This window comes from Salinicoccus hispanicus, assembly GCF_009831115.1.
In the GTDB taxonomy this organism is placed as follows: Bacteria; Bacillota; Bacilli; order Staphylococcales; family Salinicoccaceae; genus Salinicoccus; species Salinicoccus hispanicus.
Genome location: NZ_WUUK01000005.1, coordinates 1 through 56,115, shown reverse-complemented (window position 1 = coordinate 56,115; position 56,115 = coordinate 1). Strand labels below are relative to the sequence as shown.

Sequence of the window (56,115 nt, the reverse complement as noted above, 5' to 3'; positions counted from 1 at the left end):
AGGAAACTCCTTTTCGGACTTGGGATGAGATTTGTCGGTACGAAAGCGTCCGAGCTGATTGCGGTTGAATTCGGTTCAATGGATGAGATCATGAAGCAGCCAAAGGAGCGATTCATTGAAATTCCGGAGATTGGTGAAAAGATTGCAGCTTCCATCGTCACCTATACGGAGCACCCCGATTTCATAAAACTGGTGGAAAAATTAAAGTCGTTCGGTGTTAATATGACTGAAGATGTCAAAGAAGCGCCGAGTGGACAGTTTGACGGCATGGTATTCGTATTGACAGGAAAACTGACAGAACTGACACGTGGAGAAGCCAAGGAAATGATTGAAAACGCCGGCGGTAAGGTAACAGGCAGTGTATCCGGCAAAACTGACGTTGTCGTGGCAGGGGAAGATGCTGGGAGCAAGCTTGAGAAAGCAGAGTCCCTCGGTGTGACCGTCTGGAATGAAAAAGAATTCATTGAGAATATGGAGCAGTAATCATGAAGAAGTATATAATATCTTTTCTGTTTCTGGCAGTCTTCCTTGCAGCATGCAGTCCCGAGGAGACACGGGAACAGAATGAGGCGACAAATGAAGGAGAAGTGACCACTTTGCCTGCAGAGGAGCAGGAGGAAACGGCAACTGCGAGCAGTGGGGGTGAATACTACCGCACTGTCATTCCCTATGAGCTTTCTCCTTCACGGGGGCTGACAAGTTCCAATATGGTATCAAGCTATAACATCGAAGCGTTTGAAAAAGGCCTGTTCGAGCTGAGCCGCGAATCATTCAGTACCGAGGAATATGTATTCAGGGAAGGACAGGTATTTACCGAGGAGATGATCCGGGGATATCTCGGCCGCGCCTACACGACAGAAGAGATCGAGGCAATGTCGGAAGAGGAGATGGCCAGCAACAATGCGTTCAGCAACCTGGGATTGAATCCATCTGTGGAAGGTGAAACCGACCCTGAACTGATTGCCGAAGCGTCTCCGCTATACCTCTCCCATGTACTCGAGCAGAACTACATGGTGGAGAACGAAGGATCATTCGATTTTAAAGGTATGACCATCGGTCTGGCTATGAACAGTGAATACCAGTATCAGAAAGAGCAGTATGGTCCGATGTTCACAAGGGAACTTGATGAAGATACAATCAGGCAGGAAGGCGAACAGATGGCGCAGGAAATCCTTGAGCGCATCCGGGCCAACGAGGACTATGAGGATATCACGATCAGATTCGGTATCTTCATACAGTCGGCTGATACTGCCATTGTGCCGGGAGATTTCGTATCAACAGCTGAAGTAGATCCGGGAGCGGACCAGATAGATAGCTTTGAACAGGTCAATTCAGCCTATGCGCTACTGCCTTCTTCTGAAGCAGGAGCCATCAGTGAAGAGATCAATAATGAATATATCAATTTCAACAGGAACCTGGAGTCGTATTTCGACAGTTTTACCACTTCTGTCGGACAAGGCTATTTCGTCGATGGGACGCTGGAACGTCTGACTATAGAAATACCTCTGGAATACAGCAGCAGAGGAGAAGTGATCGGACTGACCCAATATGTCAGAGGCCTGGTCAGCGAACAGTTCAATGAGACGGAAGTTGAAGTGTCAATCAAGGATAAGAACAAGACCTATGCACTCATCACAAAAACTGATGAAAATGATATCAGCGTGCATATATATGAATAGCAGGCAGAAAAAGACCACATCGATATTTCGATGTGGTCTTCAGCATGTTATCTGTCGTTTTTCAGAATGCTTGTTGTTTTATCGAATTCGGCTTCCATTTCTTTGGAAATGCCCCTGCCCTGAGTCATTTTACTTACGATGACAGCGGCAAGAGTGGAAACGATGACACCTGGTATGATTTCATAAAGCCCTGTACCGAAAGTATCGGCTGCGATCCAGATGACAACAGTTGCAGCACCCGCAATGATGGATGCGACAGCACCGGAACGCGTGAGTCCTTTCCAATGGAGGGAAAGCACAACGAGCGGTCCGAATGCAGCACCGAATCCTGCCCATGCATTTGCAACGATATTCAGGATGACGGATTCTTCATCCCATGCAATGATGATCGCCACAATGGCCACGAGTACGACGGAAAGGCGGCCGAGAAGCACAAAGTGCCCATCGAGTTCTTCTTTGGATTTCGTTTCTTTATCCAGTGCCTTGCGTCTGACAATCTTATAGAAATCCTGCACCAGTGAACTTGATGTAACAAGAAGCTGTGAAGAAATGGTACTCATGATTGCAGCCAGAATCGCCGCAAGGAAAAATCCGCCGATCAACGGGTGGAACAGTACCTGGCTCATAAGAATCAGGATGGTTTCCGGATCCGATACACTGTTGGCCGTTGCATCCGTGAATGCAATACCGAGCAGCCCTGTAATACATGCGCCGACGAGCGCAATGGCCATCCAGATGATGCCGATGCGGCGTGCATTCGGAATGATCTTATGTGACCTGATGGACATGAAGCGCACGATGATGTGCGGCTGTCCGAAGTAGCCGAAGCCCCAGGCCAGGTTACTGAGGATCGTGATGATTGAAACACCGCTGATGAATGATAAGTAGTTGAGATCGGCCATTGAGCCGAGTTCTTCAATTCTGACGAAAGGTTCAACACCTTGCCCAGTAAGGTTCAGCCATGCAACAATCGGAATCAGTACAATGGCAATGAACATGATTGTTCCCTGGAAGAAGTCTGTCAGGCTGACTGCAAGATATCCTCCAAAGAAAGTGTAGATGACAACAACAGCAGCAGTGACGAATAGTCCCCAATGATAAGGTACATCGAATGCACTCTGGAACAGTTTACCACCGGATACCATTCCGCTGGCTGTGTATACTGCAAAAAATACTACAATAACAATACCGGAAACGATTTTTAAAATGTGCTTATTGTCTTTGAACCGGTTTTCGAAGAAATCCGGAAGTGTTATCGAGTCGTTGGACACCTCTGAGTAGACTCTGAGTCTTGGTGCCACCACCCAATAGTTTACATACGCACCGATGGTCAGCCCGATAGCGATCCAGATGCTTGAAAGTCCTACGCTGTACATGCTGCCTGGCAGACCCATAAGCATCCAGCCACTCATATCCGAAGCTCCGGCTGAAAGCGCCGTGACCCAGGGACCGATATTACGGCCGCCGAGCATATAGCCGTTGAGATCGGATGTGGATTGCTTGTAGGCATAGAATCCGATGGCTATGAGTATGGCAAAGTAGATTGCCATCATTACGTACTCCTGCCATCCAGCCGTGAAAGTAAATTGTGCTGAATTCAGTATCATTTTATCTCCTCCCCTTAAACACAATACAAAACCTGTAGTACCAATGCAAATTGATTCTGTGGAATTCCATCACCCAAACCGCCTCAAGGCTTGGTGCCAAAGCCATCGTGGCGGTATAAAATTACACGGTTTAATTATACTATACATGATTTTATTTAAAAAGAATATTTAGAAAATAAAGAAAATAATTTTACACTATTGGACCCATTTTACAGTATTGAAACAGATGGAATAGATTTTTAAAGGAATGTCTGATAAAATTTATATGTTCTTTATTAGAAATGGAGGGAACAGGATGTCTGAGATCAATCTGGATACAGTAAAACACGTGGCCAATCTTGCACGTATAGAAATACAAGATGAAAAAGCGGCGGAAGCCTTCACAGAAGAACTGGCCAAAATTGTGGACTATGCCCATCTTCTTGATGAAGTGGACTTGAGTTCGACTACACCGATGTTCCATGCGGTGGACCTGAAAAATGTCATGCGTGAAGATACAGAACACGCACCTCTGTCCCAGGAAGAAGCGCTCAGCAATGCCAAATCTGTGAAAGACGGCCAATTCAAAGTGCCGAAAATGCTATAAGGAGGGCTCGTGTGAACATTCATGAACTGACAGTGGAAGCACTGTATGAAAAGATACAATCAAAAGAAATCAAACCTTCTGAAATAGTGGGTGCGCTATTCGATAGAATCGAAGCGTCTGATGAGACAATCGGTTCTTTTTTATTTTTGAATAAGGAAGATGCGTTGAAGCAGGCACAAGCACTGGACCAGCTTCAGGAAGAAGACAGGATGGATGGGCCGCTATTCGGCATCCCGATGGGGATAAAGGATAATATCTGCACGAAGGATATACTGACAACATGTGCAAGCCGCATGCTTGAAGACTTCAGGCCGGTCTATGATGCGACAGTCATGGAGAAACTGAATGACTCGAACGCCATCCTGATGGGCAAGCAGAATATGGACGAGTTCGCAATGGGCGGCTCCACTGAGAACTCCTATTTCAAAAATGTACGAAATCCATGGGATACGAATGCTGTACCAGGCGGTTCTTCAGGTGGATCAGCTGCAGCTGTGGCGGCCGGATATGTGCCATTCTCCCTTGGTTCCGATACGGGCGGCTCAGTACGCCAGCCTGCCGCATTCTGTGGTGTCGTAGGCATGAAGCCGACATACGGCCGAGTGTCCCGTTACGGACTTGTTGCATTCGCGTCTTCACTCGACCAGATCGGACCGATCACAAGGAATGTCAGGGACAATGCGAAGATTCTTGAACTGATTTCAGGCACGCACAACAAGGATGCAACCAGTGTGCCGGATCTGGATGCTGATTTCCTGAAAGGCATCGATAAGGATCTCACAGGCATGAAGATCGCCCTGCCGAAGGAATTCATCGGCGAAGGCATCAGTACGGAAGTGGAAGAGTCGGTGAAAAAGGCGGCTGAAACTTTCAGATCACTCGGTGCAACAGTGGAGGAAGTTTCCATTCCACACACCAAGTATGTGGTCAGTGCCTACTATCTGATTGCTTCCAGTGAAGCGAGCTCGAACCTTGCACGCTTTGACGGCATCCGCTACGGCTACAAGGCGGAAGGTGCAGAAACACTTGAAGAGCACTATAAGAAAACACGTGCCGAAGGCTTCGGTCCCGAAGTCAAACGCCGTATCCTGCTGGGTACATTCGTCCTCAGTGCCGGGCACTACGACCAGCACTATATCCGTGCACAGAAACTGCGTGGTGTGATAGAGAAGGAAATGAAAGATCTGTTCAATGAATATGATCTTATCCTCGGCCCGACAGCACCGACCCCAGCCTATAATATCGGTGAGAAATCCGATGACCAGCTGGAAATGTACAAGGATGACATCCTCACCATTCCGGCCAATCTGACAGGCATGCCTGCACTGTCCATCCCGAGTGGACTGAGTGGATCCGGACGTCCGATCGGTCTTCAGCTGATCGGCGACCACTTTGATGAGCAGAAGATATACAATGCAGCATTTAAATTTGAAGAGCAGTTCAATCTGCACGAAGAATTGAAGCAGCTGAAACTGGAGGTGCGATAATGCATTTTGAAACCATCATCGGACTGGAAGTCCACGTTGAACTTAAAACAAACACAAAAATGTTTTCGGATGCACCTGCACACTTCGGTGCCGAGCCGAATACTAACTTGAGCGTTGTTGATCTCGGCTACCCGGGTACATTGCCTGTACCGAACAAGGAAGCGGTCAACTTCGGCATGAAGGCAGCCATGGCACTCAACATGGAGATTGCCGATGTCACCAAATTCGATAGAAAGAACTACTTCTATCCCGATAACCCGAAAGCCTACCAGATTTCCCAGTTCGATCAGCCGATCGGTGAACATGGCTGGATAGAAATCGAAGTCGGTGGAGAAACGAAACGCATCGGCATCACACGTCTGCATCTGGAAGAGGATGCGGGCAAGTCTTCCCACAAGGACGATCATTCACTGGTCGACCTCAACCGTCAGGGCACACCACTCGTCGAGATTGTTTCGGAGCCTGATATCAGAACACCTGAAGAAGCTTATGCATACCTTGAGAAACTGAAGGCCATCATCCAGTATACCGGCGTTTCCGACTGCAAAATGGAAGAAGGTTCACTCAGATGTGATGCCAACATTTCCTTGCGTCCATACGGCCAGGAGCAGTTTGGTACCAAGGCCGAACTTAAAAACCTCAATTCTTTCACGTATGTTAAAAAAGGATTGGAGTTTGAAGAGAAGCGTCAGGAGAAGGTGCTGACGAAAGGTGGCGAAATTGCCCAGGAGACACGCCGCTTTGACGAAAAGACTGGGGATACGCTCCTGATGCGTGTCAAGGAAGGATCTGACGACTACAGATACTTCCCGGAACCGGATCTTGTACAGATACACATCGATCAGGCATGGAAGGACAGGATCAGGGAGAGCATTCCACTTCTGCCGGATGCACTGAAGGACAAGTACGTCAACGAGTACGAGCTGCCGGCCTATGATGCACACGTTCTGACGCTTAGGAAGGAGACATCCGACTTCTTCAATGAAATGGTGGAGACACATCAGGTCGATATCAAACAGGCATCCAACTGGCTCATGGGGGGCGTGAACGAGTATCTCAACAAGCAGCAGGTCGAGCTGGGTGATACTGAACTGACACCTGAAAACCTTTCTGAAATGATTGCGCTTATTGAAGATGGCACCATTTCAAGCAAGCAGGCGAAGAAAGTCTTCACCAAAATTGTTGAAAACGGCGGCAGCGCAAAGCAGGTCGTCAAAGATCTCGGCATGGAGCAGATCTCCGATTCTTCCGTTCTTACCGGCATGGTCACGGAAGTACTGGATGCGAATCCGCAGTCCATCGAAGATTTCAAAAACGGCAAGGACCGTGCTCTCGGCTTCCTGGTCGGACAGATCATGAAGAAATCAAAAGGACAGGCCAATCCGAAAATGGTCAATCAGATTCTACTTGAAGAGATCGACAAAAGATAATTTCAAATGATGAGGTCCATACAAAAACGCTTGGGTGAGAAGTCACCCAAGCGTTTTATTCTGCCATGAATTCGTATATATTCTGTACAATCTGCGTTTCGGATGCAGGTGTCATTTCATCTGCATCGTAGTTGTAGAAATCGCCTTCTACAGATACATCCTGGTTGTCTATGTAGTAATAGTCGCTGGACGTGAGATAATCGTTATCCTCTTCGAGTACATCAGCAAGATTGTCATGCTGGTGAACATTCGGATTACCGAGAATATAGACGACCTTGCCATCTTCATAAAGATTCATGTAGGCATTCGTCAGACGATCCGTATCGCGCTCAGGCAGTGCTTCAGCATTATAGTCGCTGATCTGCAGTGCGTCCATGATGACTGCATCGCTGTTCGCATTGACAGATACTGTTTCGAGCTCGGGTGTTGCAGATGCCAGATCCACCCGGTTGAACTCGATATTGTCCGAGTTGAACTGTTCTGATAATGAATCGATGAAGCTGTCACTATAGTACGAAGGAACGACCACATCGATGATGAGTGGTTCATTGGCAGCTACTGCTTCCGCATAGGCCGCATCGAGTGACTCCTGATTGAACGTCAGTGTTTCCTCAGCGTCTTCTTCCGGCTCTGCCGGTTCGGTGGTTGCTTCTTCCGTCACCTCCTCGGTGCGTTCTGGTTCACTTGCGTCTTCAGTGGCTGGTTCATTTGATTCTGCCGGCGCATTCGCTATGGATTCACTGTTATCGATACTACGATCCATGCCGAAATTCACGTATATTCCGACTCCAAAGACGATGACAAGCAGAATGATCAGTACTTTCTTCATGATGCCCTCCTTTAATGTAGTACACATACAATTCATCAAATATGATATAATGTTGAAAATAAATTTTTTTCAAGTCAATTATACACAAAAATTTTAATGAATGACATAACTAGGATGATTAATGATGAACAGTGACACAAATTATCAAAAGGCATTGCATTGTTATATCCAGGCCTCACTGAACATTCTGAATCACTTCAGGACCAGTGTAAAGGAAATTCACCATGTTGGTTCCACGAGCATCGAACGTATGGACCTGCCTGGTGAAGTCGATGTACTGCTATTGATGAAATATGAAGATAATATAAATAAGCTGGCAGATCATGTGACCGGCGTGGGGTATGACAAAGTGGATGATTTCTCCTCCGACTATATTGAAGAGGTCGTGCTGCGCCATAGCCATGAAGACTTTGACGTGAATTTCATCATGATGCACCATGAATCGGAACGGAAGGATGAAATCCTTTACTGCAGAAACCGGATAAAGGAAAATCAAAAGTATACTGAGCGATTCAGACAGTTGAAGGCTGCCTATCTGAATGAGCGGATTGATGGAGATGAGTACCAGGACAGGAAGTCCGATCTGTTTTCCGCTGTCATGGATATGCAGGAGGATGCAGGCATTGTATAGAATCCTCTTCATCCTCAACTGTGTCCTCATCGGGTTCATGATTTTTGTATCGACGACCAGCAATGAAGCGTTGCTGCATGCGTTCCAGATTATTGTATTTGTACTGAGCGTCTATCTTTTCTATTCATACACTAAACAGAATAATAGGAGAAGAAAATGAAAACTGCGAGAATTATATATAATCCGACGTCAGGCAGAGAGGTGTTCAGGGAATCGCTGGCAGACGTACTGGAGCGGTTCGAGGTCAATGGCTATATTACAAGTACCCATGCAACAACGGAAGTGGGAGATGCAAGGATTGCCGCAGAGAAAGCGTGTGAAATCGGGTTTGATCTGATTGTAGCTGCCGGAGGCGATGGCACTGTGAACGAAGTGGTCAATGGCATGGCCATCTTTGATAGGCGGCCTTCTCTAGGCATCATTCCGATCGGAACCGTCAACGATTTTGCAAAAGCATTGAACTTGCCGACAGATATACTGGAAGCAACCGAAACAATCCTAAGCGGCATGGCTGCGGATATCGACATCGGTCTGATGAACAGCAAATACTTCATCAACATTGCAGGTGGCGGCAAGATCACAGAAGTGTCCTACGAGGCACCGAGCAAGCTGAAATCGATCATCGGTCCTCTGGCATACTATGTCAAAGGCATCGAGATGCTGCCCAAAATCAGAAGCACCGATGTAAGGATCGAGTATGACAATGAAATCTTCGAGGGCAAGGTGATGCTTTTCCTTCTGGGACTGACGAATTCAATCGGTGGATTCGACAAGCTTGTTCCCGATGCCAGACTGAATGATGGAAAGTTCACTCTCATCATAGTCGAAGAGGCGAGTATTGCCGAAATCGGCCATATCATGACACTGGCTACAAGGGGTGAACATCTGAAGCACCCGAAGGTCCATTTCTTCAAGGCGGAGGAAGTGAATATTTCTTCATTCGAGGAAGTACAGCTCAATCTTGACGGTGAATTCGGTGGTGTCCTCCCGGCACGATTCACAAATCTGAAGCAGCATCTGGAAATACGGGTGCCGGAGTCGTTCTATAATCAGCATATATTGACAGCGGAAGAGGAAGTATAATCTCTCTTTAAGCTTGATATTTCTAATAATATGCATTCAAAGAAGTAATAGTGGGTAAAGGGAAGATGCCGGATGCATGTTTTATAAAATGCACAGCATACTAAGTGAAAAGAGGTCCGTTTTTATGTTTGGTATTCCTGATCTTATATCACTGATCATATCTGCATTCATCATACTTCCAATCGTAGTGATCCTGCGAGAAGTGGGGTATATGATTGCAGGTCTTATTTTTGGAGCAGAAAACAGCAGACTTACTCTAGGATCCGGCCCCAGGCTTTTCAAGCTGGGGAAGTTGGATGTCCGTAAGCACTATCACTTATATAGCTGGTTCTCATATGATGAACTGAAGAACGACAGCAGATTCGCCTATATCATGATCTATGCCAGTCCGATTCTGATCAATGTCATATCCGGGCTGATCATCAATGGTCTGCTCGCAAATGATTTCATGACCGAACAGGCAACCTTCTGGAATCGATTCATCTTCTATACATTCTACTACGTTCTTTTTGATGCCGTACCGATGAAGACGGTCAACGGGATGCCGAACAATGGAATGCTGATCTATGAAATGCTCCGATATGGGAAGCGTACGGATCGCAATAAGGAACCTTTCATTCCTGCGACTTCTGAAGTTGAAAAAGAATATCAGGAAGAGATGCAGGATCTAGAGGAGACAGTGAAGGAAGAGAAGCAAGAAAAGAAAGAAGAAGAAGAGAAGAAGGAAAAAGCGCGTGAAAAGAAAGAAGAAGAAAGAGAAAAGCGCAAACAGGAAGAAAGAAAAAGCTGAGTGGTCACAGCCACTCAGCTTTTATTTCTGTCATCCTATTCGTCGTATTCGGGGTTTTTGTGGGAAGGATAGAGGCTAAGGCCACCATCTGCAACAATCGTCTGTCCGGTAATGTAGACGGACTGCTCGGATGCCATGAACGCCGCAATGTTGGAAATATGTTCCGGTTCGCCGACATAGCCCATCGGTACGAAATCATCTGCGCCGGCCTTTTCTTCCGGTGTGGAGAAGAAATCTTCATTGATCGGTGTATTGATGCTGCCTGGCGCGATGTTATTGATGCGGATGCCGAGTCTTGAATACTCGAGCGCCATCGATTGTGTGAGCAGTTTTACGCCACCTTTACTTGCACTATAGTGTGCGTAATGCGGCCATGGTATGATTTCATGCACACTGGAGATATTTATGATGCTGCCTTTTTTGTCTGTATCAAGGTAATGCTTTACAGCTTCGCGTGTGCCGATGAATGTTCCGCGGAGGTTCGTATTGATGACCTTATCGAATTCATCTACGGAGAGTTCGTGGCTGCGTACATCATTCTGGATACCTGCATTATTGACCATGACGTCGAAACCGCCGAATCTATCAATGGTCTGCTCTACGAGATCGATGACTTCCTGTTCTTCTGTTACGTCACATTTCATGGTGACAACGGATGCATCTCCACTGTCCAGCTGATCGACAATCTTGTTCGCATCTTCGCCACCGCTATGGTAAGTAAATACGACATTCATGCCTTCTTCGTGAAATCTTTCGACAATCGCCTTGCCGATGCCGCTTGATCCGCCTGTGACTATTGCTGTCTTGCCTTTTAATTCCGAGTACATAGATTCACCACTTTCAATTGGATTCCTAATTTGTATACCCGGAATATTTCACTTCAAGCCTAAAGAATATGCAATTTTGATATAATGGATACAACTAATGAACCAGAGGTGTCTTATGAGACTGACGATTTTTGCAACAACAGACGTACACGGTGCAATCTATCCGTATGATTATTTCAACACTTCCGAGAAGTCGGCGAGTCTGCTTCATGTACAGTCCTATATCGAACGATATAAAGCTGCGCATCCCGATGAAATGGTACTTGCAGTGGACAATGGGGATATGCTCCAGGGCGATGTATGGAGCGACTATGACTACAGACACCAGAATGTGCCGCTTTTTGTCCCCCATGTAATGAATGGCATCTATGATGTCATCGGCATCGGCAATCATGAATTCAATTTCGGGCTCGACTATCTCGATAAGGCATATGGACAGATGGATGCAGAGATCGTCAATGCAAATGTGGATTTCAAGAACCATCCGCTTAAGAGTCGGGTCAAACCGTATACCATCGTTGAAAATGAAACCCTTGACGGTATCCTGAAGATCGGCTTCCTCAGTGTCGTGCCGACACAGATACTGAAATGGGATGCAGCACATCTTGAAGGCAAAGTGACGGTCCGAGATATGCGGACCACAGTCGAAAAGATTGCCAAGGAAATGAAAGCGGAAGGTGCTGATATCATCATACTCCTGTCCCATTCGGGCATGAGCAAGAATCCCGATCAGGTCAAGAGCTATGGGGAGAATCAGACCTTGCTGATGACCATGATCAAAGATATCGACGGCATCGTATTCGGCCATACGCATGAGTTCTTTCCCGATACCACTTTCGAGATGGAAATAGACAACATCGATTTCAGGAAAGGCGTAGTGAACGGCAAACCGATGGTTCAGCCGGGCGTTTCTGCGAGCCATCTTGGACAGCTGACTTTCGACATTGAACATGACGGGTCCTGGCGCATTGTGGATTCGATGGCACAGCTCATCGATTCGGATAGAATGCCGCTTGATGAATCGCTGAAAAAGAAATACGAAGATCTTCATGAGCAGGTATCCAGATATCTGTCCCAGCCCATCGGCCATATAGACGAGACATGGCACACTTATTTTTCCAGAGTACTGCCTTCCGAAGCAGTACAGGTGACAGCAGAAGCAGGGAAGGCGTATACCCGCGATCTGATGGAAAAGGGAGAAATCGAAACGTTGCCGATAGTCGCTTTCAATGCCGTCATCCGGGCAGGTCGGGATGGTCCGAACGACTACACGGTTCTTGAAGCGGGAGACATTACCTTATCGGCGGCCATTGATCTGTACAAGCATACAAATATAATGACCATCATAAAACTGGATGGGAGAACGTTGAAAGAATGGCTCGAGTGGAGTGCTTCACAGTTCAATCAGATATCCCCTGAAACGGATGAGCTTCTGGAGCCGAACAGGTCCAAGGATGGCTTTCCAAGCTACAACTTCGATACCTTTTTCGATCTCGACTATACTTTCGACATTACACAACCCCCAAGGTATAGCGGTACTGCCAAACAGATCAGCGATTCAGAACGCGTTGTTGAAATGAAGTATGACGGCAGACCCGTGGAACCGGATGACTGCTTCATTGTGCCGGCGAACAACTACCGGGTCTCATATACGCCATTTCTGAGAGAAGCGGAAGTTGTCCACGAATCCTACCGGCATGTCCGTGACATCGTTGTTGAATATATGATGGCAGAACCTGAATTTGAACATAGCAATCCAATGACCATCGTCCCTGCACGGAAATACAGGATGATGTCCGCAACAAAAGCCAAGGATTATATAGAGAATGACAGCAGAATCAAGTACATCGAAGCGATCGATGACGGCTTCAGCTGGTATGAGATCGATTTGAGCAAGGAGGAAAAGGCATGGCCCAAGTAGCAAAAAATGACTATTACACAGGAACAGTAGAGGACTACACGCACGAAGGTATGGGTGTCGTAAAAATTGATAATTATCCGATCTTCATCGGCAATGTGCTGAAAGGGGAAGAGATAGAATTCAAGGTCATCAAGACCAACCAGAAATTCGGGTTCGGCAAAAGCATGAAGGTGATTGCACCATCCGAAAATCGCATAGAGCCGCCATGTCCATACTACTACGCATGCGGTGGATGCCAGATCCAGCCACTCAGCTATCCGGAGCAGCAGGCATTCAAGAAAGGTGCCGTGGATAACAGCATCAACCGGATGGGCAAACTGGACCGGGAGACGGAGGACGTCATGGCAATGGACAATCCATTCAACTACCGCAATAAATCCCAGATTCCCGTCCAGTTCAAGAACGGTATGGTGGAGATGGGCTTCTATCAGCCGAGAAGTCATGACATCGTCGATATCGAGTTCTGCCTGATCCAGAAGGAAATACACAACCAGCTGATGATTTTCATCAAAGAACAGTTCAACAAGGAGCATGTCTCCGTATACGACGAAGCAATGCACCATGGGCTCGTCAGGCACATCATCATCCGGTCCAACCACGATGACAGCGAAGTCCAGGTGGCATTCATTACCAACGGCAAGAAGAACATCTTTAAAAATATCATCAACGAGATTACGAAAGCCTTTCCGATGGTCACTAGCATCGTCCAGAACGTCAATGACAAGAAGACCAATGTCATCTTTGGTGACGAGACCATCACGCTGCACGGTAAGGACTATATTACAGATGAACTTCTCGGCAAGCAGTTCCACATCAAGGCAAGGTCGTTCTATCAGGTCAACCATGCCCAGACGGAGAAGCTCTATCAGAAAGCCATAGACCTCGCGGATCTGAAAGGCGATGAGACCATCATCGATACGTACTGCGGCATCGGCACCATCGGGCTATGTGCATCCGATAAAGCCAAGAAGATCATCGGCATCGAAGTCGTACGCTCCGCAGTCGAGGATGCGAAAGAGAATGCAAAACTGAATGGTGTGGACAATGCAGAATACCATCTTGGCAAATCCGAGCAGGTCATGAAGAAACTCGTCAAACAGGGCATTAATCCAGATGTCGTCTTCGTCGATCCACCAAGAAAAGGGTGCCACCCCGAGTTCCTTGAAGCACTCGCAGAAGTCGGCCCGGAGAAAATCATCTATGTATCATGCAACCCGAGTACACTGCAGCGTGACCTTAAATACTTGAATACACAAGGGTATGACATCAGCCCTGTGACACCAGTGGACATGTTTCCTCAGACAAACCATATTGAAAGCCTGGTCATGTTGCAAAAACTGAAAGCATAGAATTTCGCCAGTGGTATGGAATCGAAATAAGAGGCGCAGCCCATTTATAAATGGGCTGCGCCTCTTATTGTGGTGGAACATTGTATTTTTGTAACAATAGAATATGCTTTGAATATGCTTTAATGGTGTCCTGGGATATCCACATCATCATCATCCACCAGGTCTTCCAGAAGCATGCTTTCAAAAACATCAATTTCCCCAAGGGTAAAATAGTTCACCGGATAGGCATCAACTTTTGGGTGGGTGACGCTTGTTTCGAGTAAAAAGAGACCCTCTTCTGCCATGTTCACATCCGCTGTGTAACGGCCATCCTCAACATGCGTCATTTCCTTAGTCAAAGCGGTCGTCTCGGATTCACGGATATTCCATATTCTAATGGAGACGTCCGCATCAGAAACGGGTGCTTCATCGATATATACATACACATCGACAGGAAGGTCGGTCTCCGTTTCTGTCAGGTGTGACATATCAACATTAATTGTGGCATCGGGTAGATGGTTGTACATATCGTGGGTCTCCTGATCTACCAGACCACAGGCGGAGAGCAGTGTCATGGACACAATCAGAATAAGCGCTTTTTTCATTTTTTACTCCTTTCTCCTACCCATGAATGAAATGGTTAAGTTTAGGTATTCGACGGATGACAAGACGATCAAGCAGAAAGACGAAGATTAACGATAGACCAACCAGTGGGAAAATGATGCCGAGTATGATCAGAATGGTCAATGGTCCTTTGAAGTTCAGAATACTCTTAGATTTAGGCGCTCCCATCTGTCCCTGTGGGCGGCGTCTGATCCACATCCAGAATCCTGTTACCACCATACCGATCAGGCCAATACAGATGAGCAGTCCAAAAATCTGATTCCAGATGCCGAATTGCAGCCCTTTGTGAATCGTAATCGCTAGTGCCATGAATTTTCCAAGAGGGCCATAGTGGTCATAGCGGTAATCTGCAATGACGTTGCCTGCGTACTGGTCGATATGGATGGTGGCTTCATCCTGTGCTCTCCTTGGAAATGTACTGAGTGTAAAGACGCCTGTATCACTGCCTGGATAGAAAATATCATAGGAGGGATGGATGCCGGTTTCCTCGGCGGTAGCCACAATATCATTGATGGATGCCTGATTTAAGCCGGAAAACATGTCGGATTCTGCCACCGGCAGCTGTTCGGCTGCCCAGGATACATCCGCAATTTCTTCTGTAACTGTATCCGATTCCGGCGCAGGTCCTGTCCAGATTGAAGGCGGATATCCGAAACCGGAGGCTGTTGTCATCTGCTGTACACCAGTTCCCCAAAAGCCCGTCCACAGCATGCCCGACAAGATGAAGAAGAGTATACCGCCGGATAGCCAGAACCCGGATACGGCGTGCAGATCGCGCCATCTTACCCGATTTCCTTTATTGAATCGGAAGGTGAAGACACCTTTTATTTTCTCCTTGGATTTTGGGAACCAAAGATATAGGCCGGAGAGAATCATGATGACTGTCCACGATGCAATCAGTTCGACGATCCGATCACCGAAAGTGCCTGCCATCAACTCGCTATGGGCATCAGCGAGGAGCTCCATCGGGCGTGTATCATCATTGATCACCCCAAGCACGGTTCTTGTATAAGGATCTAAAAAGACAGTCAATGACTCTCCATCATTGTCGAGAATGCCAACTTCAACGGAACGGCTTTCATTCTCTCCTGGGCGGTATCTGGTTACTTCTCCGCCACCAACAGTATTCAGTGCCGTATTGGCGAGGTCACTGGGAGGGAGCTTGGAATCACCAGGTTCTACCTGATAGTAATCTTTGTATATGTAGTCTTCAATATCAAACTTGAACAAATAAATGGCACCCGTTATGGAAAGGATGATGAGAAATGGAGCGATGATCAGACCGGCATACAAATGCCATCTCCATATTAAAGGGGTGCTGGATTGTTTCTGCATTCTATTCCTCCTTATTCACATACATTGAAAAGTATAGTACAGATCACTGCCGAAATGGAGGCGGTCTTATGACCAACCTGTTACATCTTACGGATTTTCCTAAGTTAATTTCCGATATTCTGAGTTTTAAAGGTTGATGTAAACGGTCGAACATATTAATATAAAGTATTGCTTAGGTATAACGTAACGAAAGGATTTGAATTTCGTATGAAAGATAATTTTTGGCGTGACCTGCCACGACCGTTTTTTGTACTGGCGCCGATGGAGGATGTAACGGATGTCGTATTCCGCCATGTCGTGGCTGAAGCGGCAAGGCCGGATGTCTTCTTCACGGAGTTCACGAACTCCGATAGCTACTGCCATCCGGATGGGAAACAGAGTGTGCGTGGAAGGCTGACTTTCACTGAAGATGAACAGCCACTGGTGGCACATATATGGGGCGATAACCCTGAGCATTTCCGTCAGATGAGCATTGGCATGGCTGAAGAGGGATTCAAGGGCATCGATCTCAACATGGGATGTCCTGTAGCGAATGTTGCCGGCAAAGGAAAGGGCAGCGGCCTCATCCGTCGGTTTGAAGTTGCTGCGGAACTGATCCAGGCAGCAAAAGCAGGGGGACTCCCTGTCAGTGTGAAGACGCGTCTCGGATACACGGAACTTGAAGAGAGACATGAATGGCTTACGCATGTCTTCCGCCAGGATATTGCGAACCTTTCCATCCACCTTAGAACCCGTAAGGAAATGAGCAAGGTTGATGCACACTGGGAATTGATTGCTGAAATAAAGAAATTGCGTGATGAAATTGCACCGGATACTCTGCTGACGATCAATGGGGATATCCCGGATCGTGCCACAGGCATGGAGCTTGCTGAAAAATACGGTGTGGATGGTGTGATGATTGGACGGGGCATCTTCAAGAACCCGTTCGCATTCGAAGAAGAGCCGAAGGAACACAGCAGCAAGGAACTATTGGGCCTGCTCAGGATTCATCTCGATCTTCATGATGAATATTCCGAGATCGAACCGCGTAAATATGCACCTCTCCATCGCTTCTTCAAGATATACGTCAAAGGATTCAAAGGCGCAGGTGAGCTTAGAAACCAGCTGATGAATACCAAATCGACTGATGAAGCACGCATACTGATAGATGAGGCTGAGCGCAACATGGCTGAAGAGATGGAAGCGCAGCATATAGGTTAAATAGGTAGTTCAAGACATTCATTATATGGATGTCTTTTTTTTGCCGTTATAGGGTACCGTAGCTGTTTAAGAGAAGTGATGTGGTAAAATGTAAATGAATATTGGATTGAAGGAGAGATGACCATGATCTATGTTGCACTGCTTCGCGGAATCAATGTCGGTGGAAATAACAAAATCGATATGAAAGATCTGAAAGCATCTTTTGAAAATGCAGGTATGAATGATGTCATCACCTACATCAATTCGGGTAATATTATTTTCTCTAATGAATACAACAGCCAATTTAAGCTTCCCGGCATACTGGAAGCGACCATCCTTCAAGACTTCAATCTGGATATCAAGGTACTGATAAGAAGTTTCGAAGAAATCGAAGCAGTCGTCGATCACCTCCCGGATTTCTGGAAGAACGACAAGGAAATCAAGAGTGATGTCCTGTTCCTTTGGGATGAAATTGACGATAGATCCGTATTGGACGAACTGAAAATTCGTCCGGATATCGAACAGGTCATATATATTCCGGGTGCGATACTCTGGTCGGTGGATAAAGGGAACCTGTCCAAAAGCGGCATGTCGAAAATAGTGGGAACGAAAATCTACAAAAAAGTCACGATAAGAAATGTGAACACCGTCAGTAAGATTTATGAACTCATGCAATCTGTCAGTTAAAAAAGTATTGAGCGAATAAATAAACTGAAGGGGTGGATGATATGATCGGTGTGGAAATTGATATGGTTGTTGCAGACAGTTTAAAAGCCTTGGAGCTTTACGAACGTATATTTGACATTGAACGTATTGAAGTGACGGATTTTTCGAAAGGAGAGAATGAAGTTGTCTTTTCATTGTATGATGTGCGGTTCCATATGTTGGACGAAAATGAAGCGTTTGAACTGAATGCACCGAATCTGGATGATCCGAAGCCCATATGGTTTAATATCATGGTGCCGGATATCGAGGAAACATTCAGAAAAGCTATGGAGTCAGGATGCACAGAAGTACAAGAAGTGATCGAAATGCCGGATTATGGTGTATCGAATGCGATGTTCAGTGACATGTTCGGCTACTTATGGATGCTTCATGAAGTCCATCGGGAAGTCGGCTTTGAGGAACGAGTAAAACTGTGGGAAGATCGTAGAGCCGATGGATAGCGAATATAGAAAACAAGAAGAAGTGCCGGGGATCAAGCTCAGGTTCAAGGCACTTTTCTTCGATTGGCTGTTCATTCTCGCCTGTCTCGCAATCGTGGCCATTTTTAATATCATCATTACACTTTTCATGCTGGACAGCATTCCGGAGTATACTTCTGCCCAGTCCCAACTCGTCGCAACATTCTTTTCCGTTGTGCCGATCATTATTGTATTTTCCATCATGGAAGCGAGAAAGCCGTATGCTTCCTTCGGCAAACGGAGGGCCGGGCTCACAGTCGTCTATCGAGGAAGTCCTGTCAAGGGGAGTCTGATCAGAAACATCATGAAGTTCCTGCCGTGGCAGTTCGGTCATATGAGCACAATCAGTGGCATATACAATGGTTTTGATACGCCGTTCTATATTACATTCTATGCGCTGTCCATGATTCTTGTAATTACGTATATACTCATGGTACTGATACGTAGGGATCATAGGAATCTCGGCGACCTTATGGCAGGCAGCACTGTTGTGAAAAACCGGGATTGATTTGATTTTGAGTTTCTGAAAAAAATCAATATACTAGATATAAGTTAAGAATATAAGTGGGAGATTGATTAATGGAGACTTGGGATTTATACGATGCGGCGCGCAACAAAATGAATAAGACGATGACGCGGGGGAATACACTTGCGCCAGGTGAGTATCATATGGTCATCCATGTGTGTATTTTCAATTCCAATGGAGAGATGCTCATTCAGCAGCGCCAGCCTTTCAAGGAAGGATGGCCGAACATGTGGGATGTGACAGTGGGTGGCAGCGCCGTCAGCGGGGATACGAGTCAAATGGCTGCCGAACGGGAAACGCTGGAAGAAATCGGCCTTGAGCTCAACCTCGAAAATGTCAGACCGACAATGACCATGAACTTTGCCAGGGGGTTCGATGATATCTATCTGATCGAGATGGATGTGGATATCAAGGAACTGTCCTTGCAGTACGAAGAAGTGCAGAGTGTGAAATGGGCAGCGAAAGAAGAAATTCTTGAGATGATTGAAGCAGGCACATTCATCCCTTATGAGCAGAATCTGATCAGACTGTACTTCGACCTGATCAATCGACAAGGGGCGATAAAGAACTGATGAATATTGAGGACGATCTACATATCAGGCAAATCGGAGAAAACGAAGAAGCGCCGATGGTACTACTGACCCTGGCGGACCCATCCGATCAGCGGATACGTTCGTATCTTAAGCAATCCGATTGCTATCTAGCTGAGTTGACCGGAGAAATCATCGGTGTCTATGTGGCTGGAAAGATTTCTCGAGACACTATCGAAATATACAACATTGCCGTCAAAGAGGCATTTCAAGGTAAAGGCATAGGGAAGCATCTGCTGATGGATGCAGTGAATCGATACAGTAAGGCAGGCTACAAGGCGATTGAAATCGGAACCGGCAACTCAAGCATCGGCCAGCTGGCACTCTACCAGAAGGCAGGGTTTAGAATCGATTGTATTCTGCGCGACTTTTTCACAGACTACTACGAGGATCACATTTATGAAAATGGCATATGGTGTCGGGATATGATCAGGCTCAACAGAACGCTGTAATCCATCATTTTGACCTCCAAGCCGAATTGTTATAGTATACTGTAGAAATAGGAATTAAAAGAAATGAGGGTGCGTCCAAATGGATAGGGTCGACAGCATTATAGATGTGATCGGTAATACACCGGTAGTGAAGTTGAATAGAGTGGTCCCTGAAGGGGCGGCGGATGTCTACGTAAAGCTTGAATTGTTCAATCCGAGTAAAAGTGTCAAGGACCGGGCAGCATATAATATGCTGAGACAGGCGGAAAATGATGGCTTGATCGAGCCGGGTGGTACGATCATCGAACCGACAAGTGGTAATACGGGCATCGGTCTCGCAATGAATGCGGCAGCCAAAGGCTATGCTGCCATTTTCGTACTGCCGGACAGTTCGACGAGTGAACGGATCAGCCTGCTTAAGGCTTATGGTGCGAAAGTGGTACTGACGCCGGCGGATGAGAAGATGCCGGGATGCATCAGAAAGGCGAAGGAACTGCAGGCGGAGATCCCAAACAGTTTCATTCCCCAGCAGTTCGAGAACTATGCGAATCCGGATATCCACCGTACAACAACGGCTATGGAGATTCTTGATGATTTCTACAATGATCTGGATGCTTTTGTAGCGACTGCAGGTACAGGCGGCACGATTACAGGTACGGGCGAAGTATTGAGGGAACATATTGAAAACCTCCACATCGCAGTTGTTGAACCGAAAGGTTCACCGGTACTTTCAGGTGGCCAGCCGGGCAAGCATAAGCTCGTCGGCACAAGCCCTGGTTTTATTCCGAATATCCTGAACACGGATATCTACGATGAAATCATCCAGATCGAAGACGAGGATGCGATCAATATGTTCAGACGTCTGGCCAAGGAGGAAGGCATCTTTGTCGGTCCTTCAGCCGGAGCCTCTGTTCATGCAGCCATCAATGTCGCCAAGAAATTGGGACCGGGCAAGCGGGTGCTGTCCATTGCGCCGGATTCAGGCGAGCGCTATTTGAGCATGGGACTGATCGAATAGCAATGATGCAGGCGGTGGATTGGATTCCATCGTCTTTTTTATGTATATTTACACGTAAATACATCAAGTGTCTGAGAGGTGCGATATGGAAAAGATCATCAAGTTGGAAAATGTAGTATGGAGGCGTGACGGTGAAGAGATTTTGAAAGATATCAGTTGGGAAGTCGATCACGGAGAGCACTGGGCAATCCTTGGTCTGAATGGCTCCGGGAAGACTTCGATGCTGAACATCATTATGGGGTACAATTATCCGACAGCTGGTGGTGTCAGTGTGCTGGGAACGGAATTCGGCAAGGCGAGCCTGCCTGAAATGCGGAAAAAGATCGGTTTTGTCAGCAATGCCCTGGGCAAGTTTCAGCAGACCATGAACAGGGAAACTATCGAAAATATCATACTTAGCGGCAAATTTGCCTCTTTCGGCATCTATGAGGAAATTACCTCGGAAGATGAGAGGCGGGCAGCGAATATATTGAAAGATCTTAGGCTCGAGTACATATCAGGAAAACGCTATGCCGTGCTCTCGCAGGGCGAGCAGAGACGTGTGCTGCTTGGCCGTGCACTGATGAGCCAGCCGGAGCTTCTGATTCTGGACGAACCATGCGCAGGGCTGGATGTGCTGGCGCGGGAAGATGTGCTCTCGATGACGGAGAGTGTGGCAGAGGATACATTACCGTTGCTTTATGTCACGCATCACATCGAAGAAATCACAGATGCCATCACCCATGTGTTGTTGATCCGTGATGGTGAAATTATTGCGAAAGGGCCGAAGCAGGAAGTACTGACGACCGAGAATCTCTCAGCAGTATACAAGATTCCGGTCAGAATGCATTGGGAAGCAGAACGTCCATGGATGTCAGTAGAGCGACCACAGAAAGAGAGCAGGTGAATGGAATGATTTCAGGACATCATCATATTTCCATGTTTACAAAAGACCTCAAGGAAAATAATCATTTCTACACAGAAGTACTTGGTCTGAGAAGGGTGAAGGTTTCTGTGAATCAGGGGGATCCGAAGATGTATCACGTCTTTTATGGAGATACTCTCGGAAGCGCAGGAAACGACCTGACATTTTTTGAAATCGGCAATATCGGCAGCACACATCCCGGCACCAATATGATTTCCGCGATTGGACTACTTGTTCCGAGTAGCGGGAGCCTCGAGTACTGGTGGCAGCGCCTGGATAGCTATGATGTTTCACACGACGGCGTCTCCAAATATGGTAATCGGGAAGGACTTCGTTTTAAAGATCCGGACGGGCTCGCAATTGTGCTGATCAATCATGATGGTGAGGCTGTACCAGAAGCATGGCAGCCGTGGAGCGAAAACAGCATAGATGAAGCCCATCGGATTCTTGGCATGGGCACAGTTGAAATTACAGTTGAAGATATGAAACGTCTTTCTTCACTTCTGGAGGACATATTCGATTACACGATTGTCTATGAAAAGCCCCAGGAAGCTTTACTTGCTTCAGTTGAGAATGAGGCCTTCGGTGAAATTCTGATAAAAGATGAATCAGGCAAAAAAGCACGTGCCGGACGGGGCAGCGTGCATCATCTGGCCATCCAGTCGAGTGAGCGTCCACTCGAGGAATGGGATCGGATATTGAAGAATCAGGGATACGTAACGACCGGAATCAAAGATCGCTATTATTTTGAAAGTCTATATTTTACCGAGGAGAATGACATCACATTTGAAATCGTCGGACCTGTATCTCGTGGCTTCACTGCAGACCGGTCTGCTGAAGCACTTGGCACGACACTTGATCTGCCACCGTTTCTTGAGGATAGGCGAGAAGAGATCGAGTCGCATCTGAGGCCGATTGAGAAATGGATATAGATAGGAGCGGCAGGATGACCTGCCGCTCCTAGTTCACTTGAACACATCTTCATAGATTGCTTTGTCCGCTTCACTGAATACATTGAAGATGATCCGATCAAAATGGTGGTCATTCTGTTTGAGCCAGTTGCCGACTGTAGTGACAGCGATCTCTGCTGCCCGCTGTTTTGGAAAACCGAACACGCCGGTTGATATGGCAGGGAAGACAATGGTTCTGATATCTTCAAGTTCATGTGCCAGATCGAGACAGGATTGGTAGCTTGAAATCAGTTCCGCAACATGTACATCGTTGAGGGGTGTTTCACTGTCAACTGCTGGGCCGACAGTGTGGATCACGTACGTGCTCGGCAGGTGGTAGCCGCGCGTAATTTTTGCGAAACCTGTTTCTTCATCCGATTTCTGACGATGGATGATTTCGGCACAATCATCCCGAAGCATCGGTCCGGCAGCGGAATGGATGGCATTATCCACGCAATCATGCAGGGGCTGCATGCATCCGAGAAGTTTTTCATTGGCGGCATTGACGATTGCATCTGCTTTTATATCAGTAATGCTGCCCTGCCATAGTGCCATCCTCTCCGCACCTTGTATTTCAGTGCCGGGAAAAGCTGACACTGCATTCGGGATTTCAGCGGCATAAGTTGTGTGCTTCTCCTCTTTCTCAAAGTGCAGCAGCGCATCAAGCTTTCGCATCATTTCCTTTTTCAGTGGCAGCGGCTGTCTTATGTTGAGAAGTGCCCGGATCAGACGCCTTTTTGCAACTTGGTCATCCGGGATATCGATATCCTGCGTACCAGCCTTTTCATTGCGCAATATTTCCAGTACATCATCGGTCAAAGTTTCCTTATCGGTGTCATCAGCCATTACCGGCTCGAATGGTTCATACAATTTGATGGCTTTAGCATATTTCTGCAATCCGATGTTTGCCATTACAATCACCTCTTGCCTTTATTCTGTCACGAAAATGCTTTGATTTCCAAGCAAATGAATTATATTCAGGTGCCATCCAATATTTCATTTTTATCATTAATGGCATTTTTCGATGGGTATAGTACTTATGAATGTTCATAGCAGCCCATCAGAACTGGCTGCGCAGAAAGATTGGAGTGTTGGGATGGTGGTTTTCTTGAAGCTGGTTCTGGCTGGGGCGGTTTCTGGAGTGGTTTTCACTCTGATCATGAAGCTCATCCGCCTGACCACCGGCAATAAAGCAGATGTTCTATTCTATAATATCGATTACATCCCGATACTTAAAAAGTGGAGTGACAGCAGAGTGCTCGGAATACTATTCCACTACTTCTTCTGCATGGCGAGCGCAGTAATGATGCATCTCCTGCTTATTCCTTTTGAATATGAAATGGAAATCCGGGCATATATTATCGTATCCACAGTCGGCGGCAGCATACTATATTTTCTGACCCGCCTGTCAAAAACACCACCGGCTTCCGATGATCACATGGCTTGGCTGTACTGGACGCTGGGCCACGCCATTTTCGGTGCATGTGTCGGATTGATGATCCATCTACTGATTTGAATGGGCCACTCCATCTTGCACATTATAGTGAATCATCTTAAAATATTTAAAGCAATTATGATGAAAATCATGGATAATGTATAAATAGATCAAGAGATACGGATAGGAGAGACTGTTTTGTCGAATCAGGAATATGAAACACACGTAGTTGAAATAGATAGACTGGATAAGAAGGGGTCGGGCATGGGCCATGTATGGCGCGATGCAGGGGGCAGTAACCCAAAGAAACTCAAGCTGAATCTCCCCCAGACCCTTATTGGTGAAACGGCCAGGGTCACCGTTCCAAATCCGGATCGGAAAGTTGCTCGACTGCTGCCGGATGAAATCGTGTCGGAAAGTCAGGAACGCGTCGTACCGCCTTGCCCGCATTTTGAAAAATGCGGCGGCTGTGTATGGCAGCACTGGACCTATCAGGGCCAGCTCGACTATAAAACGGACAAAGTTCGTGGATTTCTTGAGGGCAACGGCTTCGATGCGAGTGTTGTAGCGGATGCGCTCGGTATGGAGACGCCATGGGAATACCGTAATAAGATGGAATTCACTTTTGGTCGTGACGGGGCACTCGGTCTCCATGAACTGGGCAATTTCCGCAATATCATCGACCTGGATACATGTCTGATTGCAGGAGACGAAATGGTCGAAGCGATGCTTGAGGTGTCGGAATGGGCGCGGGATCACCAGTTGAGCGGATATGATAAGGATCGGCATACAGGTCTGCTGCGCAATCTGATGGTGCGCCAATCCCAGAAGACCGGTGAACTGATGCTTGCTGTTTTTGCGACAGAAGGACCATCCGAGATTGAGGTGGCTGTGGAAGACCTCGTTTTGAGGCTGACGACAAAGTTCAGCAGCCTTGAAAGTCTGATGTGGATGGAGAACACGGACTGGGCGGATATGACACAGTCTGAAAAGACGCATATCCTGCATGGTCGCGACTACATCAACGATGAAATGTACGGCTATAAATACAGGATCTGGTTCGATACATTCTTCCAGACCAACCCGAAGCAGGCAGAGAAGCTTGTGGAACTGGCCATCGAAATGGCGGAAGTCGAATCAGATGAACGCATGATCGACCTGTTCTGCGGTGTAGGAACATTCTCCTTGCCATTTGCCAAGAGGGCGAAGGAACTTGCCGGGATTGAAATTGTTGAGACATCCATCGAATCGGCTAAAAGGAATGCAGAAGACAATGACATCGGCAATACCTACTTCCTGGCCAAAGATTCCAGAAGAGGAATGGACGAAATACTCGAATCATGGGGCAGGCCAGATCTGCTGATGCTGGATCCGCCGCGCTCAGGCGCTGGAGGCAAGGTCATGCGCAGAATTGGACGTCTAGGTACAGACCGTGTCGTGTATGTTTCCTGTAACCCGGAATCTTTCGCTGAAGATGCTGCTTCCCTCAGGGAATTCGGGTATACACTCGAGAGGGTGCAGCCGGTGGACCTCTTCCCGCACACAGTTCATGTTGAGCTCGTGGCACTTTTCAGAAAAAACGATTCATCACTATAGATGATATTTTGGTAGATGGGGATTAGGATGAAGGAGGCAGTTATGAAGCAGTATCAATTCAAACTTTCAGTTGATTCCAATAGAAAAGTTTTGGCTATAGAAGATAAGAATAATGAGGCAGTCGGCTATGTGGAGAAGGCAGTTCTGAAAAACTGTGAGGAACAGAACACCTATTCATATACATCCATACGAGGCACTACCGTGATACTTGGCTTGAAAAGGCGTCGATTCAAAGATATGAATATTTCAAAATATATTATTGTCACAGATGATGCGCAGCATGTATTCAAGGAGAAGCCGGGCAGGAACCTGATACAGTTCAAAGTAGTCGGGCAGCTGGATGAGCATTATATGAAGGTCGAAGAAAATTCCGACGGCGATATGGAAGCGCATATAGACAAGAAGTATGTTGCCACAGTCAAAGAAAAAGGGGCAGATGGGAACACCGCCATCATGGCTGATTCCGAGCTTGACGACCTGTCCATGAAATTCGGCATCATCGTCCTCATGTACTTCATGTATAAGCTTTATAAAAGAGAAACTTGGGATGTTGCCAAGCTATTGGAATAGGGGCGGGCCATGAACAGTCTTGAGAGATTCCAGCCGGTCATCATACTGCTTGCTGTGGGCATCGGTCTGCTGATCGGTGGTGTGGATATCATTCAGAGCGGTGCGGACCATTTCATCATTCCATTTCTGATGCTCATGCTGTATGGGCTTTTTCTCCTCATGCCATTGAAACGTGTGTTCACTTCTTTTAAAAAATGGAAATTTGTTCTGACTTCACTTGTCATCAATTTCCTATGGACACCTGCTATTGCCTATCTGATCGGAATGCTGTTTCTATCAGAACATCCGCTTCTTTGGATCGGTTTCATCATGCTCACTGTTACACCATGCACGGACTGGTATCTGGTCTTTACAGGCATTGCCAAAGGGGATACGGTACTTTCCACCTCAATGCTGCCGGTCAATCTGCTATTGCAGGTGATTCTTCTGCCGATCTACCTCCATCTATTCTTTGGAGTGGAGGAGAGTATGGGACTGCCATTACATACTATCTTCGGAAGCATATTGATCATAATCGGCATACCTTTCGCTTTGGCAATATTCACGAGAAGACTAGTAAAGTCAGGTGGCAGAGTGGCGCAGTTTTTCGAACAGGCAAATGTACTGTTCCTTGGTGTGGCGATTGCAGCCATGTTCGCTTCCGAGCGGACCTCGCTGATTGAAAATCTGGATGTTGTGCTATTGCTTCTAATTCCTCTGCTGGTATTCTTCATCATTAATTTCATAGCAGGCAGCACAGCCAGCAGATTCTTGCATTTCAGCAAGTCGGAGTCTGTCAGTCTGATCATAATGGTTTTGGCGCGCAATTCACCTCTTGCACTCGCGATTGCGATTGCTGCCTTTCCCGACCAGCCGCTGATTGCTTTATCACTGGTAATCGGTCCCATCATCGAATTGCCGGTTCTCGGTCTAGTATCGAGATTACTGATCAGCTATAAATAAAAAAACATCCAGTCTATTGACTGGATGTTTTCGTTTTGTTGATAAATGGTCTGTACTGGGATCGAACCAGTGACCCCTTCGATGTCAACGAAGTGCTCTCCCGCTGAGCTAACAGACCACGCTTTAAAAACTACATATTCAAATTTACAATGATATCCGTAAATTGTCAACAATCAAATTGTGTTTCATCTTCTATTTTTTCCGAGAACCCTCTTCTGCTTTTGCAGCTTCTATGAATTCAGCGATCTTCTTGATGGATCGTTCGAAATCGTTTTTAAACTCATGTTCCCATAGACGCATGATATGCCATTCTCTATCGTGGTAGTGATGAGCATCCACCGAGCGGTCCCTTTCCATATTTCTCGCCAGTTTCTGATTCCAGAACTCCTGATTGCTCTTCGGCCAGTTCCCATGTTCCGGACATACGTGCCAGAAGCATGAATCGATGAAGATGACGACCTTGTATTTTTGTATGGCAATATCAGGTGTACCTCTAAGCTTGCGGACGTTTTTTCTGAACCTGTATCCTTCAGCCCACAAAGCTTTCGTAATCCTGTTCTCAAGCTTTGATTGAGCTCTGATCCTGCTCATCGTGCGTTTCCGCTGCTCGGGGGACATAACGTCAGCCATATGATCCGCCTCCTATTACATTCATTCTAACCAGATAGGCACAGGATCATTCGATCAATAAGAGAGATCGCCCGATCATGCCCGGGCAATCTCTCTATTCTTCGTCGTTACTGCTGCTTTCGTACTCCAGTATGTCTCCAGGCTGGCAATCGAGTGCAATGCACAGTGCTTCAAGCGTGGAAAATCGAATCGCCTTGGCCTTTCCATTTTTCAGAATGGATAGGTTGGCCATCGTAATGCCCACTTTATTGGATAGTTCAGTGACGCTCATTTTCCGCTTGGCCAGCATCACATCAATATTTATTCTGATTGTCATATTCTCACCTCAGACTGTCAGTTCATTTTCAGTTTTGATATTGATGGCTTCATCCAGCAGTTTTTCCAGGATGGCAGCAAAAAATGCGATGACCAGTGCGGCGAATACTGGTACCATGCCCATGATGATCAGTCCGGGCGCGTCATCGATTTCCGCTACGATATAGACGAACGGCAGAATTACGAAATAAATGCCACTGATGATGAATGCGGAAATCTTGATTTTCTGGAGCGCCTTGACGGACAGATTGGAGAACGCATCCCTCCGGTCAATGTAATTAAGCAGCTTGAACCCCTGGGTGAGGGCAAAGATGTAGGGCAGTACTGTCAGCAGTATGCCGATGACGATCGGGTATAGGATCAGGGCGTACTCGGGATTGATCGGGTTTCTTAATAAAAAGTATATCAGATAGATGAAGCCGGCCAGGACGGGCAGAGCCATAAGTATGACGGCAGCTTTTAGAAATAAGGATGATCCACGTTTCATTTTTTACACCTCACAATATTATATATATTATCATAATACATGATTTATTGATAATCAATAAATGTATATTGATTATGAACAAATTTAAGAGGTGTCATACTGATTCGCAAAAATGGATTGCGTCTGAGGATGACTGTAGTAGTATTGAAGTAATCGAATGAATAAGAGGGATCATATGAATTTGTTTCTAATATTATCGATAATTACCGCTTTGATAACGGGCGTGACCTTCGGTATAGGTCTCGTTAAACGTGCGACAAGTAAAAATCATAAGCAGTCTTGGCAAGTTTCCATCATGATGATTACAGTTGCGATTGTTCTGGCACTCGTTGCTGCGCTGATGGACACGGAACTCAGCCTCGGGGCAGGCTTTAGTACAGTCGGTGCTTACCTTATACTGATCGCCATAGGCATATTCATCATTCATCTGATGAACAAAACGGAAAAAAGGGCTGCAAAAGGGCATCTGAGATACGCTGGTATTGCTCTCGTCACTGCACTTGCCGCATTTGCGATTGCTTTCCTTGTCGTGGACGGTGATGAAGATCCGGTCCGGGAACTCAATGGGATCTTCGGCGCGGAAGATAGGTCTCTTCCGACTGAAGGGAGAATTCCTGTTACGGTATCATCATTTATTGACGGGGATACAACACGTTTCAACTTCAACGGTGAAGAGGCTTCCTTCAGGTATCTGCTCATCGACACACCAGAAACGAACCATCCAAGAGTGGGTGCACAGCCTTTTGGCAAGGAAGCTTCTGCGAGAACCAAAGAGATCCTCGAGGCGGCATCGCTCATTGAAGTGGAATTCGACGTCGGTCCGGAGCAGGATCATTATGACAGGTATTTGGCATACATCTACGCAGATGGAGAGATGGTCAACGAAACTCTGGTCAGGGAAGGGCTGGCACAGGTAAAATACATCAATCCGCCGAATACAAAGTACCTGGAGCAACTGGAAGCGGCAGAGGTGGAAGCTGAAGCGGCAGCCATCGGCATATGGTCTCTTGATCATCCGTATGATTCCGATGTCTATCAGGAAGAGAGCGGGAATGATATCAGAGATCAGCAGGAGAATTTCGCAAACTGTACCGAACTGAGGCAAGTATATCCGGAAGGTGTGTACGCGGACCATGCAGCGTATCAGCTGAAAATGGACGGCAATAAGGATGGTCATGCATGTGAGTGACCGGGCAGTTTGTTTGATAGTTGGGGCAGAGTTCCATACAATGGAGACATACTGATAAAGGAGTTGAGCTTTAATGAAACCATTGTACGAAGTCAAGATGATCAATACTGGCGGTAGAGAAGGAGAAGTCCACAGCGAAGACAAATCATTTTCAATGAATGTGAAACAGCCGAAACAGATGTCCGGTGAAGATACCAAGGAAACGAACCCGGAACAGCTTTTCGCCGCAGCATACAGTGCATGCTTCAATAGTGCCCTGGATGGTGTATTGAAGAAGGATAAGGCTGGCGATGTGCAACGCGTGGTCATGGCAACAGCAAGACTCTTGAAGGACGAATCGGACGGCGGATTCAAACTATCTGCAGAAATCGAAGTTGAATTTGAAGGCATCGATCAGGACAAAGCTGAGGAATACGTGGAGAAAGCACACCAGTTATGCCCGTACTCCAAAATGGCACACAATGGTATCGATGTAGAAATTAAAGGAACAGCGAAATAGCAGTAGACGACTAACGGGGAGCCCAGGGGCTCCCCGTTAATGCTATAATCAGACATAATACCTCTGAAAGGAATGTGCAGAATGAATCAATCAGATCTCACTATTCCTAGAACACTGTTGGAAAAGGTTTCGAATGCCATCTGCTACAGTGCTTTTTTTGCTGTTGTTGCTTTTATGCTGTTGAAGTGGAACGCATTGCCTGAAACAGTGCCGCTTCATTTTGGTCTGTCCGGTGAAGCTGACCAATATGGATCTCCTGCTACATTATTGATTCTGCCTGCCGTTGCAGTTGTTGTGACAATTCTGATGGAAGTCCTTGAGAGGTACCCTCAAGTGCATAACTACCCATCTCGTCTGAATGAAGGTAATCGGGAGGCATTCTATCTTAATAGCCGTCAGATGCTTAATATGGCGAAGAATATGACGCTTATCATTTTTTCGATAATCATATTGGAGATCCTATCTGTTGCGCTGGAAGGGAGTGCATTGTTCGGAGTCATGCTGCTTCCGCTCATTTTTCTGCTGATTGGTATTCCAATCATTCATGGACTGAATAAAAGAAGGAAGATCAGATGACATACTGTCTTAGCAAACTAAAAAGGGAAACCCTTCCGGGCTTCCCTTTTCTTATATGAGGAGTGCAATCATCGCCATCGTTATGCCGATGGCCGCCATGCGGAGTGAAAACCCCATGTTTAATTTCGTAATGCTGTAGGGATTGATGCCCATGCTCTGCGAAGTCATGGTGGCATTGATACCATAAGGTGCGGCAGCGGAAATACCAAGACCACAGACGACCATGACGATGCCGATGCTGAGTGCATTTTCAGGTGTAATTACGGGCATCAGCACTTCTGCCAGTATCGCCAGCGTAGCAACTGGATGGACACCAAACATCGCCAGTCCATAGATGACAAGCATGATGAGCAGCAGAATCAGGATCAGAAACGAATCAACGTAGCTGAAAACCTGCTGCATCGCTCCAGGTGCTGCACTGCTGTTGAATCCGCCAGAGAAAACCCCGAGTGAGAGAAACAGCACAGAGAAGTTCTGCATATGGTTGTTATGACTCTTCCATGATTTCCATCCTGTTTTGAGAAATATCGGGAACCGCTTCATGACGAAAGCTGCGGCAAAACTGAAAGGAATGATGATCAAAGCCACTGTCATGATGAAGCCGAGCGTCGAGTAGGCATTCAATACCATTACAAGCGATAGGAATGACAGCAGCAGGATGGCCATCTTCACAATCGACCGTATCATTGCACTGTTGTCGATATCATAAAGTGGGGCATCGATGGTGAGTCCTCTGAACTGACGCTTTGAGATCTGCACTTCCGTCAGTCCAACAATGACGGATGTTGCAAACAGCCAGGGCAGCAGCGCGAAATAGGAGACACCGGTAGAGTCCACAGTCAAACCGACGATGACTTCGAGCGGGCTCCATATGACAGCCATTGCAAACGCCCGCAGTGTGGATTTGATGATGAATTCATTTTTAAAAGCGACTTCAGAACGCTTGAAGAGTTCACCGAGCAACTGCTGGATGATATAGATGGCTGAAATATTCAGGAATATGCCGAAAAAATAGGTGGTGAATATGCTTCTGCCATAAATATTTTCGACCTTGTTTGCACGATCCTGTATCATCTCGGTGATGCTGTCGTCGAGTCCTCCCACTTTTACGACTGTACCGATCCATGGCAGTGTACTGAAGAAGAGCAGAAGGGGCATATTGCTCATCGTATTGCCGATGATTGAACCCAAGCCTTCTCCGGCACTGAGACTCAGTATTATTCCTGCTGAAATGAAAACAAATCCGATGATCTTGAATAGTCTGGAACTGAACAGCCAGGACAACAGCAGCACAGCGAATGCCAGGTAGTTGACAAGTGGTTCGAGGAATTCGATATTGCTGAAAAAGTAGATGAGAAAAAGGATGAAGAGGACGGCATAGATGTAGAAGAAATTCCGCAATATCTTTTCATTATATAATATATTCAATTTCGAACCTACTTTCTTAACAACTGTGTAATAGAATACTGAATTTATGATATTTATTCATTTTATTATATATGGGAGGTGGGTGGCAAAGCAATCAGGTGATTTTGATTAAAAGAAGAAGGCAGTGTGGACTGCCTTCTAGATATAGGAATAGTCGCTGATATCGAGCGTTGTATCTTCCTTGTTCAAGTAGCGCGCGACTTCGCGCCCGACAAGCGGACTTGCTGTCAGTCCGGTTGCCCCCATGCCGTTGATGACAAAGACATTCTCTTTGACGTGGCCGAGGAAGGGCAGGAAGTCTCTCGTATAGGGCTTCAGTCCGACCATCATGCTGACGTCTTCAATCTCGGAATCCGGGAAATAGCGATGCGCCAACGCGCGCAAGTATTCATAGTTCTCCTGTGATGGTAAGGCTGAAAAGCTTTCCGTATCTTCATGGGTGGTACCGATGGCATACTGGTTCATACCCATTTCTACAATATAGATGGGACCGAGTGCCATGACGACCGGTGTATGACCACTGTTCCGACTGTCTGCCAGTCTGAAATGGAGGACTTCCGATCTCTGGTGCCTCACTTCCGGATCGTGATGCTGCTCTATGCCCCAGGCACCGGTGGCATAGATGAGTGTGCCATCGACACTCTGTCCATCATAGTCAGCGTTGATCCATTCACCACCATGCTTCAGAAATCCCGCCTTCAATGCTTTAAGCAGAATGGCGCCCTTCACCTGTCCGCCACCTTCCACATATACACCAGGATAGAGATTGGTCAGGTTCGGATGCATCTCTTTCACTTCTTCTCTTGAAACTTTCCGCACATCGCCCATCTCAGGCGCATCTGCCTGTTTTGACTGGATCCGTTCGAAGGCAAGATCCTGTATATGATCATCTTTGACCAGACTGATGGAACCTTCTCTTCTATATCCTGTATCAAGGCCTGTCTCTTTTTGAAGTTCAGCAATGAACTCAGGGTAGTACTTGGCACTCTCTTTTACGAGACGATACCACTTCTTATTCCTTCTCTGGCTGATCCACGGGCATATGATGCCGGCGGAAGCATCGGTCGCCTGGCCTGTGTCTGCCCGGTCATACACCGTGACCTTGTGGCCTGCTTTGGCCAGGTGATAGGCGGTGGAAGCACCTGCAATGCCGCCACCCACTACTGTAAAACGTGCCATGCGATTTCCTCCTGTCCTTCTTCAGACGATATTCGTTTATAGGATAGTCTAACATTATTTATACATGTTGTGTTACAGTGCTTTTAAAAGGAGGTGGGTTGATGAGCAGAAAGTATGTGTTCGACATCTTCAAGGATAAGACAGCGATGCGCACACTGAATACACTGGCCATAGGCATCACCATTGCTTTATTCCTGCCGTTTCTGATATTCGATGTGCTATTCATGGATGATATCGGTTCTGCGCTGGTCGGCAAGGAACGCTTCGGCATTTTCGGAGCAGTCTTTCTGATCATTGCGATCATGTTTGCGGTCATTACTGCCCACGAAGCCATACACGGTATATTTTTCAAAGTGTTTGCACCAAAAGGGCGCGTCAGATTTGGCTACAAGGCTGGACTTTTCTATGCAGCAGCGCCTGGGGAGATATTTACGAAAAGGCATTTCGCAACCATCATAATGATGCCTTTTGTGATCATCACGACAGTATTGCTCATTCTGATGTTCAGTTTTCCGCATGTGGCCTACAAATATCTGATTGCACTCCATACCGGCGCATGTGCCGGGGATTTCTACTACATCTACCTTCTATATAAGTATAGACATATGGAATACGTCGAAGATACCGATGTCGGCATGACCATATATGAAACACATCCCCGTATGGGGTAGGAACGTCTGTTCGCAGTATGTTATAATCAGGTAAATAATTTCTAACAGGTGGATGCTATGGAGAGAAGAATCATTCATATCGACATGGATGCCTTTTATGCCCAGGTGGAGCAGCGTGACAACCCGGAATACCGGGGCAAACCGATCATCGTAGGCGGCAAGTCGGAGAGCCGGGGCGTTGTCGCGACAGCGAGCTATGAAGCGAGAAAGTTCGGTGTGCACTCTGCGATGCCGACCAAGCAGGCGTATAAGCTGTGTCCAAATGGAATATATGTCAGACCGAGGTTCGATACGTATAAAGCCGATTCCAGGAAAATCATGGACATCTTTCTCAGCTATACTGAAATCGTGGAGCCTTTATCTTTGGATGAGGCCTATCTGGACATTACCCATCTGGTTTCAAGAGAACGTTCCGCTCAAGCGATTGCGCTGGATATACAGCGCGATATATTCGATGTCACGAAACTGACTTCATCAAGCGGCATTTCCTATAACAGGTATCTGGCCAAGATTGCGTCCGGAATGAACAAGCCTGCTGGGACGACAGTGATTCATTATGATAACGTACAGGATATTCTCTTCGGACTTGAAATCAGTGATTTTCCTGGTGTTGGCCGTGTGACGGAAGAAAAGATGAAATCACTTGAAATCAATACGGGTAAAGATCTTTATGAATGGGATGAAAAGTCGCTGGTTCAGCACTTCGGCAAAAAGGGGACAAGTCTATACCAGAAGGCCCGCGGCATCGGTACTTCCGAACTCAAGGTGGAGCGCATCCGGAAATCGATCGGCAAGGAGACGACGTTCAACTATGACATCAATGATGATGACGAAATACTGAAAGTCATCGAGGAGCTGAGTGGGAAAGTGGGAGAGAAGCTGGAGCTGCAGCAGTTTGCAGCCAAGGTCGTCACCGTCAAGATGAAGACAGCCGATTATGTGACGCATTCCAGACAGATGATGGCAAACAACCCGATATTCACTGAAGAAGAAATCTATCACTATGCCTATAGTCTCTACCATGAATTGAAAGACCCCGATGTGCCTATAAGGCTCATCGGGGTCACCGTATCCCAGCTTGCGGACCGGACGTATCGAAACTTGACAATCTATGATTTCATGTAGCATCCGAATCGGCTGTACTGGTGGCCGGCAGTTTCTGAGGTTTGGAACCTGACTTATGATGTTGTACAATCATCTGGTAGATGATGATGATTTCGTAAAGAATATGGATCTTGAAGGCATCCGCCTCTTCATCCAGATCCCTGATATGACGCCTGATGAACCGGACTGCAGAGTTGGTCATTGTGAGCGTGTCCGGATCTCCATCGAGATGTCTGATGATTTCTTCTATGGCCGCTTTTTCCTGGCTGCTGAATTTCATGGATATGTTCTCAGGAAGGTAGATCAGGTTGCCAAGATGTGTAAAGTACAGTTTCTTGAATTGCAATTCGCGCTCAAGGCGATTCATCAGCCGCATCTCTTCACGGTTCGACTTATGATACCGGTATTCATCCTGCTGATATTTCAGGAGCTGCTCTGCATTTGCAATTGATGACTGCACTTTTGCATATGACTTCTCACTTTTGTCCGATTCATACTTTCCTGCCATCATCTCACGCAGGCGCTGCACAAGCAGCTGATGGGTCTGCTGTGTGGTTGTTTTTGTGATTGCTTCAATCTGTCCGGCATACTTGGGCGGAAGGATCAGGAAGTTGATCAGCGTGCTTGTAGCAAGACCGATGGTGGTGGTTGCCAGTCTGGAAAGAAAGTTGAATATGTAGGCATCATGTACAGATGGCACCATGGCGACGGCAGTGATGGCTGCCACAAGTACACCAGCATGCAGGTTCAGTCGATATGTGACCAGAATGGTCAATGTCGCTGCCAAGGAATAGGTGAATGCATTCTCACCGAACAGGTAGAGAGACACTACCGCAATGAATGCACCAATGATCGAGGCCGGAAAACGTACATAGGCCTTTTTCAAGGAAGCATAGGCAGTCGGTTCAATCGTGACAATGGCCGTGATGACCGCAAAGATCGGACTCAGATCCAATGATATGCATATCAGGGCAGTCAAAAACGTTGAGAGGCCGGTTTTTATTATTCTTGGGCCAATTATTTTACGGATATCATATTTCATAGTCATGCTTCTTTCAATATTTTAATGAGTACCATCCTAGTATAGCACGAAGAGTTTGTTATAATAATTACAGAAGAAAATTTTTAAGGTAAGTAGGGTTGAACAATGATTATTAAAACTGAAGAAGAAATGCAGCACCTGAAAGAGATTGGACAGATATGTGGCAGAGTGTTGAAGTCGCTTGTTGAAGCAGCAAGAGCTGGTATGACCACTAAGGAAATTGACGAAATTGCAGGGGCACTCCTTGAAGAGATGGGTGCCGAAAGTGCACCGACAAGTGAGTATGACTTCCCCGGATACACATGCATCAGCATCAATGAAGAAGTGGCCCACGGCATCCCTGGATCCCGTGTCATCAATGAGGGCGATATCGTCAATATCGACGTGTCGGCCAAGAAGAATGGCTACTTTGCAGATACCGGGGTTTCCTTTGTTGTCGGCACATCAGCAGATCCACGGAAACAGAAAGTGGTCGATGTCTGTGAGATGGCTTTTGAAGAAGCGTTGCAGAAAATCAAGCCCGGTACGAAAGTGAGCCAGATCGGCCGTGCAGTCCACAAAGTGGCCAGGCAGAACGGTATGACCGTCATTAAAAATCTTACAGGACATGGTGTTGGTAAAAGTCTGCACGATGCACCGAAGCATATTATGAACTATTACGAACCTGGTAATAGTGAACTGCTGCAAGAAGGCATGGTCATTGCGGTCGAGCCATTCATTTCAACCAATGCGTCATTCGTTACCGACGGCAAAGATGAATGGGCTTTCGAAACAAAAGACGGCAGCTATGTCGCCCAGAAGGAACATACCATTGTTGTAACAAAAGAAGGACCGAAACTTCTCACATTGGTAGAAGACTAGAAAACATAAGGATGGCATACAAATGTATGCCATCCTTTGTTTCGTTTCAACCGGCTTTTTTCTGCTCTGGTGGATCGTTTATGGCTTCCGGCAGGTCCACTGCACCAATCCGGTCGTTCTGTTGGGATGTATCACTTTCATGATGGTCGCTACCGACGAAATAGTGCTGGAAGCCGCCTTCATTGATCATGCGATCAATATCAATGTGCTGGGTGGCTTTGTTTTCCATACGCATCATCATCCCCTCCTTGGTTACATTATACACTAAAGGTGTGTGGATTGGGAACCGTTCCGCCTGATAAAAAAACATCCTCTACCGGTTGGGGTAGAGGATGGGTCACTTATGCTTCATATCCATTGACGACAAGATCGACCTTGCCATTTTCGGGATTGATAACTGTACCGTGAATTGGAACACCATTCACCATCAATGGATGATGCTTGATCTTACCAACACTTTCAGTAATGCTTTCCTCGACACTGTCAAAGCCTTTAAGCCAGCCTTCAACATCGATGCCGGAATGCTTCAGCACGTCGAATGTCTCTTCGGTGATGCCGCGCTCGATCATGTTGTTCATCATCGGCTCAGGCTTCAATGCACCGAAACCGCAGTCGTGGTGACCCATGACCATGACTTCATCTGCACCGAGCATGTATACAGCTACCAGGATGCTTCTCATCGTACTTCCATAAGGATGGGAAATGACTGCACCAGCATTCTGTATATGCTTGATGTCTCCGTTTTTGAGGCCGAGCGCTTTTGTAGATAATTCTGTCAATCTCGTATCCATGCAGGATATGAGCACCAGTTTCTTATCAGGTGATTTGGTTGTTACATACTGTTCATATTCTTTGTTGTTTACGAATTGCTCGTTATAGTCGAGCAGATCATGCAGTAGACTCATTTTCCGTTCTTTCCTCTCCTTGTTTTTCCATTGCCCGTTTATGCATAATCGCATTGATCTGGGCACCGAGTATGATGATGACCCCGGTGATATACAACCATAATATCAGAATGATGACTCCGGAGATAGTACCATACGTTGCATTGTAGTTGCTGAAATTTGAAATATAGAAACTGAACCCCCATGAAGCGAGCAGGAAAGCAACCGTTGTGAACAATGCGCCAGGGATGACCGCTTTGATCTGCAGCTTGATGTTCGGTGCTGTCGTATAGATGACAACGAATACAATGAATACGAGCAGTACAGGGAGCAGGCTTCTGACCAGATTCCATACGAACTGGAACTGCTGATCAAGTCCGATGGCGCCGAACATGAGATTGCCGATCTGCTCACCGAATACAATCAGTACGAAAGTCAGTAGTACAGAGAGTGCCAGAATGATTGTAAATACGATGGACAATAGCTTTGCAACGACAAAGTTGCGATTGTCTTCAACATCATAGGCGACATTGAACGCATTCATCAGTGCTGTCATCCCATTCGATGCAGACCATAGTGTAAATATCAGACCAACGGAGAGCAGGCCGCCACTGGAACCGCCCATGACATCTTCAATGACACCCTCCAGCATGCTGGAAATCTGCGCGGGCGCATAGTCCTGTATGAATTGTGTAATCATCTGCTGATCGATCTGGAACAATGGAACGAGCGTCAGCAGGAATATCAGCAGCGGGAATATTGCAAGTAGGAAATAATACGCGAGCTGTGCTGCCATTCCTGATGTATCATCCTTACCGAACTGGAACATCAGTCGTTGAAAGAAATTTGAATTATCCTTGTGCTTTGCTGGCTTGTTGATCTTGGAAACATACAGCGTTTCATTCGGCTTCTTTGAAGATTTCGACTTGAATTTCACATCATCGACGAATGTCTCTCCATTGTTGCTTTTTGAATCTTTCGCTTTCGTTTCCTTGCCTTCTTGCTTCGTCTGGTTAAGATAGTCGGAATTTGTCGGTTTATCGGCCATAATACCTCTCCTTTCTAAAAATAAAAGGGCCAACTCACGTCAGCCCTTTCCTGTAGAATTAATTCAACTGCTTCTGGTCACGCTTCTTCATGAATGTATCTTTCGCATCCTTGATGGACTCTTCCAGCTCAGGGTTATTCTGTCTGATTTCCTGGATTGTATCTTTCCAGAACATTACTTCGTCTTTCAGTGATTGTATTTTTGAAGAGTCACCGGAGTCGGAAGTCAATTTCTCTTTCGCTTCGTTCGGGTTCTGTGCATAGTACTTGAGATCTTTGGTACTGCTCAGTACAGTGCTTCTTGTATTCTTATCGATGAGGCTGAGTGCTGCACCAATGGCGGCGCCAATGAGGACAGCTGGCAACAATTTGTTTTTCATGTGGATTCTCCTTTGTACGTGATTTATAGTTGCTTATATCCATTTTAAACGAACCGTAAACTTTATTCATTGAATAACTTGAATAAAAATTTTATTCTCATATGAATTTTGGTACTATTGTAATGACAAGAAGCTAGGATGGAGGAATACGATATGCACAAAGCAGAGATGCTCAAGGAAATCGAAGATGCCTTGAATGTAGTCAATAAAGGTCTCTTCAATCCAGAGGATTTTGATGACAGTAATATTGACGAAATCAGGGATATACATGGAATGGTGACTTCGAGAAGCCAGGTTACAGCAAATGAACAGTCGGCGATCATTGAAGAACTATCAAAACTGAGAAAATAAAGGAGAAATCGAAATGGCTCAACTTGAAACAAAACTTGAAGGATATGCAGACCTGCTAGTCGATATCGGACTGAATGTGCAAAAGGACGGCCGTGTTTTCATCAGAGGGGCGAGCGATGCATTGCCATTGATGAGGAAGGTCACAAAAAAGGCATATGAAAAAGGGGCAAAGGAAGTCAAGATTCTCATGTCGGACGACGAACTGACGAAACTGCATGCCAAGTACCAGTCCAAAGAGGAGCTCAGCACCATCCACCAGTGGACAATAGATGAAAGGATGTTCTACTCCGACGAGAAGGCCGGATTCCTGAGCATCACTTCTTCTTCCCCTGAACTGATGAAGGGTGTGGATCCACAGAAGCTTCAGGCGATGCAGGTCGCATCCGGTAAAGCGTTCAAGGATTTCTCAAACCGCATACAATCGGATTACCACAGCTGGTGTGTTGCCGGCTATCCGTCCGTGGAGTGGGCGAGGCTTGTATATCCGGATCTTGATGATGATGCCGCTGTTGACGCGCTCATGGATCTCATCCTATATACTGTCCGTGCCGACCAGGACAATCCTGTCGAAGCCTGGGAACAGCATGATGCCACGCTTCATGAGAAAGTCGACTATCTCAACGCCAAGAAATACAAGTCGCTCAGATACGAAGCACCAGGTACGGATCTCATCATCGGGCTGCCGAAGGGGCACCTGTGGGCCGGTGCATCCAGCCTCAATGAGGACGGCCAGAAGTTCATGGCGAACATGCCGACTGAGGAAGTGTTCAGTGTGCCTGAAAAGACACGTGTCGACGGTTATGTATCCAATACGCTGCCGCTCAGCTACGGCGGCAACCTGATCGATGACTTCAAACTGACATTCGAAGATGGCAAGGTTGTCGATTTTGAAGCCGGTCAGGGATATGAAGTACTGAAGAACCTGCTCGATACGGACGAAGGTGCGAGATACCTGGGGGAAGTGGCACTCGTTCCGGATGATTCACCGATCTCGAATAAGGGTAAATTATTCTATAATACTCTGTTTGATGAAAATGCATCCTGCCATGTTGCACTCGGCAGTGCCTATTCATTCTGCATTGAAGACGGGAAGAACCTGTCCAGAGAGGATCTTGAAAAAGCTGGACTCAATGATTCCATTACCCACGTCGATTTCATGATCGGTTCTGCCGAACTGGATATATACGGCATCACGGACGATGGAACAGAGGAAAAAGTGTTTGAAAAAGGAAACTGGGCTTTCTGATTTGTATAGTACAAACCATGCCTTTGTGATAAAATAAAGGCACTAGGATAAGTTTCAGAGGAGGATTTTAATGAGTTATCTAATGATGCTGCTCATAACGCTGGCATTTCTATTCGTCATATTCACATTTGCCTTCGTTCTTCACCACTTCCTGTCCAGATCACTCCCAGGCAAGGATGCCCTTGTGATCGATACACCGGAAGAGGCGCTCGAACGCAAGATATAGTAGAATTCAATAGAAATATTCAAGAAGGGATTAATCATATCCCTTCTTTTTTAGTACTGAAAATATGCTATTATAGTAGTGCTTGGAATGGAGGAAATAATATGCAAAAAAGAATGTCGGAATCCTATACTGTAAAAACTTCTAATGTAATGCCTCCGGACACAAACAGCCACCACACGCTCTATGGGGGCAGGCTGATGGAATATATAGATGACGTTGCGTCAATAGCAGCGCGCCGCCATTCCCGGGCGAAGGTAGTGACCGCTTCGATCGATTCCGTGGATTTTCTCGAACCGATCAATCTGGGGGATGTCGTCATCCTCGAATCCATGGTGACCCATACGGGCAGATCCTCCATGGAAATTCTCGTGAAGATATCAAAGGAAACGCTTGAAAACGACTGCGAACGGAAACTGGCCGCTTTCAGTTTTCTCACTTTTGTTGCACTGGATGATAATTATGATCCGATCGAAGTACCAGAAGTCATTCCTGACAATGAACGGCTGAAATGGCTTGATGAAACAGGCGAGGAACGCTCAGAGCATCGTCGTCATAGAAGAGAGCGCTCCAAAGCGCTGCGTGAATTTTTTGCGACGGATCTTCTCGACTAGGAGGAATTGCATGCAGATAAAGAAAGTGGCATTGGATAAGAACAGCATGTACGAGATACATATGGATGACGGTACTTCATTCAAGGCCCATGAGGAATCTGTCGTAAAGTACCGGCTGATCTCGGACAGGGTGCTTGAGCCAAAGGAGTATCAGCAGATACTTCGGGCCATCCAGTATGACCAGGCCTACGTCAAAGCGCTCGGCTATATCAGTTTCAAGCTGCGCAGCGAGCAGGAGATGCGAAAATATCTGGAAGAGGGTTATCACCCGGATATGATTGACCAGACTGTCCTCAGGCTTAAAGAGGAAGGCTATGTCAATGACGGCCACTATGCCAAAGCATTGAGAAATACGATGCTGTCCACGACGGACAAGGGCCCATATGCACTGCAGCGTGAGCTGAAGAAGCATCGGATCGATGAAGATATCATCAAAGAGAATGTTGAAGCGTTCAGTGCGGAAGTCGATGGAGAACGCATGAACAAGCTTAAAGATAAGCAGCTGAAGCGGCATAAGGGTGCCTACAGGCAATTCAGAATGAAACTGACCGAAAAACTGCATCAGAGGGGATATGGCAAAGAGCATATCGAACTGATAGATTTTGATGACGATTTTGATGAAACGACCCATTTCGACAAGGACTTCGAAAAGTATTTCAATAAATATCAAAGAAAAGAAACAGGCTTTGCCCTGAAGCAGAAATTGACACAGGCATTGATGAGAAAAGGGTATGGCTACGACTTAATTCAGGAAAAGTTAGGCGGTATGGATGATGAGACCTTTGAATACCATGACGAGACGTGAACTTGAAGCATATATTGGTGAGAAGCGGGAAGCGATGAGAAAGGCCGAGATGATGGGTGTCGAAAATGAATACAGAGTCTTTGAAAGACAGGTGCTCATCGCGGAAAGCTATTTCGTCGATCTCTCTCTGATCGAGCCCGGCAAGATCTACAAGATAATCAGCAATGAAGACCACTATTTCAAGGTGGAATACATCAAAGGAATTCTTGCCTGGGGGTTTTTTGTCGGAGGAGAAGAGAAAGAGACAGGTATTCCTGTAAGCATGCTGCAGCTCAGCAAGAGGAGATGATCATATGCAGAACATCATTCTACTCAGAGCGCTGAATCTGACCTACGCCAAGGAGCCGAAAAAACTCGGAGACCGGATTCTTGGACGTGAAGAAGGACTGCTTTTGAAGGATGTCTCCTTTCACCTCTACAAAGGGGAAGTACTCGGCATCCTGTCGGATTACAAAACACTGCACTATCTGAAGGAAATCGTCAATGGCAGTCTGGACACGAAAAAAGGAAAAGTGAAGACGGAAAGCCCCGTGCTGAGTCTGGATGTGCTGGATCATGTCCATCATCCCCATGCACTTGGAATGTTCGTCACTGAAATACTGGATGAGTATATGAGAACAGAGGATGTCGAAAAGTCCATAGAACAGCTGCAGACGCAGAAGATGTTCAAAGAGCATTGGATGACTCCGGTCAAGGATCTGGCACGGCGGGAGATTGCGCTTGTGCTGCTGGAAATTTCCAAATTTGCAGATGCTGAAATCATCATCTACTGCAATATGTACCGCCATCTGACCGAAGAAGATGCGGCCACCTTCAAAACGACCATCAATGAACAGGAAAAAAGAGAGCGTGGGGTACTGCTGCTCGAAAGCAGTATCGAACCGATTGAGATTCTCGCAAACTACTTCCTCTGGCTGAGCTATGGCCAGATACGCTACGATGGCAGCGTCAAGCAGGGCGTTGTCGAATACACTGCCTATATGAGGAAAAAAAGCCAGATTAAAAATGTGGATGAAGAAGCACTGTTCGATCTCGAATGGAAGCGGAATGTAAGCGAATATGGCCGTTATGCGCATGGTCTGAAACGACTGAGCAGAAACCAGGCCAGTCCGATCGACCGGTTCAATATCAGAAAGATCATCATTTCCCTTGTGGTCCTCTTCACCATGATGATGGCAAGTGTTGTCATTTTCATGGATATCTCGTTTACAGGTGCTGCGAGTACCGGGCAGGAGCAGACGGTAACGATTCCTGAAGAAGAGGATCGCCGGATCGCCTACGGGATCAGTACCGAGGACAGTATGGAAATCGGTGGAGAAACCTATCCCTACATGTCCATGCTCCGGGTCAGCGACAGAGGAGCCGAGAATTATACTATTGTTGATGGTGGAGCAGCGGAAGAAGTGGATTCCGGTTCGCTCATCTACTTCAACCCTGCAAGCCTCTACCCGGAAACAACGCTCGAGGACCTGCTGCCCTATACGGATGAAGTGTTTGAAAACAACTATCTGTACTATTCGAGATTCATCAACAGGGACAGCAGTGCTGTAGTGGATACCATCAGTCTGTCTGCTTCAAGTGACAAGCATGCGGAACTTTCCGGCATACCGATCACCTACCATTTCAGGGATGACATTATATTTTCGATGTCATTTCCAGCCAGAAATCTTGAAGGCATGTACGAAGCGTTCGGCGTCTCGACAGAGGATGTCATATTCAGATTGCCAAACGGCTATATGATTCTTGACGCAACGAACGAGACATGGCTGTATATCAACCGTTAGGAGAGGTGCTATGAACCACAAAATGAAATATCTGTTCCGCCACTTCTTCAAACAGACAGGCTATTTTTCGGCGCATAATCTCACTCCGCTGCTGATCTATGCAATCGGACTTGTGTTCCTGTTCATCTCGATGTCCATGATGGACGAGACAGGGGTCATGGAATATCTTTATATACTGACAGGACTGATGGCGGCAGTATGGCTGTTCAGCATGGTGGTGCTGAATAGGAATGCGACATTCTATAAGGATTCGGTCGTCAAGGTGAACTATATTCCCCTATACATGAGAATACTGCCGACTACAGTGTTCCAGACATTCATCTTCCTGATGTTTACGGTACTGTACAGCGCTTTTGCAGCGCTGGTCATCCAGAACTGGCTGATAGACATCTTTACACTGCTGTACTATGTACTGCTTGGGGTGATTCTGATCATCCCATTTACATTGCTCTATCTATCCGTGGAAATGAAAAGGAGCAATGCCGTCAATATTCTCGTATTCATCGTACTGGTGGCTGTCGTCCCGATAATGTACCTGCCAGAAAATATTGAACCATGGCTGCAGAGCCTGCTGAGCCTCAACCCATTCTACTATGTCATCAATGGTCTGCAGTCGAATGCAGTACATGTGGGCTGGAATATCAACCGGCTGCCGCATGATATCCTGTTCTTCACTCAGATCATACTGCTGTACTTATGGATGTTCGAATACTACAGCAAGATCAAATTCTCATTATATCGGTATTTAAAAAAGCGACCGGGTGAATGACCCGGTCGCTTTGTTCGTTATATCAGCTGCCGAGAAGCTTCTTCTGGAGCTTGCTTTCCGTGAATACCCAGCCTGTATAGCTATGGAGGACTTCACTGGTATCCTTATCGAGGTGCATGATGCAGACAAAGGGATAGTGTCCATCCTTCAGATATCTGAGATCGATATATCTGATCTCCACCACATCTTCCGAGATGTCGGTGACTTCATAGCGGTAGATGGAAGAAAAGAATGTGAAAGCCTTGAAGTTCTCATTCTTCTTGATGCTTTCGAACCGCTCCTCTCTAATAGGCTGGCTCTTGTTGAAACGGTCATAGAATATGATGTTGCCGCGGAAACTGCGTCCGACGTAATATGCCTTTTCTGTCACGACGACAATGCGCCATTCGAAATATTGGATGGTCGGCATGACAAACAGCCGGTCTATTTCCTCATTAGGCAGCTGACGGATCACTTTCGTTACGAGGGAACGCTGCATCATGTAGCGTAGACTGTAATAGACGGCAAGCATCGCATAGAGTCCGATGAACAGCATAACCGGTGCACCTGTAAAATACCATAATATGAAGTACAGTACATGCAGGAGCAGTATCGGGATATCTATTGTATTGATGATGCCGATCTGTATCCATATTTGCCTGATGGGTCGCAGTGCCTGTGTGCCATAGGAATTGAAAATATCTACAAACACGTGCATGAATACTGCAAACTGTATCCATAGATACATGTTCAATGCAGGCAGGTCGAACAGGAGTACGCTGAGTGCTGTGAGCAGCACCGGCCAGATGAAGAAAGTAAATGGCAAAGAGTGGGTGATTCCCCGGTGGTTGGTGATGTATACGGCATTGTTTTTCAGTTTCATTACTGTATCGACGTCAGGTACGAGAGAGGCGCCCACTACAGTAGTGATAAACCCGACGGAGACGGGGTCTATGGATGGATCGATGGCGGCCAGGCCAACGATTGTACCGCCCATCAGTGTATGTGTTAGAGTATCCATGTTCATTCTCCCCATTCAAGTGACATAATTAACATAGGAAGGTGTCAACCATGCTGAAAATTTCAGAGTTCAATCATAACCTGTTAGGCTGGTACCAGTCCAATAAAAGAGCACTGCCCTGGCGGCAGACTCGTGACCCGTACCATATATGGCTGAGCGAGGTCATGCTGCAGCAGACCCAGGTCATTACTGTTATACCCTATTATGAGAAATTCATAACCCGTTACCCGGATATCGACAGTCTTGCGGATGCAGATGAAGAGACACTGCTCAAAGACTGGGAAGGACTCGGCTACTATAACCGGATCCGTAATTTCCAGACTGCTGTCAAAGAAGTGAGGGACAGCTATGGTTCGGTTGTGCCGGATCAGCCGGAAACGTTTTTCAAGCTTAAAGGGGTAGGTCCATACATAGGAGGTGCTGTACAGAGCATCGCCTTCAATCATCTGCTGGCTGCAGTGGACGGAAATGTACTGCGTGTCATATCGAGGCTGGATGCCGACGGAAGGGATATGACCAAGGCATCTGTCCAGAAAGATATCAAGCATCGTATAGAGGAGATCATTCCGCTCGAAGCGGGAGACTTCAATCAGGCGCTGATGGAGCTCGGTGCAACCATCTGCACGCCCCGTGCGCCGAAGTGCATCATGTGTCCGGTGCAGGAAAATTGCGAAGCGTACAAGGAGAATATTGTAGCGGAACTGCCGGTCAAAAAGAAGGCGAAGCGAAAGAATGAACTGTACTACAACGTCTACTTCATCGTAAACGACCGCGACGAAGTGCTGCTCAGGAGACAGGAGGGCACTCTGCTCCAGGGGATGTACGAACTGCCCAAATATGATGTGGATACATCAATCGAATCGATTGGCGAGGAGCTGGGCATCGATGTCGATGCATCAGGTCGGCATATCGGCAGCGGCAAGCATGTATTCACCCACCAGGTCTGGTATATGGAAGGGTATATGCTGCATACCCGGAGTACACATCCGGATTTCGTTCCTCTCAAGGAAGTGAAGAATCTGCCGATGAGCAAGGCCATGCAGAAGTTGTACAGGCTGTTCGAGATTGAAAACGGATGAATGTGAATGTACTTCCTGCTATGCTATAATATAGTAGTATTATTTTAAAGGTGGTGTGGAATATGGGTCTGGAATCCATACCGAAAGAGGGTAGCAAGGTCAAGATACAGAGCTACAAGCACGATGGAAGCATCCACCGTGTATGGTCCGAAACCACAATTCTCAAGGGTACGGATCATGTCGTCATCGGGGGCAACAATCGGACGCTTGTCACCGAAAGTGATGGGCGGACATGGGTGACCCGGGAGCCGGCGATCGTCTATTTCCATGTCGAATACTGGTTCAATGTCATCTGCATGTTCAGAGAAGACGGCGTATACTACTACTGCAATCTGTCGTCTCCATTCATCTATGATGAAGAAGCATTGAAATATATCGACTATGATCTCGATATCAAAGTCTATCCGGACGGCAAATATCACCTTCTGGATGAAGATGAGTATCGTCTGCATAAGAGCCGTATGAAATACCCGGAGGATATCGATAAGATACTCAGACACAACGTCGATGTGCTTCAGCAGTGGATTGAGAGGAAAAAAGGACCTTTCGCGCCGGACTTCATAAAAGTATGGCAGGGACGTTTCAATAATGATTTCAAATCATACTAATCATACTAAAGATCAATCAACTGTCCAGTTGATTGTTTTTTATGTCAGTAAAGGAAGTATTTGTTGTGATAAGACGCTATCTGCAATTTGTTAAACCTTATAAATGGCTGATTGCTCTGACGATTGCCATCGGTGTGCTGAAGTTCGGAATTCCTCTACTTCTTCCATTGCTGATCAAATATACAATCGACAGCATCATCATGCCGGAAGGGCTGAGTACAGAGGATAAGGTGAATATGCTGATCCAGGTACTGCTGCTTTTCTCCTTCATCTTCCTCATCATCAGGCCACCAGTTGAATACTTCAGGCAGTATCTCGCGCAGTGGACAAGCAACAAGATCCTCTATGATATACGTAAAAAACTGTACAGCCACCTGCAGATGCTGAGTGCCAAGTTCTATTCCAATAATAAAGTCGGCGAAGTGATTTCCCGCGTCATAAATGATGTCGAACAGACAAAGGACTTCATCATGACCGGCCTGATGAACATCTGGCTCGACCTCGTGACAATACTGATCGCACTCGCAATCATGTTCTTCATGAACGGCGAATTGACGCTCGTATCGATCATCATCTTCCCATTCTACATTTTTGGAGTATGGTTCTTCTTCGGCAGACTGAGAAGCCTGACGAGAAGAAGATCGCAGGCACTGGCGGAAGTTCAAGGATTCCTCCACGAACGGATACAGGGGATCAATGTCATCAAAAGCTTTGCAGTCGAAAGAAACGAATCGGAACGCTTCAATGATAAAAATGGAAATTTCCTGAACAAGGCTACGGATCATGCCAAATGGACAGCAAGAAGTTTTTCAGTCGTCAATACGATCACCGATGTCGGTCCACTGCTTGTCGTCGGGTATGGTGCCTACCAGGTAATACAGGGCAATCTGACCGTCGGTACACTTGCGGCATTCATCGCCTACCTCGACAGGCTGTATGGACCACTCCGCAGACTGGTATCCTCATCCACGACTCTGACTCAGAGTATCGCATCAATGGACAGGGTGTTCCAGCTGTTTGATGAAAAATACGACGTGAAAGATCGACCGGACGCCCGTAAACTCGAGCATACCGATGGCAACATCGAGTTCCAGGACGTCGGATTCAGCTACAATGGAGAAGATGCAGATACTTTGAGTCATATCAACTTCAATGTACAGAGCGGGGAAACAGTTGCGTTTGTCGGAATGAGCGGTGGGGGAAAGTCGACCCTTGTGACCCTGATTCCACGTTTCTACGATGTGACCTCAGGGAAAGTGAAGCTTGATGGCACGGACATCCGGGACTATACTATCGAATCCTTGAGGAATAAAGTCGGAATCGTCATGCAGGATAATGTTCTATTTTCCGACAGCATCAAGGAGAATATTCTACTCGCCAGGCCTGATGCTACAGAGGAAGAAATGCTTGAAGCCGCCAAGCGGGCGAACGCCCATGACTTCATCATGAACCTGCCTGAAGGCTACGAGACAGAAGTGGGCGAACGCGGTGTCAAACTGTCAGGTGGACAGAAGCAGCGGATTGCGATTGCCCGTGTCTTCCTGAAGAATCCGCCGATCCTCATTCTTGATGAGGCTACCAGTGCGCTTGACCTGGAAAGCGAGAGCATCATCCAGGAGACGCTTCTTGAACTGTCCCAGAACAGGACGACCATTGTAGTCGCCCACAGACTATCGACCATCACCCATGCAGACCGCATTTTTGTAATGGTCAACGGCCAGATCAGAGAAGCGGGACCACATGCTGAACTGATGAAGAAACAGGGAGACTACTACAATCTCTACAGTATCCAGAATCTATAGGTAAAGGGTGTCACTATGGCTGAAACGTTGGATATAAATTTTCTGGCTGATGATACACTGGCAGCAGCACGACATCTGCTTGGTGTCCGGCTGACCACCTGCATCGATGGTGTCATAACCAGTGGCTTCATTACGGAAGTCGAAGCATATCTTGGCATTGACGACCGGGCAGCCCATACTTTTGGCGGCAAAAAGAACAAGAAGAACGAAATGATGTTCAATGACTATGGTCATATTTATGTCTATACGATGCATGGGCATCATTGCATGAATATATTGACGCGGGAAAAAGAGCACCCTGAAGGAATACTCATCAGGGGACTTGAACCGCATATCGGCAAAGACATCATGATTGAAAGACGCGGTCGGGAGACGGGCCTCACAGATGGCCCCGGCAAGCTGACCAAATCCATGGGGGTACGCCGCGAGCTGCATAATGGCATGGAATTGAACAATGGTGTCCTTACACTTCAGTCAGGCCGCACGCCTGTTGAAATTGAAGCAACACCGAGAATCGGCATAGACAACAAGGAAGAGGCGGTGGCATATCCATACCGCTTCATCGTCAAAGGGAATCCGCATGTCAGCAGATTCAGAGGCAAACCGGCAGAAAATAATGGATGGCAATAGAAAACAGGCGCAGGGTATATCCCTGCGCCTGTTTTTCATTTTATATATCCAGTGTCTCGTCTTGTATATTTATCTTATTCTTGTCTGCATGGAACCGGAAGAAGCTTGTCGTCAATCGATCCAGTCGATCTAGCGAGTTCGAATATTCATGGATCGAAGAGATGACTTCAAGTATATTTTCATACTGGATCTTCTCTTCTTGTGTCTGTGACTGCTGGTAGAGCTTGACGAAATCATCCATCATGGAATGTTCGAACTGTATATTGCTGTCGTATATTCCCCATGGTGTTTCAGGACGGATCTTCTCTGTAATTTTCATAAAGATCTGCTCATGATATACCATCAGCTGATCCATCTCGTAACGAATTCGGTACTTAAAGTCTTCATCTAAATGATTATAGTCGTTTTCATAACGGTTCAGTTTTCTGAGCAGTTCGAATGTCCGTCTTGTAGAGGCGATCAGATGCCTGAACAGTATTTTACGACGGGCATCGGCGAAGTTGCTTCTTTTGAAATAGTTCTTTTCTTCCCGATACCATAAATACATCGTCTCGAGCGTGACAACCCGTGTACGCAGCGACTCGATATCCTTTTTGACGATCTGGTATTCACTGACTGCATTCAATTCAAGGCGAATCCATTTGAAGATGTCGCTCGTTATATTGAAGCAGTTATGATACATCTTGGTTTCGTATTTCGGTGGAATGAAGAGAAGGTTTACGACAAGTGACGATAATACTCCGATCATGACCAGCGCAAAACGTATACCTGCTGCTTCAAGGAAATCTGTTGTGGTGGAACTTTCTATGACAGTGGGTGCATCCATGATGGCAATCATCGTCACGACAGCCAGGGTGGATACGCTTTGCAGATTGAAGAACAGCAGGATTGCCAGTACAAGTATGACAGTCAAACCGATGACAATCATGTTGTGACCGAAAAGCAGAACCATGACAATCGCCGATATCGCACCGAGCGTATTGCCCTGGAACTGGTTCCACGTATTCATGACCGAGCGGTGGACGTTCGGCTGGAGTGCAAACACTGCAGCGATTGCCGCGATAAGTGAGGGTCCGAGTCCGAGCATCTCTGCAATGAACAGTGTAAGGACGACAGTAACACCTGTTTTGAAAACTCTAGCGCCAAAGCGCATGGTACCCTCTCCTATAGGTCATTTTTGAAAACTTCCTCAACAATGGCAAGTGTCTCCTTGATATCCGATTCAGTATGTTCTGTTGTCAGGAACCAGGCTTCATATTTTGATGGTGCGATGTTGATCCCTCTTCTGATCAGACCATTGAAGAACTTCGAGAACATTTCACCATCGCTTGCTTCAGCCATGGTGTAGTTGGTCACGGTCTCATCGGTGAAGTAGATGGTCAGGGCGCCGACGAGGCGGTTGATTGTCGCTTTGATTTCATATTTACGGATCAGGTCCATAAGCCCATCCTCGAGCATCCTGCCGAGATGATCCAGGTTTTCATATACGCCAGGCTTACCGAGTACTTCCAGACATGCCAGTCCCGCAGCCATGCTGAGCGGGTTGCCTGCCATGGTGCCTGCCTGATATGCAGGGCCGAGTGGTGCAACACTTTCCATGATGTCTTTTCTGCCGCCATATGCTCCGATTGGTGTACCGCCACCGATGATCTTGCCGAGGGCGGTGAGGTCGGGCTCGATATCGAGCAGCTGTTGCGCTGAACCGTAAGTGAAGCGGAAAGCGGTAATCACCTCGTCATAGATGACGAGTGAGCCGTTTTCATGAGCGACTTTATTTATTTCTTCCAGGAATCCATCCATCGGTTCAACAATGCCGAAGTTGCCGACGATCGGTTCGATGAGTACTGCAGCAATTTCATCGCCGAAATGGGCCATTGCTGTTCTGAAATCTTCCAGATTATTAAAAGGTACAGTGATGACGTCTTCTGCCACACCTTTTGGTACCCCGGCTGAATCCGGTGTGCCGAGCTGGGATGGGCCACTACCGGCAGCAACCAGCACGAGGTCGGAGTGTCCGTGATAGCACCCTTCGAATTTGATGATTTTATTTCTTGACGTGTAGGCTCTCGCAACCCTGATTGTCGTCATTACCGCTTCAGTGCCCGAATTGACGAATCGGACACGTTCGAGTGAAGGGATCGCCTCTCTCATCTTTCTGCCGAACTCGATTTCAAGCTCCGTCGGTGTGCCGTAGAGGATGCCTTTGCTGCTCTGTTCTATAATGGCTTCATGGATGCGGGGATGCGCATGCCCTGTGATGATTGGTCCATAAGCCCCCAGGTAGTCGATGTAGCGGTTGCCGTCGACATCATGGAAGTAGGCGCCTTCGCCTCTGTCCATGACGATTGGTGCACCATTGCCTACTGCCTTGTAGGAACGGGAAGGGGAATTGACACCGCCGAGTATTACATCATCTGCCTGCTTCTGGAGTGCTTCGGATTTTTTGTGAACGTACATATTTTCCATCCTTTGATCTGTATTTTACACATAGTGTATTCTATCATATCCGAAGGCTTTAATTAAGGAGGGACTTCTGTTGAGGACAGGGCAAAACTTGGGTATTATCATTATATGAAGATATATTCAAGGAGGCAGACATATGGAGAAGTTCCCGGAATTCGAACTTGAAAATCAGAACGGAGAGAAGATAGGCAATAAAGATCTTGAAGGCAGGACTGTCATCTATTTCTATCCGAAAGACAATACCCCTGGATGCACAACGCAGGCGTGCGATCTGCGTGATAATCTGGACTTTCTGAATGGACTGGATGTCAAAGTGTATGGTGTAAATGGAGACTCGAAGAAGAAGCATCAGAATTTCATAGAGAAGCATGCGCTGAATTTCGACCTGCTTGTCGACGAGGACTTCAGGCTATCCGAGTCACTTGATGTATATAGGATGAAAAAAGTCTTTGGGAAAGAATCGAAAGGTATCGTCAGAACGACCTTCGTTGTCGATGAAGACAGCAATATTCTTAAAAGATGGGATAATGTCAAAGCAAAAACCCACATCGATGAACTCAAAACCTATCTGAAAGAGGAAGTATAGATGAAGCATATACTGTCGACCGTCAACCTGAGACCGCATATGATTGAAGAGATAGAAGAAAAATACCCTGAGATGGAATACCGCTTTACAAAAAGCTCTGAGATGACGGACGAAGATCGTGGGTGGTGTGAAATATTCATTACGTATGGCGGCAATATCAATGAAGAAGACGTCGGGAAGTTCAAGAATCTGAAATGGATGATGGTCATGAGCGCAGGTCTTGATGATCTGCCGCTTGCGCAGCTTACGCATGTCCATATTACGAACGCAAAAGGCATCCATAAAATACAGATGACCGAGTATACCGTCGGACTGCTGCTTTCATTCCATAAGAATTTCAATCAGCTGAAAGCGGACCAGGACAATGCCTATTGGCGCAAGAATGCAAAAACAGAAGAAATTCATGGCAAGTCCGTACATGTGCTCGGGACCGGCAGCATCGGTTCACACCTTGCCAAAGTACTCCGTGTCTTCGGTACAGAGGTGGTCGGTTACAATACAACAGGCCATGCAGTGGAGGAGTTTGATCATACACACCCCATGGATGAACTGGCACAGCACATCAATGAAGCGGATATCATCATCAATATTCTGCCGAGTACAGAAGAAACAAGGGGGATGCTTGAAACGGATCTATTCGAAAAAATGAAAGAAAGTGCCGTGTTTGTCAATATCGGACGCGGTGATATCATGACCGACGAAACCATCTCGGAGGTGCTTGAGCAGGGGATGATCCGTCATATGATTCTGGATGTATTCAATCATGAACCGCTGCCGGCCGATCATGTATTCTATACTTATGATAATATGACCATCACTCCACATGCATCATCCAAAACCGAAGGGTATTTGGAACGTGGTTTTGGAATCTTTGCATACAACCTGCAGCATATGGACAATCTGCAGTCCATGAAGAATGTCATTGATAATAGTAGAGGTTATTGAATAAAGTGATTTGACAATCAATTTCAGTACAAAGTACAATGAGTATACTACAGTAGTCAGTTAGAGAAGGAAGGTATCAATATGAAAATGATGGATGCCAATGATCAGTTCACTGAATCGATCGATGCACTGAAGAAAACGGGTGTCCGTATTACACCGCAGAGAAAAGCAGTGCTCATGTATATGATAGAAACAGAGGAACATCCGACTGCTGATGATATATTCAGAGCGCTTTCCAATGAATATCCAAATATGAGTGTCGCCACTATATACAATAACCTGAAGCTTTTCAAAGAGACAGGGCTCGTCAAGGAGCTTACGTACGGAGACGCTTCAAGTCGCTTCGATTTCATTACTGATACGCATTATCATATCATCTGCAGTGAATGCGGTAAGATGACGGACTTTCATTATCCAGGACTTGAGGAAGTGGAACAGCTTGCGGGCTCTGTTACAGCATACGATGTGAGCCATCACAGGCTGGAGATATACGGTGTCTGCCCTGAATGCAGAGGGTAGCAGCATCTTCATCCAGACAAAAATGAGCAGGGGGAATTCCCCCTGCTCATTTTTGTTTTTTGTCATTCAGTTCTTCTATTGCCTTTTTTCTGCGATGGTCTACATTATAGTCGAGGGAGAAGTCTTCTCCTTCAAGTTCCTTGTCGATTGTCAAAGGCTCCTTGCAGTGCTGACAGAAGTCGACGTGTCCCAGTATCTTGGTATGCTTCTCGCAGTTCGGACACTGGACGGTAATTGCACGTGTGCTGATCATGCCAACCCAGAAGTAGATGACAAAGCTTAATAAGATGGGGAGCATTCCTATAAGAAGAAAGATGCTGAAGACAAGTGGGTATTCCCTGAAGAATACACCGAGATACATGGTTCCCATACCTATAAAGATCAGGGCCAGTGCATAGCCGCGGATACGTAGTATTTTATTTCCTGGTTTCTTCATAAAACAATTCACCTCTGAAATTCATTATATACAAGTTATAGCATTTATGATAATCTAATATTTAGCATTTAGTGAACAACGCAAGCAAACAAAAAGACTTTTAAAAAAGTTCAACAAAGTCGTTGACACTGAGTTATTCACTTGGTATGATATAAAAGTCGCCAAAACACGGACGACATAAGCGAGTGATTGAAACACAAAACATTTTCTTTCAAAAAAATATTCGAAAGTGTAAAATTAACGCTTGAATAGTTTTACGAGATGATGTAACATAGTAAGAGTGCTTCAGACAGAACATTGAAAACTGAATGACAATATGTCAACGTTTAATTCCGATAGAGGGATGTCCACGGACATCCACTTGGGCGCCAAGTAAAAACGCAACGGAGTCAGAGAACTTCCAATTATGGAGAGTTTGATCCTGGCTCAGGATGAACGCTGGCGGCGTGCCTAATACATGCAAGTCGAACGCGCGGATCAG

Annotated in this window: 65 protein-coding genes, 1 tRNA gene and 1 rRNA gene (1 of these 67 only partly in view); 46 read left to right on the top strand and 21 right to left on the bottom strand. The window is 46.4% G+C overall.

Annotated elements, in window-relative coordinates:
* Together ligA and GQ671_RS11735 are read left to right on the top strand one after the other, a co-directional pair.
* Positions 1-483: the 3' portion of an NAD-dependent DNA ligase LigA gene (ligA, locus tag GQ671_RS11740; protein WP_160657420.1), read on the top strand. It extends 1,488 nt beyond the left edge of the window; only the last 483 of its 1,971 coding nucleotides appear in the window; the start codon falls outside the window, past its left edge; its stop codon occupies positions 481-483.
* A 2-nt stretch (positions 484-485) separates the two neighbouring features.
* Complete coding sequence (locus tag GQ671_RS11735) at positions 486-1,679, top strand: CamS family sex pheromone protein (protein WP_160657417.1); 1,194 nt, start codon at positions 486-488, stop codon at positions 1,677-1,679.
* A 47-nt stretch (positions 1,680-1,726) separates the two neighbouring features.
* Here the strand turns inward: GQ671_RS11735 and putP are convergent, their stop codons facing one another.
* Positions 1,727-3,286 (bottom strand): sodium/proline symporter PutP, encoded by a 1,560-nt coding sequence (gene putP, locus GQ671_RS11730; RefSeq protein ID WP_160657414.1) that lies wholly within the window; start codon positions 3,284-3,286, stop codon positions 1,727-1,729.
* A gap of 295 nt (positions 3,287-3,581) precedes the next feature.
* Between putP and gatC the strand changes: the two genes are divergently transcribed.
* Genes gatC through gatB form a run of 3 tightly spaced genes read left to right on the top strand, consistent with a single transcriptional unit; the run spans position 3,582 to position 6,789 of the window.
* Complete coding sequence (gene gatC, locus GQ671_RS11725; protein ID WP_160657412.1) at positions 3,582-3,872, top strand: Asp-tRNA(Asn)/Glu-tRNA(Gln) amidotransferase subunit GatC; 291 nt, start codon at positions 3,582-3,584, stop codon at positions 3,870-3,872.
* An 11-nt stretch (positions 3,873-3,883) separates the two neighbouring features.
* Positions 3,884-5,359: an Asp-tRNA(Asn)/Glu-tRNA(Gln) amidotransferase subunit GatA gene (gene gatA / locus GQ671_RS11720; RefSeq protein ID WP_160657410.1), complete on the top strand. Its 1,476-nt coding sequence runs from the start codon at positions 3,884-3,886 to the stop codon at positions 5,357-5,359.
* Positions 5,359-6,789, top strand: a complete 1,431-nt coding sequence (gatB, locus tag GQ671_RS11715; RefSeq protein WP_160657408.1) for an Asp-tRNA(Asn)/Glu-tRNA(Gln) amidotransferase subunit GatB — start codon at positions 5,359-5,361, stop codon at positions 6,787-6,789. The genes gatA and gatB overlap by 1 nt, the downstream gene beginning before the upstream one ends.
* A gap of 55 nt (positions 6,790-6,844) precedes the next feature.
* On the opposite strand, the gene GQ671_RS11710 is transcribed toward gatB, so the two are convergent.
* A complete protein-coding gene (locus GQ671_RS11710) occupies positions 6,845-7,618 on the bottom strand; it encodes a hypothetical protein (RefSeq protein ID WP_160657406.1) in 774 nt (257 codons plus the stop codon).
* Between the two features lie 124 nt (positions 7,619-7,742).
* On the opposite strand from GQ671_RS11710, the gene GQ671_RS11705 reads away from it, so the two are divergent.
* From GQ671_RS11705 to GQ671_RS11695, 4 genes are all read left to right on the top strand, one after another.
* On the top strand, positions 7,743-8,249 hold the full coding sequence (locus GQ671_RS11705; RefSeq protein WP_160657404.1) for a GrpB family protein: 507 nt from the start codon (positions 7,743-7,745) through the stop codon (positions 8,247-8,249).
* Positions 8,242-8,409 (top strand): hypothetical protein, encoded by a 168-nt coding sequence (locus GQ671_RS12915; RefSeq protein WP_170288707.1) that lies wholly within the window; start codon positions 8,242-8,244, stop codon positions 8,407-8,409. The genes GQ671_RS11705 and GQ671_RS12915 overlap by 8 nt, the downstream gene beginning before the upstream one ends.
* The gene (locus GQ671_RS11700) at positions 8,406-9,332 is read left to right on the top strand and encodes a diacylglycerol kinase (protein ID WP_160657402.1); all 927 of its coding nucleotides are present in this window, start codon (positions 8,406-8,408) and stop codon (positions 9,330-9,332) included. The genes GQ671_RS12915 and GQ671_RS11700 overlap by 4 nt, the downstream gene beginning before the upstream one ends.
* A 124-nt stretch (positions 9,333-9,456) precedes the next feature.
* On the top strand, positions 9,457-10,122 hold the full coding sequence (locus GQ671_RS11695; RefSeq protein WP_160657399.1) for a hypothetical protein: 666 nt from the start codon (positions 9,457-9,459) through the stop codon (positions 10,120-10,122).
* 35 nt (positions 10,123-10,157) lie between these two features.
* Here GQ671_RS11695 and GQ671_RS11690 read toward each other — a convergent pair whose 3' ends face one another.
* On the bottom strand, positions 10,158-10,949 hold the full coding sequence (locus GQ671_RS11690; protein ID WP_160657397.1) for a glucose 1-dehydrogenase: 792 nt from the start codon (positions 10,947-10,949) through the stop codon (positions 10,158-10,160).
* Between the two features lie 115 nt (positions 10,950-11,064).
* Here GQ671_RS11690 and GQ671_RS11685 point away from each other — a divergent pair, with 115 nt between their 5' ends.
* On the top strand, positions 11,065-12,870 hold the full coding sequence (locus tag GQ671_RS11685; protein WP_160657395.1) for a 5'-nucleotidase C-terminal domain-containing protein: 1,806 nt from the start codon (positions 11,065-11,067) through the stop codon (positions 12,868-12,870).
* Positions 12,858-14,219, top strand: coding sequence for a 23S rRNA (uracil(1939)-C(5))-methyltransferase RlmD (gene rlmD / locus GQ671_RS11680; protein WP_160657393.1), 1,362 nt, complete (start codon positions 12,858-12,860; stop codon positions 14,217-14,219). Before GQ671_RS11685 ends, rlmD (GQ671_RS11680) begins: the two co-directional genes overlap by 13 nt.
* Before the next feature lie 119 nt (positions 14,220-14,338).
* Here the strand turns inward: rlmD (GQ671_RS11680) and GQ671_RS11675 are convergent, their stop codons facing one another.
* Together GQ671_RS11675 and GQ671_RS11670 are read right to left on the bottom strand one after the other, a co-directional pair.
* A complete protein-coding gene (locus GQ671_RS11675; RefSeq protein ID WP_160657391.1) occupies positions 14,339-14,803 on the bottom strand; it encodes a FixH family protein in 465 nt (154 codons plus the stop codon).
* 16 nt (positions 14,804-14,819) lie between these two features.
* Complete coding sequence (locus tag GQ671_RS11670) at positions 14,820-16,157, bottom strand: PepSY-associated TM helix domain-containing protein (protein ID WP_160657389.1); 1,338 nt, start codon at positions 16,155-16,157, stop codon at positions 14,820-14,822.
* 207 nt (positions 16,158-16,364) lie between these two features.
* On the opposite strand from GQ671_RS11670, the gene GQ671_RS11665 reads away from it, so the two are divergent.
* The 9 genes from GQ671_RS11665 to GQ671_RS11625 all read left to right on the top strand — a co-directional run bounded on the left by GQ671_RS11665 (position 16,365) and on the right by GQ671_RS11625 (position 22,921).
* Complete coding sequence (locus tag GQ671_RS11665; RefSeq protein WP_160657387.1) at positions 16,365-17,357, top strand: tRNA dihydrouridine synthase; 993 nt, start codon at positions 16,365-16,367, stop codon at positions 17,355-17,357.
* A gap of 123 nt (positions 17,358-17,480) precedes the next feature.
* Positions 17,481-18,023, top strand: a complete 543-nt coding sequence (locus GQ671_RS11660; RefSeq protein WP_160657385.1) for a DUF1697 domain-containing protein — start codon at positions 17,481-17,483, stop codon at positions 18,021-18,023.
* A gap of 41 nt (positions 18,024-18,064) precedes the next feature.
* On the top strand, positions 18,065-18,502 hold the full coding sequence (locus tag GQ671_RS11655) for a VOC family protein (protein ID WP_160657383.1): 438 nt from the start codon (positions 18,065-18,067) through the stop codon (positions 18,500-18,502).
* A complete protein-coding gene (locus tag GQ671_RS11650) occupies positions 18,495-19,028 on the top strand; it encodes an RDD family protein (protein WP_160657381.1) in 534 nt (177 codons plus the stop codon). Before GQ671_RS11655 ends, GQ671_RS11650 begins: the two co-directional genes overlap by 8 nt.
* Before the next feature lie 71 nt (positions 19,029-19,099).
* On the top strand, positions 19,100-19,618 hold the full coding sequence (locus tag GQ671_RS11645; RefSeq protein ID WP_160657379.1) for an NUDIX hydrolase: 519 nt from the start codon (positions 19,100-19,102) through the stop codon (positions 19,616-19,618).
* On the top strand, positions 19,618-20,088 hold the full coding sequence (locus tag GQ671_RS11640; protein WP_160657377.1) for a GNAT family N-acetyltransferase: 471 nt from the start codon (positions 19,618-19,620) through the stop codon (positions 20,086-20,088). Before GQ671_RS11645 ends, GQ671_RS11640 begins: the two co-directional genes overlap by 1 nt.
* A gap of 79 nt (positions 20,089-20,167) precedes the next feature.
* Positions 20,168-21,085 (top strand): cysteine synthase A, encoded by a 918-nt coding sequence (gene cysK / locus GQ671_RS11635; protein WP_160657375.1) that lies wholly within the window; start codon positions 20,168-20,170, stop codon positions 21,083-21,085.
* Between the two features lie 85 nt (positions 21,086-21,170).
* Positions 21,171-21,971 carry an ABC transporter ATP-binding protein gene (locus GQ671_RS11630; protein ID WP_160657373.1) on the top strand — a complete coding sequence of 267 codons (801 nt, stop codon included), beginning with the start codon at positions 21,171-21,173 and terminating at the stop codon, positions 21,969-21,971.
* A complete protein-coding gene (locus GQ671_RS11625) occupies positions 21,932-22,921 on the top strand; it encodes a VOC family protein (RefSeq protein WP_246153255.1) in 990 nt (329 codons plus the stop codon). Before GQ671_RS11630 ends, GQ671_RS11625 begins: the two co-directional genes overlap by 40 nt.
* 33 nt (positions 22,922-22,954) lie before the next feature.
* On the opposite strand, the gene GQ671_RS11620 is transcribed toward GQ671_RS11625, so the two are convergent.
* Positions 22,955-23,851 carry a protein-ADP-ribose hydrolase gene (locus tag GQ671_RS11620; protein ID WP_160657371.1) on the bottom strand — a complete coding sequence of 299 codons (897 nt, stop codon included), beginning with the start codon at positions 23,849-23,851 and terminating at the stop codon, positions 22,955-22,957.
* Positions 23,852-24,035: 184 nt separating this feature from the next.
* Between GQ671_RS11620 and GQ671_RS11615 the strand changes: the two genes are divergently transcribed.
* From GQ671_RS11615 to GQ671_RS11600, 4 genes are all read left to right on the top strand, one after another.
* Complete coding sequence (locus GQ671_RS11615; protein ID WP_160657369.1) at positions 24,036-24,455, top strand: hypothetical protein; 420 nt, start codon at positions 24,036-24,038, stop codon at positions 24,453-24,455.
* Positions 24,456-24,572: 117 nt separating this feature from the next.
* Complete coding sequence (gene rlmD / locus GQ671_RS11610) at positions 24,573-25,970, top strand: 23S rRNA (uracil(1939)-C(5))-methyltransferase RlmD (protein WP_160657367.1); 1,398 nt, start codon at positions 24,573-24,575, stop codon at positions 25,968-25,970.
* 42 nt (positions 25,971-26,012) lie between these two features.
* On the top strand, positions 26,013-26,540 hold the full coding sequence (locus GQ671_RS11605) for a hypothetical protein (protein ID WP_160657365.1): 528 nt from the start codon (positions 26,013-26,015) through the stop codon (positions 26,538-26,540).
* A gap of 9 nt (positions 26,541-26,549) precedes the next feature.
* Positions 26,550-27,482 carry an arsenic resistance protein gene (locus GQ671_RS11600; RefSeq protein ID WP_160657363.1) on the top strand — a complete coding sequence of 311 codons (933 nt, stop codon included), beginning with the start codon at positions 26,550-26,552 and terminating at the stop codon, positions 27,480-27,482.
* A gap of 46 nt (positions 27,483-27,528) precedes the next feature.
* Here the strand turns inward: GQ671_RS11600 and GQ671_RS11595 are convergent.
* The 4 genes from GQ671_RS11595 to GQ671_RS11580 all read right to left on the bottom strand — a co-directional run bounded on the left by GQ671_RS11595 (position 27,529) and on the right by GQ671_RS11580 (position 28,914).
* Positions 27,529-27,600, bottom strand: a tRNA-Val gene (locus GQ671_RS11595).
* Positions 27,601-27,674: 74 nt separating this feature from the next.
* Positions 27,675-28,112 (bottom strand): very short patch repair endonuclease, encoded by a 438-nt coding sequence (locus GQ671_RS11590; protein ID WP_160657361.1) that lies wholly within the window; start codon positions 28,110-28,112, stop codon positions 27,675-27,677.
* A 94-nt stretch (positions 28,113-28,206) separates the two neighbouring features.
* The gene (locus tag GQ671_RS11585) at positions 28,207-28,428 is read right to left on the bottom strand and encodes a helix-turn-helix domain-containing protein (protein ID WP_160657359.1); all 222 of its coding nucleotides are present in this window, start codon (positions 28,426-28,428) and stop codon (positions 28,207-28,209) included.
* Between the two features lie 9 nt (positions 28,429-28,437).
* Entirely contained in the window at positions 28,438-28,914 is a 477-nt protein-coding gene (locus GQ671_RS11580) for a DUF2975 domain-containing protein (RefSeq protein ID WP_160657356.1), read from the bottom strand.
* Between the two features lie 175 nt (positions 28,915-29,089).
* On the opposite strand from GQ671_RS11580, the gene GQ671_RS11575 reads away from it, so the two are divergent.
* From GQ671_RS11575 to GQ671_RS11565, 3 genes are all read left to right on the top strand, one after another.
* Positions 29,090-30,103, top strand: a complete 1,014-nt coding sequence (locus tag GQ671_RS11575; RefSeq protein ID WP_246153254.1) for a thermonuclease family protein — start codon at positions 29,090-29,092, stop codon at positions 30,101-30,103.
* 73 nt (positions 30,104-30,176) lie between these two features.
* Positions 30,177-30,602: an Ohr family peroxiredoxin gene (locus GQ671_RS11570; RefSeq protein ID WP_160657354.1), complete on the top strand. Its 426-nt coding sequence runs from the start codon at positions 30,177-30,179 to the stop codon at positions 30,600-30,602.
* Between the two features lie 81 nt (positions 30,603-30,683).
* Complete coding sequence (locus tag GQ671_RS11565; RefSeq protein WP_160657352.1) at positions 30,684-31,178, top strand: DUF1648 domain-containing protein; 495 nt, start codon at positions 30,684-30,686, stop codon at positions 31,176-31,178.
* A 51-nt stretch (positions 31,179-31,229) separates the two neighbouring features.
* On the opposite strand, the gene GQ671_RS11560 is transcribed toward GQ671_RS11565, so the two are convergent.
* Entirely contained in the window at positions 31,230-32,606 is a 1,377-nt protein-coding gene (locus GQ671_RS11560) for a hypothetical protein (RefSeq protein WP_160657350.1), read from the bottom strand.
* Positions 32,607-32,744: 138 nt separating this feature from the next.
* Positions 32,745-33,785, bottom strand: coding sequence for an NAD(P)/FAD-dependent oxidoreductase (locus GQ671_RS11555; RefSeq protein ID WP_160657348.1), 1,041 nt, complete (start codon positions 33,783-33,785; stop codon positions 32,745-32,747).
* Between the two features lie 101 nt (positions 33,786-33,886).
* Between GQ671_RS11555 and GQ671_RS11550 the strand changes: the two genes are divergently transcribed.
* Positions 33,887-34,456 (top strand): DUF3267 domain-containing protein, encoded by a 570-nt coding sequence (locus tag GQ671_RS11550; protein WP_160657346.1) that lies wholly within the window; start codon positions 33,887-33,889, stop codon positions 34,454-34,456.
* Positions 34,457-34,513: 57 nt separating this feature from the next.
* Positions 34,514-35,581 carry a DNA polymerase IV gene (dinB, locus tag GQ671_RS11545; RefSeq protein WP_160657344.1) on the top strand — a complete coding sequence of 356 codons (1,068 nt, stop codon included), beginning with the start codon at positions 34,514-34,516 and terminating at the stop codon, positions 35,579-35,581.
* Here dinB and GQ671_RS11540 read toward each other — a convergent pair.
* On the bottom strand, positions 35,574-36,602 hold the full coding sequence (locus GQ671_RS11540; RefSeq protein WP_160657999.1) for an FUSC family protein: 1,029 nt from the start codon (positions 36,600-36,602) through the stop codon (positions 35,574-35,576). The two genes, dinB and GQ671_RS11540, sit on opposite strands and share 8 nt — an antisense overlap.
* A 105-nt stretch (positions 36,603-36,707) precedes the next feature.
* On the opposite strand from GQ671_RS11540, the gene map reads away from it, so the two are divergent.
* Positions 36,708-37,463, top strand: a complete 756-nt coding sequence (gene map, locus GQ671_RS11535) for a type I methionyl aminopeptidase (protein WP_160657341.1) — start codon at positions 36,708-36,710, stop codon at positions 37,461-37,463.
* A 46-nt stretch (positions 37,464-37,509) separates the two neighbouring features.
* Here the strand turns inward: map and GQ671_RS11530 are convergent, their stop codons facing one another.
* From GQ671_RS11530 to GQ671_RS11515, 4 genes are all read right to left on the bottom strand, one after another.
* Positions 37,510-37,698 carry a hypothetical protein gene (locus tag GQ671_RS11530; protein WP_160657339.1) on the bottom strand — a complete coding sequence of 63 codons (189 nt, stop codon included), beginning with the start codon at positions 37,696-37,698 and terminating at the stop codon, positions 37,510-37,512.
* Between the two features lie 106 nt (positions 37,699-37,804).
* Positions 37,805-38,368, bottom strand: coding sequence for a beta-class carbonic anhydrase (locus GQ671_RS11525; protein WP_160657337.1), 564 nt, complete (start codon positions 38,366-38,368; stop codon positions 37,805-37,807).
* On the bottom strand, positions 38,352-39,395 hold the full coding sequence (locus GQ671_RS11520; RefSeq protein WP_160657335.1) for a YihY/virulence factor BrkB family protein: 1,044 nt from the start codon (positions 39,393-39,395) through the stop codon (positions 38,352-38,354). Before GQ671_RS11520 ends, GQ671_RS11525 begins: the two co-directional genes overlap by 17 nt.
* Positions 39,396-39,453: 58 nt before the next feature.
* Positions 39,454-39,774, bottom strand: coding sequence for a YtxH domain-containing protein (locus GQ671_RS11515; protein ID WP_160657333.1), 321 nt, complete (start codon positions 39,772-39,774; stop codon positions 39,454-39,456).
* A 153-nt stretch (positions 39,775-39,927) separates the two neighbouring features.
* Between GQ671_RS11515 and GQ671_RS11510 the strand changes: the two genes are divergently transcribed.
* From GQ671_RS11510 to GQ671_RS11480, 8 genes are all read left to right on the top strand, one after another.
* The gene (locus GQ671_RS11510) at positions 39,928-40,125 is read left to right on the top strand and encodes a DUF1128 family protein (RefSeq protein WP_160657331.1); all 198 of its coding nucleotides are present in this window, start codon (positions 39,928-39,930) and stop codon (positions 40,123-40,125) included.
* A gap of 13 nt (positions 40,126-40,138) precedes the next feature.
* Positions 40,139-41,371, top strand: coding sequence for an aminopeptidase (locus GQ671_RS11505; protein WP_160657329.1), 1,233 nt, complete (start codon positions 40,139-40,141; stop codon positions 41,369-41,371).
* A 70-nt stretch (positions 41,372-41,441) separates the two neighbouring features.
* Positions 41,442-41,597 carry a hypothetical protein gene (locus tag GQ671_RS12910; protein ID WP_170288706.1) on the top strand — a complete coding sequence of 52 codons (156 nt, stop codon included), beginning with the start codon at positions 41,442-41,444 and terminating at the stop codon, positions 41,595-41,597.
* A 101-nt stretch (positions 41,598-41,698) separates the two neighbouring features.
* On the top strand, positions 41,699-42,208 hold the full coding sequence (locus tag GQ671_RS11500; RefSeq protein ID WP_160657327.1) for an acyl-CoA thioesterase: 510 nt from the start codon (positions 41,699-41,701) through the stop codon (positions 42,206-42,208).
* Between the two features lie 10 nt (positions 42,209-42,218).
* Entirely contained in the window at positions 42,219-43,013 is a 795-nt protein-coding gene (locus GQ671_RS11495) for a RecX family transcriptional regulator (protein ID WP_160657325.1), read from the top strand.
* Positions 42,982-43,302: a YfhH family protein gene (locus GQ671_RS11490; RefSeq protein WP_160657323.1), complete on the top strand. Its 321-nt coding sequence runs from the start codon at positions 42,982-42,984 to the stop codon at positions 43,300-43,302. The genes GQ671_RS11495 and GQ671_RS11490 overlap by 32 nt, the downstream gene beginning before the upstream one ends.
* A 4-nt stretch (positions 43,303-43,306) precedes the next feature.
* On the top strand, positions 43,307-44,797 hold the full coding sequence (locus tag GQ671_RS11485) for a hypothetical protein (protein ID WP_160657320.1): 1,491 nt from the start codon (positions 43,307-43,309) through the stop codon (positions 44,795-44,797).
* A gap of 10 nt (positions 44,798-44,807) precedes the next feature.
* Positions 44,808-45,566, top strand: a complete 759-nt coding sequence (locus GQ671_RS11480; protein WP_160657317.1) for a hypothetical protein — start codon at positions 44,808-44,810, stop codon at positions 45,564-45,566.
* Positions 45,567-45,588: 22 nt separating this feature from the next.
* On the opposite strand, the gene GQ671_RS11475 is transcribed toward GQ671_RS11480, so the two are convergent.
* Complete coding sequence (locus tag GQ671_RS11475) at positions 45,589-46,566, bottom strand: metal-dependent hydrolase (RefSeq protein ID WP_160657314.1); 978 nt, start codon at positions 46,564-46,566, stop codon at positions 45,589-45,591.
* A gap of 50 nt (positions 46,567-46,616) precedes the next feature.
* On the opposite strand from GQ671_RS11475, the gene mutY reads away from it, so the two are divergent.
* The 4 genes from mutY (at position 46,617) to GQ671_RS11455 (ending at position 50,685) form a co-directional block, all read left to right on the top strand.
* Positions 46,617-47,645 (top strand): A/G-specific adenine glycosylase, encoded by a 1,029-nt coding sequence (mutY, locus tag GQ671_RS11470; protein ID WP_160657311.1) that lies wholly within the window; start codon positions 46,617-46,619, stop codon positions 47,643-47,645.
* Positions 47,646-47,707: 62 nt separating this feature from the next.
* Positions 47,708-48,253, top strand: a complete 546-nt coding sequence (ntdP, locus tag GQ671_RS11465) for a nucleoside tri-diphosphate phosphatase (RefSeq protein ID WP_160657308.1) — start codon at positions 47,708-47,710, stop codon at positions 48,251-48,253.
* 65 nt (positions 48,254-48,318) lie between these two features.
* The gene (locus GQ671_RS11460) at positions 48,319-50,055 is read left to right on the top strand and encodes an ABC transporter ATP-binding protein (protein WP_160657303.1); all 1,737 of its coding nucleotides are present in this window, start codon (positions 48,319-48,321) and stop codon (positions 50,053-50,055) included.
* 15 nt (positions 50,056-50,070) lie between these two features.
* Complete coding sequence (locus tag GQ671_RS11455) at positions 50,071-50,685, top strand: DNA-3-methyladenine glycosylase (RefSeq protein WP_160657300.1); 615 nt, start codon at positions 50,071-50,073, stop codon at positions 50,683-50,685.
* 40 nt (positions 50,686-50,725) lie between these two features.
* On the opposite strand, the gene GQ671_RS11450 is transcribed toward GQ671_RS11455, so the two are convergent.
* Both GQ671_RS11450 and GQ671_RS11445 read right to left on the bottom strand, forming a co-directional pair.
* On the bottom strand, positions 50,726-51,838 hold the full coding sequence (locus GQ671_RS11450) for an FUSC family protein (protein WP_160657298.1): 1,113 nt from the start codon (positions 51,836-51,838) through the stop codon (positions 50,726-50,728).
* An 11-nt stretch (positions 51,839-51,849) separates the two neighbouring features.
* Positions 51,850-53,142 (bottom strand): glutamate-1-semialdehyde 2,1-aminomutase, encoded by a 1,293-nt coding sequence (locus GQ671_RS11445; protein ID WP_160657295.1) that lies wholly within the window; start codon positions 53,140-53,142, stop codon positions 51,850-51,852.
* 142 nt (positions 53,143-53,284) lie between these two features.
* Here GQ671_RS11445 and bcp point away from each other — a divergent pair, with 142 nt between their 5' ends.
* The 3 genes from bcp (at position 53,285) to perR (ending at position 55,198) form a co-directional block, all read left to right on the top strand.
* Complete coding sequence (gene bcp, locus GQ671_RS11440; RefSeq protein ID WP_160657292.1) at positions 53,285-53,734, top strand: thioredoxin-dependent thiol peroxidase; 450 nt, start codon at positions 53,285-53,287, stop codon at positions 53,732-53,734.
* Positions 53,735-54,679, top strand: a complete 945-nt coding sequence (locus tag GQ671_RS11435) for a D-2-hydroxyacid dehydrogenase (RefSeq protein WP_160657289.1) — start codon at positions 53,735-53,737, stop codon at positions 54,677-54,679.
* A gap of 90 nt (positions 54,680-54,769) precedes the next feature.
* The gene (perR, locus tag GQ671_RS11430; protein ID WP_380645456.1) at positions 54,770-55,198 is read left to right on the top strand and encodes a peroxide-responsive transcriptional repressor PerR; all 429 of its coding nucleotides are present in this window, start codon (positions 54,770-54,772) and stop codon (positions 55,196-55,198) included.
* 46 nt (positions 55,199-55,244) lie between these two features.
* Here perR and GQ671_RS11425 read toward each other — a convergent pair whose 3' ends face one another.
* Positions 55,245-55,634, bottom strand: a complete 390-nt coding sequence (locus GQ671_RS11425; RefSeq protein ID WP_160657283.1) for a DUF2614 family zinc ribbon-containing protein — start codon at positions 55,632-55,634, stop codon at positions 55,245-55,247.
* 403 nt (positions 55,635-56,037) lie between these two features.
* Between GQ671_RS11425 and GQ671_RS11420 the strand changes: the two genes are divergently transcribed.
* Positions 56,038-56,115, top strand: a 16S ribosomal RNA gene (locus tag GQ671_RS11420); the annotation flags it as partial.

Bases quoted from the DNA above. Each gene is read 5' to 3' on its own strand.
- GQ671_RS11735 (WP_160657417.1), top strand. From the start codon at position 486: ATGAAGAAGTATATAATATCTTTTCTGTTTCTGGCAGTCTTCCTTGCA.
- putP (WP_160657414.1), bottom strand. From the start codon at position 3,286: ATGATACTGAATTCAGCACAATTTACTTTCACGGCTGGATGGCAGGAG.
- gatC (WP_160657412.1), top strand. From the start codon at position 3,582: ATGTCTGAGATCAATCTGGATACAGTAAAACACGTGGCCAATCTTGCA.
- gatB (WP_160657408.1), top strand. From the start codon at position 5,359: ATGCATTTTGAAACCATCATCGGACTGGAAGTCCACGTTGAACTTAAA.
- GQ671_RS11710 (WP_160657406.1), bottom strand. From the start codon at position 7,618: ATGAAGAAAGTACTGATCATTCTGCTTGTCATCGTCTTTGGAGTCGGA.
- GQ671_RS11705 (WP_160657404.1), top strand. From the start codon at position 7,743: ATGAACAGTGACACAAATTATCAAAAGGCATTGCATTGTTATATCCAG.
- GQ671_RS11700 (WP_160657402.1), top strand. From the start codon at position 8,406: ATGAAAACTGCGAGAATTATATATAATCCGACGTCAGGCAGAGAGGTG.
- GQ671_RS11695 (WP_160657399.1), top strand. From the start codon at position 9,457: ATGTTTGGTATTCCTGATCTTATATCACTGATCATATCTGCATTCATC.
- GQ671_RS11690 (WP_160657397.1), bottom strand. From the start codon at position 10,949: ATGTACTCGGAATTAAAAGGCAAGACAGCAATAGTCACAGGCGGATCA.
- GQ671_RS11685 (WP_160657395.1), top strand. From the start codon at position 11,065: ATGAGACTGACGATTTTTGCAACAACAGACGTACACGGTGCAATCTAT.
- rlmD (WP_160657393.1), top strand. From the start codon at position 12,858: ATGGCCCAAGTAGCAAAAAATGACTATTACACAGGAACAGTAGAGGAC.
- GQ671_RS11675 (WP_160657391.1), bottom strand. From the start codon at position 14,803: ATGAAAAAAGCGCTTATTCTGATTGTGTCCATGACACTGCTCTCCGCC.
- GQ671_RS11670 (WP_160657389.1), bottom strand. From the start codon at position 16,157: ATGCAGAAACAATCCAGCACCCCTTTAATATGGAGATGGCATTTGTAT.
- GQ671_RS11665 (WP_160657387.1), top strand. From the start codon at position 16,365: ATGAAAGATAATTTTTGGCGTGACCTGCCACGACCGTTTTTTGTACTG.
- GQ671_RS11660 (WP_160657385.1), top strand. From the start codon at position 17,481: ATGATCTATGTTGCACTGCTTCGCGGAATCAATGTCGGTGGAAATAAC.
- GQ671_RS11655 (WP_160657383.1), top strand. From the start codon at position 18,065: ATGATCGGTGTGGAAATTGATATGGTTGTTGCAGACAGTTTAAAAGCC.
- GQ671_RS11650 (WP_160657381.1), top strand. From the start codon at position 18,495: ATGGATAGCGAATATAGAAAACAAGAAGAAGTGCCGGGGATCAAGCTC.
- GQ671_RS11645 (WP_160657379.1), top strand. From the start codon at position 19,100: ATGGAGACTTGGGATTTATACGATGCGGCGCGCAACAAAATGAATAAG.
- GQ671_RS11640 (WP_160657377.1), top strand. From the start codon at position 19,618: ATGAATATTGAGGACGATCTACATATCAGGCAAATCGGAGAAAACGAA.
- cysK (WP_160657375.1), top strand. From the start codon at position 20,168: ATGGATAGGGTCGACAGCATTATAGATGTGATCGGTAATACACCGGTA.
- GQ671_RS11630 (WP_160657373.1), top strand. From the start codon at position 21,171: ATGGAAAAGATCATCAAGTTGGAAAATGTAGTATGGAGGCGTGACGGT.
- GQ671_RS11625 (WP_246153255.1), top strand. From the start codon at position 21,932: ATGGATGTCAGTAGAGCGACCACAGAAAGAGAGCAGGTGAATGGAATG.
- GQ671_RS11620 (WP_160657371.1), bottom strand. From the start codon at position 23,851: ATGGCAAACATCGGATTGCAGAAATATGCTAAAGCCATCAAATTGTAT.
- GQ671_RS11615 (WP_160657369.1), top strand. From the start codon at position 24,036: ATGGTGGTTTTCTTGAAGCTGGTTCTGGCTGGGGCGGTTTCTGGAGTG.
- GQ671_RS11605 (WP_160657365.1), top strand. From the start codon at position 26,013: ATGAAGCAGTATCAATTCAAACTTTCAGTTGATTCCAATAGAAAAGTT.
- GQ671_RS11600 (WP_160657363.1), top strand. From the start codon at position 26,550: ATGAACAGTCTTGAGAGATTCCAGCCGGTCATCATACTGCTTGCTGTG.
- GQ671_RS11590 (WP_160657361.1), bottom strand. From the start codon at position 28,112: ATGGCTGACGTTATGTCCCCCGAGCAGCGGAAACGCACGATGAGCAGG.
- GQ671_RS11585 (WP_160657359.1), bottom strand. From the start codon at position 28,428: ATGACAATCAGAATAAATATTGATGTGATGCTGGCCAAGCGGAAAATG.
- GQ671_RS11580 (WP_160657356.1), bottom strand. From the start codon at position 28,914: ATGAAACGTGGATCATCCTTATTTCTAAAAGCTGCCGTCATACTTATG.
- GQ671_RS11575 (WP_246153254.1), top strand. From the start codon at position 29,090: ATGAATTTGTTTCTAATATTATCGATAATTACCGCTTTGATAACGGGC.
- GQ671_RS11570 (WP_160657354.1), top strand. From the start codon at position 30,177: ATGAAACCATTGTACGAAGTCAAGATGATCAATACTGGCGGTAGAGAA.
- GQ671_RS11565 (WP_160657352.1), top strand. From the start codon at position 30,684: ATGAATCAATCAGATCTCACTATTCCTAGAACACTGTTGGAAAAGGTT.
- GQ671_RS11555 (WP_160657348.1), bottom strand. From the start codon at position 33,785: ATGGCACGTTTTACAGTAGTGGGTGGCGGCATTGCAGGTGCTTCCACC.
- GQ671_RS11550 (WP_160657346.1), top strand. From the start codon at position 33,887: ATGAGCAGAAAGTATGTGTTCGACATCTTCAAGGATAAGACAGCGATG.
- dinB (WP_160657344.1), top strand. From the start codon at position 34,514: ATGGAGAGAAGAATCATTCATATCGACATGGATGCCTTTTATGCCCAG.
- GQ671_RS11540 (WP_160657999.1), bottom strand. From the start codon at position 36,602: ATGAAATATGATATCCGTAAAATAATTGGCCCAAGAATAATAAAAACC.
- map (WP_160657341.1), top strand. From the start codon at position 36,708: ATGATTATTAAAACTGAAGAAGAAATGCAGCACCTGAAAGAGATTGGA.
- GQ671_RS11530 (WP_160657339.1), bottom strand. From the start codon at position 37,698: ATGCGTATGGAAAACAAAGCCACCCAGCACATTGATATTGATCGCATG.
- GQ671_RS11525 (WP_160657337.1), bottom strand. From the start codon at position 38,368: ATGAGTCTACTGCATGATCTGCTCGACTATAACGAGCAATTCGTAAAC.
- GQ671_RS11520 (WP_160657335.1), bottom strand. From the start codon at position 39,395: ATGGCCGATAAACCGACAAATTCCGACTATCTTAACCAGACGAAGCAA.
- GQ671_RS11515 (WP_160657333.1), bottom strand. From the start codon at position 39,774: ATGAAAAACAAATTGTTGCCAGCTGTCCTCATTGGCGCCGCCATTGGT.
- GQ671_RS11510 (WP_160657331.1), top strand. From the start codon at position 39,928: ATGCACAAAGCAGAGATGCTCAAGGAAATCGAAGATGCCTTGAATGTA.
- GQ671_RS11505 (WP_160657329.1), top strand. From the start codon at position 40,139: ATGGCTCAACTTGAAACAAAACTTGAAGGATATGCAGACCTGCTAGTC.
- GQ671_RS12910 (WP_170288706.1), top strand. From the start codon at position 41,442: ATGAGTTATCTAATGATGCTGCTCATAACGCTGGCATTTCTATTCGTC.
- GQ671_RS11500 (WP_160657327.1), top strand. From the start codon at position 41,699: ATGCAAAAAAGAATGTCGGAATCCTATACTGTAAAAACTTCTAATGTA.
- GQ671_RS11495 (WP_160657325.1), top strand. From the start codon at position 42,219: ATGCAGATAAAGAAAGTGGCATTGGATAAGAACAGCATGTACGAGATA.
- GQ671_RS11490 (WP_160657323.1), top strand. From the start codon at position 42,982: ATGAGACCTTTGAATACCATGACGAGACGTGAACTTGAAGCATATATT.
- GQ671_RS11485 (WP_160657320.1), top strand. From the start codon at position 43,307: ATGCAGAACATCATTCTACTCAGAGCGCTGAATCTGACCTACGCCAAG.
- GQ671_RS11480 (WP_160657317.1), top strand. From the start codon at position 44,808: ATGAACCACAAAATGAAATATCTGTTCCGCCACTTCTTCAAACAGACA.
- GQ671_RS11475 (WP_160657314.1), bottom strand. From the start codon at position 46,566: ATGGATACTCTAACACATACACTGATGGGCGGTACAATCGTTGGCCTG.
- mutY (WP_160657311.1), top strand. From the start codon at position 46,617: ATGCTGAAAATTTCAGAGTTCAATCATAACCTGTTAGGCTGGTACCAG.
- ntdP (WP_160657308.1), top strand. From the start codon at position 47,708: ATGGGTCTGGAATCCATACCGAAAGAGGGTAGCAAGGTCAAGATACAG.
- GQ671_RS11455 (WP_160657300.1), top strand. From the start codon at position 50,071: ATGGCTGAAACGTTGGATATAAATTTTCTGGCTGATGATACACTGGCA.
- GQ671_RS11450 (WP_160657298.1), bottom strand. From the start codon at position 51,838: ATGCGCTTTGGCGCTAGAGTTTTCAAAACAGGTGTTACTGTCGTCCTT.
- GQ671_RS11445 (WP_160657295.1), bottom strand. From the start codon at position 53,142: ATGTACGTTCACAAAAAATCCGAAGCACTCCAGAAGCAGGCAGATGAT.
- bcp (WP_160657292.1), top strand. From the start codon at position 53,285: ATGGAGAAGTTCCCGGAATTCGAACTTGAAAATCAGAACGGAGAGAAG.
- GQ671_RS11435 (WP_160657289.1), top strand. From the start codon at position 53,735: ATGAAGCATATACTGTCGACCGTCAACCTGAGACCGCATATGATTGAA.
- perR (WP_380645456.1), top strand. From the start codon at position 54,770: ATGGATGCCAATGATCAGTTCACTGAATCGATCGATGCACTGAAGAAA.
- GQ671_RS11425 (WP_160657283.1), bottom strand. From the start codon at position 55,634: ATGAAGAAACCAGGAAATAAAATACTACGTATCCGCGGCTATGCACTG.